This window comes from Janthinobacterium sp. EB271-G4-7A, assembly GCF_020858075.1.
Classification (GTDB): Bacteria; Pseudomonadota; Gammaproteobacteria; order Burkholderiales; family Burkholderiaceae_D; genus Janthinobacterium; species Janthinobacterium lividum.
In genome coordinates this window covers 1,520,512-1,575,272 of record NZ_JACYMI010000001.1, presented here as the reverse complement: position 1 = coordinate 1,575,272, position 54,761 = coordinate 1,520,512, and the positions used below count along the sequence as shown (strand labels likewise).

Here is a 54,761-nt window from a genome sequence, read left to right as displayed (position 1 = left end):
TCCAATTTCCGACGACGAGTTTGCGACGCATAGTAGCCTAAATTCTAATAACCCGTCATTCTAACTCCGGCACCGATGCCGGTCAAACAGGCAGTGCCCCGTTTCAGGCAACTTGCAACATGATCTTGCCCACGTGCGTGCTCGCTTCCATCAAGGCATGCGCCTCGTTGGCTTTTTCCAACGGGAAAGTTTTATAAATCACGGGCTTGATCTTGCCCGCTTCGATCAGCGGCCAGACGGTCGCGCGCAGGTGGTTGGCGATGGCCGCCTTGAAGGCGACCGAACGGGGACGCAGGGTGGAACCCGTCACCGTCAGGCGACGGCGCAGCAAGCTACCCAGGTCCAGTTCCGCCCTGGTGCCGCCCTGCACGGCGATCAGGCCGATGCGGCCATCGTCGGCCAGGCAGTCGATTTCGCGCGGCAGGTAGTCGCCGCCCACCATGTCGAGGATGACGTCGACGCCCTTGCCATCGGTCAATTCCTTGACGACGGCAACGAAATCTTCCGTGCGGTAATTGATGCCCCGTTCGGCACCCAAGGCCTCGCAGGCGCGCGCCTTCTCGTCGCTGCCCGCCGTGGCAAACACGCGGTGACCGAGCGCGGCAGCCAGCTGGATGGCCGTCACGCCGATGCCGGACGTGCCGCCCTGCACCAATAACGTTTCGCCATCGGCCAGCGCGCAGCGGTCGAAGACATTGCTCCAGACGGTAAAGAAATTCTCGGGCAGGGACGCGCCTTCCAGCGCCGTCAAGCCTTTCGGCAAGGGCAGGCACTGGCCGGCGGGCGCGGCACAGTATTCGGCATAGCCGCCGCCCTGCACCAGTGCGCAGACCAGGTCGCCTTTCTTGAATGCGGTGCTGGTGAAATCACCATCGACGACCTCGCCCGCCACTTCCAGGCCCGGCAAGTCCGACGCGCCGGCTGGCGGCGCGTATTTGCCCAGGCGCTGCAGCACGTCGGGGCGGTTGATGCCGGCCGCATGCACCTTGATCAGCAGTTCGCCCGCCTTATATTGCGGCATGGGACGTTCGGCGATCTGCAAAACGTCGGCGGGACCTGGCTGGCTGATGGCAACTGCACGCATGGCGGGACTCTTTCAAGGGAAAACGGCGATTGTACGCCAAGCCGCCAGCCCTTGCAGGGCACCGCTTCCCCTTAGGCGCCGCCCGTCTTCGACTGCCGCGGCAATGGCGTACCGGGCTTCCATTTTGCCGACAGGGCTTGCCCTTCCTCGACTTGCTCATGCGTCATCTTGCGCACCACGGCGGCGCGCTGGTCGGCCGCATTCGCGTTGCCATTCGCGGCCGCCAGGTTCCACAGCATGTAGGCGATGACATTATCCTGCTGCACGCCGCCCATGTGGTAGCGGTACATCAGGCCCAGCACCTGCTGTGCCTCGGCATGGTTCTGCTCGGCCGCCTTGCGGAACCAGCCGACGGCCTGCTTATGGTCTTGCAGCACGGCGTTGCCCGTGTAATACATGGCGCCCACCACATACTGGGCGTCGGCCTTGCCCTGCTCGGCCGCCTTGCGGTGCCAGAACATGGCTTGCTTGTAATCCTGCGGCAAGCCCCGTCCCATGTAATACATCAAGCCCAGCAAATGCTGGGCATCGGCACTGCCGGTCTTGGCCAGTGGCAATATTTCCTTGTAGGCGAGCGCGTAATTCTTGTTGTTGTAGGCGCTGGCGCCTTCGGCGAAGCCAGCCCGCGCGGGTAGCTGTATCGTCAACAGCATGAGTAATGTAATGATCAGTTTTTTCATCGGAATGGGATGTGGTCTGACTACTTATTCTTGTCCTGCCAAAAGGCCTGCGGCAGGATGCTTTTACTTCCAGCTAACTTTGCCCAGGCCCTCGACGCTGACATCGCGGTTGACCGGCTTGCCGTACACCACCACCGAACCGAGCCCGCTCAAGTTCAGCTTGGCATTCGTATGGGCATTCACCGTGGCGTTGCCGAGGCCGCTCAATTCCAGGTTAACGGCGTCCGCTTCAAACTGCTGCGCATTCAGGCTGCCCAGGCCACCCAGGCTGGCTTTCAGGAGCCGCCCGCGTCCGCCCAGCACCACCGAGCCGGCGCCCTGCAAGTCCAGCTCGGCCCGCTCATTGTTACCTATCCATATCTGCATGCTGCCCACGCCGCCCAGGCTGGCGTTGAGCTTGCGGTAATCGCCCACCAGCTTGATGCTGCCCGCCCCTTCCAGCGACAGGGTCAGTTCCTCGCCCTTGAAACCCGTGATGTCCGTGCTGCCAAAACCTTCCGAGCTCAGTTCGCGCAAATTCGGCAAGACCAGGTCGGCGCGGATCGACGAAGGGCCGATCTTGAAGCCGCGCACTTCCGTTTCGATGTGCAGGGTATCGCCGCTTTGCGCCGTGCTGACATCGGCGATATAGCGCTTGTCGGCCGTGATGCTCAGCGAAGGCACGTTGCCCTGGCGAATGCGCACTTCCATCACGCCATCGAGCTTGACGCGCACCACGCGGGCGTCGACGTTGCGCATTTCCAGCAAGCGGGTCTCGGCGGCCGCGCCGCGCACCAGGCCCAAAGTCGCCAGGAACAGCAGCGCCAGTTGCAGTGTCTTTTTCATGTAATGCATCCTCGGTATCTTGTTTTTATGTGCCGCGGCGCCCTCGTGGAGCTCCCGCGCATTGCCACTGGCTGCCACTGTAGCAGCAGCAAAAATTGCTGACAATCAATTATGCGAAACGGGCTTTTTCGGCGGCGTTCAGGCGCTTGGCCTTGACGACCACCACGTGCATGGCAGCCTTGCCCGCTGGCGCAGCCAGGGTGGCGGTGGAGCTGGCCACTTGCAGGGCCGGGGCGGCCGGGGCGATGGCGTAGCAGCTGGCGCTGACCAGGATGGCGGCGGCAACGGCAATGACTTCCATGTTTTTAGCGACGTTCATGTTGTTCTCCTCGGGTGTCTGGCGGTGGGCTTGCGGTATGGTGTCACTATAGCCATACCGCCCCCGGCAGACACGCCGATTGCGACGAACTGCGCTTTTGGCAGGCTGGCCTGACAAAAACGCGGATGAACGTCACATCCAGCAGAGTTCGCCTTAGAACTCTTCCCACTCGTCGGCGCCCGCCTTGGCCGCCTTGACGGGCTTGATCGGCGACAGCGCGCGGGCTGGCGCGCGCGGTGCAGGGGCAACAGGCTTGGCCTTGAGGCGCGTCACGGGCGCCGGTGCCGCAGCAGGCGTATCGCCCAGGCGGAACATGCCGACGGCTTGCGCCAGGTCCACGGCCTGCTCCTGCAGGCTTTCCGCGGCGGCGGCCGCCTGCTCGACAAGGGCCGCGTTTTGCTGCGTCATGGTATCCATGTGCGTGACGGCCGTATTGATTTCGCCGATGCCGGCGCTCTGTTCGCGGCTGGCCACCGTGATCTCGCTCATGATGGTGGTCAATTGCTGCACCGACGCCACCACCTGATCCATGGTCTGGCCCGCTTCATCGACGAGGCGACCGCCCGCATCGACTTTTTCCACCGAGTCACCGATCAATTCCTTGATTTCCTTGGCCGCGCCAGCGGAGCGTTGCGCCAGGTTGCGCACTTCGGACGCCACCACGGCAAAGCCCCTGCCCTGCTCGCCGGCGCGCGCCGCCTCGACGGCCGCATTCAGGGCCAGGATATTCGTCTGGAAGGCGATGCCGTCGATCACGCCGATGATGTCGACGATCTTGCGCGAGCTTTCCTGGATGCCGGCCATGGTGCCGACCACTTGCTGCACCACGCGGCCGCCCTTGGCCGCCACTTCCGAGGCGGATACGGCCAGCTCATTGGCCGCATGCGCGTTTTCCGCATTCTGCTTGACGGTCGAGGTCAGCTCATCCATCGAACTGGCCGTTTCTTCCAGCGCGCCCGCCTGCGCTTCCGTGCGCGAGGACAGGTCGGCATTGCCGGCGGCAATATCGGCCGACTCGCTGCGCACCAGGGTGCTGATGCTGCGGATCTGCACCAGCACGGTGGCGATCTTTTCGACAAACAAGTTAAACGCCTTGGCGATCTGCGCCAGCTCGTCCGAGCCTTCCGCGTCGAGGCGGCTGGTTAGGTCGCCGTCGCCCGTGGCGATCGCTTCCATCGCATCGCGCACCAGGCCCAGGCGGCGCAAGGCGCGCGCCACCAGCGCGCTCAATACCGTGGCGGCCAGGGCCAGCACCAGCAAGGCCGTCAAGGCCGAGGCGCGCAGCATGGAGGTCAATGCCTGCGTCGCTTCTGCGCGGTCGAGCACGGTGGCCAGCAGCCAGTCGCTGCCCGGCACCTTACTTACATGCAAGATGCCATCACGCTCGCCCAGGCGGATGGCGGCGCCATCGCCGCTCTTTTCAATATCGGCCAGCGCCTGCGCGCTCAGGCCCGGATCGAGTTCGGCCAGGGGCTTCAAGGTCAGCTTGCCGTCCGGGTGGGCGATGATCTTGCCGCCGCCATCGACGAGGAAGGCATAGCTGGACCCCGTCGGCTTGATCGATGCGACGTTTTGCACCACGGCATCCATCATCACGTCGGCCGCCAGCACGCCCGTCACGCTGCCCTTGCCGCCCAGCGGCTCGGCAAACGTCACCACCAGCTTGCCCGTGCTGGCGCCGATATACGGCGCCGTGATGACGGGGCCGCCCGCTTCGGACGCCAGCTTGTACCAGGGCCGCGCCGTAGGATCATAGTCTGCGGCGCGCTTGCGCTCTTGCGAAAAGACGGCGTGCTTGTCGGCAAAGCCGATATACGCCATGTCGAAGGTGCCCGCCTGCTCGGCCGCCTTCAGGGCCGGCAGCGGATCGGCTGCCGTGGCGCCCTGCTTGAGCGAGCCCACCACGGCTTGCTTGGAGCGCAGCCATTCGGCGATGGCCGCGGCATGGCTGTGCGACAACTGCAGCATCTGCGTGTCGAGCGCGGCCAGGGTGCTGGAACGCGTAGTGAAGAAATTGGCGATGGCAACGGCCAGCATGGCCAGCACGACGATGGAAACGGCGATGGCGATCAGCCGCGCCTTAAGGGAGGACAACATGGTGCATCCAATAAAAAAGAGAAAATCGGGAGGGATGCGCCATGGTCGATGAATAAGATTTTGTCGTCAAGCAATACTGACAGTCAATTACCCATAAACAACAATTGATACCATATATTAATTACAGCTCGCCCCGCAGCTTGCGCAGGGCTGGCGATTCACCACCCGTCGCTTCGATGCGGAAACGGGCAAATGCCTGCTCCAGTTCAGGGTACTGGCGCAAGCCGCCTTCCGTAAAATAACGCCCGCCGGGGATGTCGCCCCACGGCAGCGGCGCGCTCAAGGCCCCGCTGCCCGCCAGGGCCAGCAGCGGTTCCAGCGCGCTGCGCAGATCGGCCACCTCCCCATCGGCGGGCGCCAGGCGGGCCAGCAACTGTTCCAGTTCGGCGGCAAGGGCTTGCAAACGCTGTTGATCCATCATCTCTCCTCAGTTCTTGATCGTGCCGATCAGCACGGGGGCCGACCACAGGCTGCGGTTGGGCAATAGATACTGCTGTGCCCCACCCTTGCGCCGCACCAGCCCACCCAGCTCTTGCGTCGGCGCCACCTGGCTGACGAACACGTTGACAGTGCCCTTGGGCATGATCTGATACACATCATACAGCGGCGCCTCGCTCTTCAAGGGCAAGCCGAAACAGTCGGCCAGGCTAGTGCAACGGCTGGATGCCAGCTGCAATTGCGCGCTGGTAGTGAAATACGGCGAGTACGGCGACACATTCTGGCCATGCGGCACGATTTTTACCAATGCGGCCGACATGGCTTGCAAGTCGGGCAAGGTACTGCCGGAAGCAAGCTGTTCTACGGCCCGCGCATAGATGGTGTCGGCCGGGGCGGCGGGATCGGCGGCGCGCAGTTCGCTCAGGAATTGCCGGCCCGGTGCGCTGTCCAGGTAGGGATCGATCGCTTCGCGCTGCAAGCCCGCCGTCTTGAAGGTGCTGAGGTCATTGATTTCGCGCGCATGCACGGCGCGCAAGGCGTCGAGGTCTTGCGCCGGCATGGCCGCGGACGCGGCGGCGATGGGGATGGGCAACGGCACCGGCGTGGGTGCATTGTCCAGCTGCGCCCGGACACCGGGCGCGACGGCAAGCAGAAAGGCGGCGGCCAGACCGCAGAATGTGCGCATGCTGCATCTCCTTGGAAGACTCGTTCAGGGGAAGATCCCACCCCGAATCTACAAGGCGCGGCAGCGGCCGATACGCGCTGGATCAAGGCCGGTGCAGACAGGCGGGCAAGGCGGCACACGCCTTCGATACAGCGCAAACGCAGCGCATAAAAAAAACCGCCAGGGCTTGCGCGCCGGCGGTTTTTAAGCATGCGGCCGAAGCCGCACTCAGGCGTACCTGAAGGACATCAAGCGGCTGGCGCTTCGTTGCCTTCGGCAGCTTTCATCGACAGTTTCAGGCGGCCGCGGTCATCCGTTTCCAGAACCTTGACGCGGACCAGCTGGCCTTCTTTCAGGTAGTCGGCCACGGCGTTGACGCGCTCGTTGGCGATCTGCGAGATGTGCAGCAAGCCGTCCTTGCCTGGCATGACTTGCACGATGGCGCCGAAGTCCAGCAGTTTCAGCACGGTGCCTTCGTAGGTCTTGCCCACTTCGACGGAAGCGGTCAGTTCTTCGATGCGGCGCTTGGCTTCCTGGCCGGCAGCAGCGTCGACGGAAGCGATGGTGACCACGCCTTCGTCGCTGATGTCGATCTGGGTGCCCGTTTCTTCGGTCAGCGCGCGGATCACGGCGCCGCCCTTGCCGATCACGTCACGGATTTTTTCCGGGTTGATCTTGATCGTGATCAGACGCGGTGCGAAATCGGACAGTTCGGTTTTGACGTGCGGCATGGCTTTTTGCATTTCGCCCAGGATGTGCTCGCGGCCTTCCTTGGCTTGCGCCAGTGCCACTTGCATGATTTCCTTGGTGATGCCCATGATCTTGATGTCCATCTGCAGCGCCGTGATACCGTTGCGGGTACCGGCTACCTTGAAGTCCATGTCGCCCAGGTGATCTTCGTCGCCCAGGATGTCGGACAGCACGGCAAACTTGCCGCCTTCCTTGATCAGGCCCATGGCGATACCGGCCACGTGTTCTTTCATCGGCACGCCGGCGTCCATCAGTGCCAGGCAACCGCCGCACACCGATGCCATCGACGAGGAACCGTTCGATTCCGTGATTTCCGATACCAGGCGCACCGAGTAGCTGAACTCTTCAGCTGCTGGCAGGGCGGCGATCAGCGCGCGCTTGGCCAGGCGGCCGTGGCCGATTTCGCGGCGTTTTGGCGTACCGACACGGCCCGTTTCGCCGGTGGCGAACGGAGGCATGTTGTAATGCAGCATGAACGAATCCGTGAACTCGCCCATCAGCGCATCGATCTTCTGGCTGTCGCGGGCGGTGCCCAGCGTCGCCACGACCAGCGCTTGCGTTTCGCCGCGCGTGAACAGGGCCGAACCGTGGGTGCGTGGCAGCACGCTGGTGCGGATCGAGATCGGACGCACGGTGCGCGTGTCGCGGCCGTCGATGCGTGGCTCGCCGTCCAGGATCTGCGTACGCACGATTTTCGCTTCGATGTCGAACAGGATGTTGTTGACTTCAGCGCTGTCGATGGACGCGCCGCCGGCGGCAGCCGCTTCGGCCGACAGGTCGGCGATCACTTCCGACGTCGCCGCTTTCAGCTTGGCCGTACGCTCTTGCTTGTCCTTGGTTTGATACGCGTCATTGATCTTGGCGTTGGCGAAATGCGCGACGCGGGCGATCAGTGCTTCGTTTTTCGGCGCAGGCGCCCATTCCACTTCCGGCTTGCCGCCGTCACGCACCAGGTCGTGAATCGCGTCGATGACGACTTTCATCTGGTCGTGGCCGAAGACCACGGCGCCCAGCATGATTTCTTCGGACAGCTGTTTCGCTTCCGACTCGACCATCAGCACGGCCGTTTCGGTGCCGGCGACAACCAGGTCCATTTCCGACGTTTTCAGCTGCTGGACGGTCGGGTTCAGGATGTACTGGCCATTGGCGTAACCGACGCGCGCTGCGCCGATAGGACCGTTGAAAGGCACGCCCGATACGCACAGGGCGGCCGATGCGCCGATCATGGCGGCGATGTCCGGATCGATTTCAGGGTTGACCGACAACACGTGAATGATGACTTGCACTTCATTCAGGTAGCCTTCCGGGAACAGCGGACGGATAGGACGGTCGATCAAACGGGATGTCAGTGTTTCTTTTTCGGAAGGACGGCCTTCGCGCTTGAAAAAACCGCCCGGAATTTTACCGGCAGCATAGGTTTTTTCGACATAATCAACCGTCAAAGGGAAGAAATCCTGGCCTGGCTTGGCATCTTTGCGTGCCACCACCGTTGCCAGAACGACGGTATCTTCGATCGACACCAGCACTGCGCCGGATGCCTGACGCGCGATTTCGCCGGTTTCCAGGGTCACTTGGTGTTGACCGTACTGGAAGGTTTTCGTAACTTTGTTAAACATGGGGTATCCCTTTTCTAATTGCCGACAGATTTTCAGGGGCTGTCGTTCACCTCACCACAGGCGGCGTAAAAATGCTGCCTTTACTTGTTGCCACCTTTACTACTTTACTTTTAAAACATGATATCGGGAGAGAATACTGTACTTCTCGATATAAATCCGGAATTCAAATGACAAAATGCCCGCGTCAGCGAACTGGCGCAGGCATTTCTGTATAAACCTTGTACGGCAAAAATTACTTGCGCAGACCAAGTTTAGCGATCAGGTCGCGATAACGGGTAGCGTCTTTAGCCTTCAGGTAGGACAACAGGCTCTTACGACGGTTGACCATCATGATCAGGCCGCGGCGGGAGTGGTGATCTTTCGAGTGGGCTTTGAAGTGGCCGTTCAGTTCGTTGATGCGAGCTGTCAGCAGTGCAACTTGCACTTCAGGGGAGCCGGTGTCGTTTTGACCACGTGCGTTGTCCGCGATGATAGCGGCTTTGTTGATGTTTTCTACTGTCATGATAAACCTTTCACATGCGGTGCACAGAGTCTGAACCCTATCCACCGTGAACTACGATTATTAAAATACTGGCCTATGCTGCCAACCAGACGCGCAAGTATATCGGAAAAAAGCCCGTCTGTATCCTGCCGTGCGGCCTTTTCTCGGTGCATGATAGGATTTTCCTGCATTTCAGGAGGTCAAACATGAAAAAACTGCTCAAATCAGCAACACCGCTGCTGTTTGCCGTGCTGGCCGGCTGCGCCAGCTGGAACGCCCCGCCGCCCCAGCCGGGCGAGCCGCGCGCTGCCGTGGAAGCGCGCCTGGGCCGGCCGACGAATATCTATCAATTGCCCACCGGGCTTGAACTGGAATACGCGACGGGACCGTACGGCCAGTACACGTACATGGCCCGCTTCGGCCCCGATGACAAGCTAATTTCCTACGAGCAAGTGCTCGACACGCCGGGCTTTGCCCGCATCAAGGTGGGCGTGTCGACCCAGCAAGACGTGCTGCACACCCTGGGCCGCCCGACGGAAACATCGTACCTGTCGCTGCCGAAACTGCACGTCTGGTCCTACCGCTACAAGGAATCGGGCGTCTGGGATTCCATGATGCACGTGCACTTCGACCACGACGGCATCGTGCGCATGATGATGAACGGGCCCGATCCGGCCAAGGAAGAGCGGCGTTTTTTCTGGTAGCGGGCATGGCAGGCAGCCGTGCTCCTGTGTGCCGTGACAATGTGTGACTTTTCACCTGTAAACATTGTGTAAAGTCCTGCGGATAAAATGGCCCGTGCCGTGTTGGCCACACATTCAATCGACTGCAAGGAACCAGATGCCGCATCAGCAGGAAGTCAGCCGTCCATATCATCGTTTCGCCCCTCCCCTGTTCCTCGCACTCGCCCTTCTGCTGTCCGCCTGCGGCGGTGGTGGTGGGGGCGGTGGCGGCGTATCGCCGCCCGTCACGCCACCGGTGACGCCACCCGCCAGCAGCAGCGATACGCCTCTGCTACTCACGGCAGGCAATGCCTCGGCGGCCCCCGTTCTGGCCTTCGGTAATGGCGCCGTGGCACTGGGCGCAGCACAAATGGTCGTCGACTGGGCTGGCCAGTTCAGCACGAGTACCACGCAAACGAAGCCCTGCCGCGGTGGCGGCACGCAAAGCGCCACGTTTAGCGACGCCAACGCCAACGGCAAGGTCGACGCGGGCGACAAGCTCAGCGTGACATATGTCGCTTGCCATTCAAAGGAACTGGAAGGCGTTGTCGACGGCACCACGAATGTCACGTTTGCGGCGCCAGTCAACGACCAGCATCTGGCGGGAACGATCAGCTTTGCTCCCGGCTTTGGCGACCACACCAGCACGCCGCGCGAAGATCTGGCGGGCAGCCTGCGCTTTGACCATAGCATCGGGCCACTCTCGCGGATGCTGCGCATTCATTCCGACACGCAACCATTCATCATGGTGTATTCCGACGCCAACCAGACTAAAAAGGAAACCATTACCGCGCTGGAGTTACAGCACGAGTTGCGCATCGATACGGCACGCGCCACCACCAGCATGCGCTACCACCTGGCCAGCGATTTGCTCGGCGGCAGCCTTGAGGTCAGCACGGCAACGCCATGGCGCGCCTGGTTCGACACCTATCCCGACGCCGGGGAACTGCTGCTGACCGGTGCGAACAATAGCAAGGCCAGCCTGCGCGTCAATCCACGCCCGGCGCCGGACCAGCTCAACATCTTGCTCGGCGACACCGTACTGGCTACCGCCCCGGCCCAAGGCACAGGCTTTTTATGGAGTAGTGGCGCCTGGCGGCCACAAAATGCCAGCCTGGACCGCTACGACACAAAGTCCGACCTGCCCAGCGGCTTCCAGCTGCTGATCGCGCCGGACACGGCCAAACTGGCTCCGGCCGGCACACTGACCTGGGTATATACGCGCACGCTGGACACGCCACGGCTGCACAACGCGCTATTCCGGCAGCAGGGCAACGATCCGGTGGATATTCCGGCAACCATCAGCACCAATGGCGCCATACTGACAGTCCAGCCGGCCACACAACTGCGGGCCGGTGCCACTTATCAACTGACATTCGATAACCTGCAAAGCGATCCCATACGCGATATGGCCGGCAATGCCCTGAGTGCGCCGGCCGGCATCGTGAATGTGACACAAAGCATCAGCGCAGTCATCGGCACCAATGGAACGCCGGCCTTGATGCTGGGCGCCGGCGCCACGCTGACACTTGATGCCGGCGGCTCGTCGGCCCATGGTGCGCCGGCCAGCGGCACGCGCTGGCGGCAGCTTTCCGGCCCCGCGCTCGTCATGGATCAGCCGAATGCACAACGCGTCACGCTATCGAGCCCGACGCCAGCCAAGGGCGTGGCCGTCATTGAATTGGAAGCAAGCAACGCCATAGGCGAATCCGACAAGCAGCGCATCAACATTGATGTACTGACCGATACCACACAGGCGCTGGTCTTCAGCTATCGGATCGGTACGGGCGCCCCGGTGATCGACAGCAACGCCGCCACTGCGGAAGCCAGCTATGTGCGCTACTTTTTGGACAAGAACGTGCTCGATATCATGTCCACCCGGAGCCATCTGCGCTTCCTGACAGGCTTGCCGGCCAACCAGGCCTGGCAGGCCGGGACCACCTTTTCCTATGGGCCGGGCAACACTGACGGCGTCGAGGGCGGTTTGCTCGGACGCTACAATTTACCGCAATGCACGTCTGCTGCAGGCAGCTTCACTGTGCTCGAATTTGCGCGTGACGCCACCGGCCAGCCATCGCGGGTCGCGCTCGATATCGACGACATGTGCGCCGGCACTCGCACGCAAATGTCGATCCGGTACGGCAGCGACTTGCCCTTGCGTTAAGAGCCCACCGGTCGCGGACTAGCGTTTTCAAGGCTGCGGGTCGATACGTTCATCCTTGGCATGCAGTTTATTTAACGCCGACAGATACGCCTTGGCCGAGGCCACGATGATGTCCGGGTCGGCGCCCACGCCGTTGACGATGCGCCCGTCGCGCGACAGGCGCATGGTGACTTCGCCCTGCGACTGCGTGCCCGTGCTGATGGCATTGACTGAAAACAAGACCAGCTCCGCGCCGCTGGCCGCCGCGCTTTCGATGGCGTTGACGGTGGCGTCGACGGGGCCGTCGCCCCGCCCTTCGCAACTCAGTTGCTTGCCGCCGACGAGGAATTCCACGCGCGCATGCGGCACGGCGCCCGTCGTCGACTGCTGCGTCAGTGAAATGAAACGGTAGTGCTCACTCTCCTGCGCCTGCTGTTCTTCGCTGACGAGGGCCATGATGTCTTCGTCGAAAATCTCGGATTTCCGGTCCGCCAGCTCCTTGAAGCGGATGAAGGCGGCGTTGATGTCCGCTTCCGATTCCAGCGCGATGCCCAGCTCGTGCAGCCGCTGCTTGAAGGCGTTGCGGCCCGACAGCTTGCCGAGGACGATCTTGTTGGCCGTCCAGCCCACGTCTTCGGCGCGCATGATTTCATACGTCTCGCGCGCCTTCAAGATGCCATCCTGGTGGATGCCGGACGCGTGCGCAAAGGCGTTCGCGCCGACGACCGCCTTGTTCGGCTGCACGGCAAAGCCCGTGATTTGCGACACCATCTTGGATGCCGCCACGATTTGCGTCGTATCGATGCCCACCGTCAAGTTGTAATAGGCGGCGCGCGTGCGCAGCGCCATCACCACTTCTTCCAGCGCCGTGTTGCCGGCCCGCTCGCCAAGGCCATTGACGGTACACTCGATCTGCCGCGCGCCGCCGATCATGACGCCGGCCAGCGAATTGGCCACAGCCAGGCCCAGGTCGTTATGACAATGGACAGACCAGATGGCTTTATCGGAGTTCGGGATGCGTTCGCGCAAGCGCTTGATGGTATTGCCGAAGATCTCCGGCACGGCGTAACCGACCGTGTCGGGGAAATTGATGGTGGTGGCGCCCTCGGCGATCACGCCCTCCAGCACGCGGCACAGGAAATCCTCGTCGGAGCGGCTGCCGTCTTCGGGGCTGAATTCGATGTCGTCCGTGAACTGGCGGGCAAAGCGCACGGCGTTCTGTGCCTGCAGCAAGACTTCCTCGGGCGTCATGCGCAGCTTCATCTGCATGTGCAGGGGCGACGTGGCGATAAAAGTGTGGATGCGCTTGCGCTCGGCCGGCTGCAGGGCTTCGGCGGCGCGGGCGATGTCGCGGTCGTTGGCGCGCGACAGCGAACAGATGGTGGACTCGCGCACGGCGCCGGCAATTGCCCGTATCGACTCGAAATCGCCCTGCGAGGCAGCGGCGAAGCCCGCTTCGATCACGTCGACCTTCATGCGTTCGAGCTGCTTGGCGATGCGCAGCTTTTCCTCGCGCGTCATGGAGGCGCCCGGCGATTGCTCGCCGTCGCGCAAGGTGGTGTCAAAAATGATGAGTCGGTTGCTGGTGTTCATGGCTGCTCCTGGCTGGCTGAAGACTGGCGACGCTACCGACTCAGCGCATCAATGCTCGGGGTCGGTCTGGATGATGCTGACGGGCTTGCCCTTCGCCATGCGCCAGAAAAACACGGCGTAGCCGGACAGGCCATAGGCGACGAAGATCGGGAACAGCACTTTCGGCGGATCAATGGAAATGAGCGCAAAAAACAATGCCAGCAGGAATACCACGATAAAGGGCACGGACTTGCGGAAATTCACATCCTTGAAACTGTAGAACGGCACGTTGGTGACCATGGTCAGGCCGGAGAACAAGGCGATCGTCCACGAGACCCAGGCCAGCTGGTTGCCGGCAAATTCCAGGTCGTTCATCAGCAGGATGAAACCGGCCACCATGGCCGCCGCCGCCGGGCTGGGCAAGCCCTGGAAGAAGCGCTTGTCGACCACGGCGATATTCGTGTTGAAGCGTGCCAGGCGCAAGGCGGCGCCGGCGCAATACACGAAGGCGGCCAGCCAGCCCAGCTTGCCCATGCCGCGCAGCGACCATTCATAGATCACCAGCGCCGGCGCGGCGCCGAACGACACCATGTCGGACAGGCTGTCGTACTGGGCGCCGAATTCGCTCTGCGTATTCGTCAGGCGGGCGATGCGGCCGTCGAGGCCGTCGAGGATCATGGCGATGAAGATGGCCCAGGCTGCGTGTTCGAATTTCTGGTTCATGGCCATGACGATGGCGTAGAAGCCGCAAAACAGGGCTGCCGTCGTGAAGGCATTCGGCAACAGATAGATGCCGCGGCGGCGCAAGGTTTTCTTGCCAGTGCCATCGCTCACCGGTTGGCGCACGAATTTGCTGAAGCGGGACGCTTTGGATACTGCGGGGGTGCCGTTCTTGCCTCTACGACGGGGGAAGTTTGCCATGTTGTTCCATATCTTGTGTACTGCGGGGATTCGGTGCCAGATGGCAGGCGCATTCGTCTTGCGGCATGCGCCTGCCGATGTTGCCATTATAGAGGAGCCACCGCCAAAGAAAAGCGCGGCGGCGTCAAGCTGGCAATATTGACGCCGATACTATCCTATTTGAACTTGATCTTCGCCACCAGGCCCATGTTCAGGGTCGTTTCGCCCGCTTCGAAGCTCGGTTCGGCCACCTGGTTGCCGCCATAGCCCATGGCATCGGCGCTCATGTTGCGCGCGCCGGCCACGCTGACGCGCTGGGCGTAATTGCCCGAACCTTCGAAATCGATGGTATCGATCACGGCATCATTGACATTGCGACCCATGGCGCCGGCGATGGCGGCCACGCGCTCGTTCAAGTTCTTGTACGCGGCCGCGATGCGCTGGTCATCGAGCTTGCGGATGGTGGCCGGCGCCAGGCCGAAATTCAAGCGGTTCAGGGTCAGCACGCCTTGCGCCGCGGACACGGTTTTCGGCAAGGCGGCCAGGTTGGTCGTCGTTACCTGCAGATACTGGCCCACTCGCCAGCCGGTCGGCACACGCGGCTTGGCGGCGGCGCCCGGCGGCAAGGGCGCCGTTTCCGGATACACGGCATACGTGTAGTAGCCCTGGGTCTTCAGCACGGCTTGCGGGTCGGCTTTCTTGACGATGGCCGCGCCCTGGTTCATCTTCTGGTTCACGCGCGAGGCGGCGGCGGCCTTGTCCTTGTCCTGCTCTTCGATGGCCAGGGTGACGGTCACCTGGTCATTCGCATGCACCACTTCGCCGTTGGCGGGCACCACCACGAGGGTGCCGGAGGTGGGCAGGGCCTGGGCTTGTGCGCTCAGGGCAACGGTAGCGGCGGCGGCGGCCAGCATAGCTTTCATGACGGTCATAGTGTTCTCCTGGAAATAATGGGGCAAAAACGACCATGGGGCCAGCAGCCCCATGATCTTTACAACATGCTAACGCGGAAGCATTTCCGCGCGACTCAGCTTACTTGAGCTTACTTGAACTTGACCTTGCCGACGACGCGCATGTCGAGCGTCGTTTCGCCCGGCTCGAAGCTCGGTTCGGCAACGGTGCTGTCTTCAGCCATCTTGGCGCTGCGCATCATCATCGGCGCGGCGGCAGCACGGTTTTCGGTGACATAGTTGCCCGAACCTTCGAAGTCCACCGTATCGAGCACGGCGTCGGAAACGTTGCGGCCCATGGCCTTGGCGATGGCGGCCACGCGCTCGTTCAGGTTTTTATACGTGGCGGCGATGCGCTGGTCATCCAGCAGGCGGATGGTTTCCGGCTTCAGGCCGAAATTCAAGCCATTCAGGGTCAGCACGCCTTGCGCCGCCGACACGGTTTTTGGCAGGGACGCCAGGTTGGCCGTCGTCACTTCCAGGTACTGGCCCACGCGCCAGGCCGTTGGCAGGCGCGGCTTGGCAACGGCGCCAGCCGGCAATGGACGCTCTTCCGGATACACGGGATAGGTGTAGTAGCCGTACGATTTCAATGCTGCCGACGGATCGGCCTGCTTGACGATGGCGATACCCTTGTTCATCTTCTGGTTGACTCTCGACGCGGCGGCAGCCTTGTCCTTGTCCTGTTCTTCGACGGCCAGGGTAGCGACCACCTGGTCATTGACATGCTTGACTTCGCCAAACGCGGGTACGACCACCAGGGTGCCGTTGGTCGGCAGGGATTGGGCTTGTGCGCTCAGGGCAACGGTGGCGGCGGCGGCAACAAGGACGGATTTCATCACGGTCATGGGGGTACTCCTAGGTAGTTAATATGGCTGACAGCCAGCGAAGGGGACGCTTTTGCCATCCCTTTCGCCTGAGAAACTTGTCAAACTGTGTAGATTCTAACGCCTCATTCATTCCTGTGGCGCAAATTAACAAATCGTCACAAAATGTGCTTGCCAGTCACATCTGCTCACATTTCAACACAGCGACATTCAAAATAACAGTGTTCTTAGTGACCGTGCACTGCGCCGCCGCTGCGCCGGCCCGGCTTGAAACTATGCCGGTGCGCGCGCCAGGCGATGGTCAGTGCCACCATCAGCAAGGCCAGCATGGCCCACGGGAACGACGCCGCGCCATAGCCGTCGAGCAGCATGCCGCCCGCCAGGCCGCCGCCCGCGATGGCCACGTTCCAGATGGTCGCCACCATAGCCTGCGCCACATCCATGCCGTCGCCAGCCGCGTCCGCCGACGCCGTCTGCAGCAAGGTGCCGGCGCCGCCAAAGGTGATGCCCCAGATGGCCATGCTGACATAGATGACGATCGGGGAGTCCATCGCCAGGCCCAGCGCCACCATCACGAGGGCAAACGCGGCGATGCAGCCAAGCACGAGCGGGCGCAGCCAGCGGTCGATCAGCTGGCTGACCAGCCAGATGCCGGCCAGCGAGCCCACGCCATACACAAGCAGCACCAGGTCGACGCGGGGGCGCAAGCCTGACGGCGCCAGGAACGGCGCGATGTAGGTATATAGAATGTTATGCGCCAGCATCCAGGCGACGATGACGGCCAAGATCGGCCGCACGCCCGGCGTCATGAACACCTGACGGATCGACAGGCGTTCGCCATTCTTTTGCCCCGGATAATCGGGCACGGCCAGCAACACCCACGCGACCAGCACCACGGCCATGCCGGACATGATGCCGAAGATGCTGCGCCAGCCCAGCACGCCACCCATCAGGGTGCTCAGCGGCACGCCCAACGACAGGGCCAGCGGCGTGCCGATCATGGCAATGGCCATCGCCCTGCCCTGCTGTTCGACGCTGACCATGCGGCGCGCGTAGCCGGCCATCAAGCCCCAGGCCAGGCCAGCGGCCATGCCGGTGACGAAGCGCGAGGCCAGGGCGACCATATAGTTGGGCGACAGGGCCGTCGCCGTATTGAAGATCAAAAAGCCAATGATGGCCAGCAGCAAGACATTGCGCCGGCGCCAGCCGCTCGTCAGGGCCGTCAGGGGAATGGCCGTCAGGATGGAACCGATGGCGTAGACGGTCACCAGCTGGCCCGTCATGACTTCGGAAATATTCAGGTCCCGGGCAATCTGCGGCAGCAAGCCGGCCGGCAAGGTTTCCGACAGGAGGGCGAGAAACGCCGTCATGGCCAGGGCCAGCAAGGCCAGGACGGGAAGCCGTTCGGAAACGGAGGATTCTGCAGCGCCCGGCATGGGTACTGTGGCGGTAATGCGGTCGGTCATAGGGGTCCTTCAGGTTGCGCAAGCGGCTGATCAATTAGCGCCTGGCGTGCTACAAAAGCGGTGATGCGCGTTGCGGTCGGCAGATACCGAAACAGATGCAGTCCATGGGAAACTGCAAAGGAAGGGCGGAATTATATAGGAGGCGGGCGAAAAGCGTGCGCGCCAAGACAGCCGTGCTTGAACCGGCAGTGCTCAAGCTGGCGTCATGCAGGCATCATTGGCCGCCTTGCGCGGCGAAAACCAGGCATTCGATTTCGGACTGTACAGGAAGGCGCAGATGACGGCGAACGTCAGCGCGCCAGGCAAGACGTTCATCTTCAGCGGCACGGTCGCCAGGCAGAATGCAATGTCGATCACGCCCCACACCAGATACACAGTGCGCGCGCCACGCTGCCTTTGCAGCATGGCCAGCGCTGCCACCAGGGTAATGCCCTGGCTGAAGAGCAACATCGCGTATTGCACCCCGGCGGGAATCACGCTGTCCCCCATTCCGGCCAGCATGGCGGGATCGTCGCGGCCGAGGTAAGCCGACACCAGCGCTGACAGCGAGCCGATGACCAGAAACCAGCAGCTGATGGCAACCGAGACGGGGCGCTTGACCACATGAAGATTACCGATAAAAACTTTAGAAAAAACAAGCATGGTGCTGACGGTATTGTTGAATGGGCCTGATTGTAACGGATGTTGCCTGCCAGGCGCCGGCGCACAAAAAAAGCCGGCTTGCGCCGGCTTCTTGTGAGGAACGATAGTTGCTACGATAGCTGCTTAGTTCTTCGACTGGTCAACCATCTTGTTCTTGGCGATCCAAGGCATCATGGCGCGCAGTTTCGCGCCCACTTCTTCGATCTGGTGCTCAGACGTCAGGCGGCGGCGCGAGATCAGGGTCGGTGCGCCTGCCTTGTTTTCCAGGATGAAGCTCTTCGCGTATTCGCCCGTTTGAATGTCTTTCAGGCATTGACGCATCGCATCTTTGGTGGCCGAGGTCACGACCTTGGGACCCGTCACGTATTCGCCGTATTCGGCGTTGTTCGAGATCGAGTAATTCATGTTGGCGATGCCGCCTTCATAGATCAGGTCGACGATCAGCTTCAGTTCGTGCAAGCACTCGAAGTAGGCCATTTCAGGCGCGTAACCAGCTTCCGTCAGGGTCTCGAAGCCGGCCTTGATCAGTTCCACGGCGCCGCCGCACAGCACGGCTTGTTCGCCGAACAAGTCCGTTTCAGTTTCTTCGCGGAAGTTCGTTTCGATGATGCCGGCACGGCCGCCGCCGTTGGCCGAGGCGTACGACAGGGCGATATCGCGGGCGATGCCCGATTTGTCCTGGTACACGGCGATCAGGTGGGGCACGCCGCCGCCCTGGGTGTAGGTGGCGCGCACGGTGTGGCCCGGGGCTTTCGGCGCGACCATGATCACGTCCAGGTCGGCGCGTGGCACGACTTGGCCGTAATGCACGTTGAAGCCGTGGGCGAAGGCCAGGACGGCGCCTTGCTTGGCGAACGGGGCGATGTTTTCGTTGTAGACCTGGGCGATGTTTTCATCCGGCAACAGGATCATGATGACGTCGGCTGCTTTCACGGCGTCGTTGACTTCCGCTACTTTCAGGCCCGCTTGCTCGACCTTGGTCCACGAAGCGCCGCCCTTGCGCAGGCCGACGGTGACGTTGACGCCCGAATCGTTCAGGTTTTGTGCGTGTGCATGGCCTTGCGAACCGTAGCCGATGATGGCAACGTTTTTGCCTTTGATCAAGGAGAGGTCAGCGTCTTTGTCGTAAAAAACTTTCATGGTATTTCCTATAATTTGATGATGCGTTGTTGTTTTAAATGCGGCGCCAGGGCCGCGTAGTGCTGCTTGTCTTTTATACTTTGAGGATGCGTTCGCCGCGGCCGATACCGGAACCACCCGTACGGACGGTTTCCAGGATGGCGGCGCGGTCGATCGAATCGATGAACGCGTCGAGCTTGACCTTGTTGCCGGTCAGTTCGATCGTGTACGTCTTTTCGGTGACATCGATGATGCGGCCACGGAAGATATCGGCGGTGCGCTTCATTTCCTCGCGCTCCTTGCCCACGGCACGAACCTTGATCAGCATCAACTCGCGTTCGATATGCTGGCCTTCGGTCAGGTCCACCACCTTCACCACTTCGATCAGGCGGTTCAGGTGCTTGGTGATCTGCTCGATGATGTCGTCCGAGCCGCTGGTGACGATGGTCATGCGCGACAGGGTCGAGTCTTCCGTCGGCGCCACCGTCAATGTTTCGATGTTGTAGCCGCGTGCCGAGAACAGGCCCACCACGCGCGACAGGGCGCCCGCTTCGTTTTCCAGCAAGACAGAAATAATATGGCGCATGATTAGAGGTCCTCCGAGCCGAGCATCATTTCGGACAGGCCTTTGCCGGCTTTCACCATGGGCCACACGTTTTCGGACTGGTCAGTAATGAAGTTCATGAATACCAGCCTGTCTTTCATGCCAAACGCCTCTTTCAGGGCGCCGTCGACGTCGCCCGGTTTTTCAATTCTCATGCCCACGTGTCCGTAGGCTTCAGCCAGCTTCTCGAAGTCGGGCAGCGAATCCATGTACGACTCGGAATAGCGCGAACCGTAATCGATTTCCTGCCACTGGCGCACCATGCCGAGGAAACGGTTGTTGAGCATGATGATCTTCGGCGTCAAGTGATACTGCTTGCACGTCGCCAATTCTTGGATGCACATCTGGATCGAACCTTCGCCGGTAATACAGGCAACGGTGGCATCCGGATTGGCCATCTGCACGCCCATGGCATACGGCAAGCCGACGCCCATGGTGCCCAGGCCGCCGGAATTGATCCAGCGGCGCGGCTTGTCGAAGCCATAATATTGCGCAGCCCACATCTGGTGCTGGCCCACGTCGGACGTGATGAAGGCGTCGCCCTTGGTGATCTGGAATACCTTTTCCACCACCGCTTGCGGCTTGATGACCAGGTCGGAGGTCGGGTATTTCAGGCATTCGCGGCCACGCCATTCGGCGATCTGCTTCCACCAGTTGCTCAATGCATTGACGTTCGGCTTGGCTTCGGCCGCGTCCAGTTGCGCCAGGAATTCGATCAGCACATCCTTGACGTTGCCGACGATGGGAATATCGACCTTGACGCGCTTGGAAATCGACGATGGATCGATGTCCACGTGGATGATCTTGCGCGGATGCGAAGCGAAATGTTTCGGGTTGCCGATCACGCGGTCATCGAAACGGGCGCCGATGGCGATCAGGACGTCGCAGTTCTGCATCGCCATGTTCGCTTCATAGGTGCCGTGCATGCCAGGCATGCCGACATACTGCTCGCTCGAGGCGCGGTAGCCGCCCAGGCCCATCAAGGTGTTGGTGCACGGGAAACCCAGGCGGTCGACCAGCTTGTTCAGCTCGGCCGAGGCATTTGCCAGGATCACGCCGCCGCCCGTGTAGATCATCGGACGTTCCGCTTGCAGCAGCAATTGCACGGCCTTGCGGATCTGGCCGGAATGGCCCTTGTCGACGGGACGGTAGGAACGCATCTCGACTTCCTTCGGATAGTCGAAATGGCATTTGTGCATGCTGATATCCTTCGGGATATCGACCAGCACGGGTCCCGGACGGCCGGTACGGGCGATGAAGAAAGCTTTCTTGATCGTCGCTGCCAGGTCCTTGACGTCCTTGACGAGGAAGTTGTGCTTGACAACGGGGCGGGTGATGCCGACCGTGTCGCATTCCTGGAACGCATCCTGCCCGATGGCGTGGCTCGGCACCTGGCCGGAGATCACGACCATGGGAATCGAGTCCATGTACGCGGTGGACAAGCCCGTGACGGCATTCGTGACGCCCGGACCGGACGTGACGATGGCGACACCGACCTTGTTCGAGCTGCGCGAATAGGCATCGGCGGCGTGGATCGCGGCCTGCTCGTGGCGTACCAGGATATGCTGGAATTTGTTTTGCTGGAAGATGGCGTCGTAGATGTAGAGTACGGCTCCGCCCGGGTATCCAAAGACGTGCTCGACGCCCTCTTCAGCCAGACAGCGCACGACAATTTCTGCGCCGGTAATTGGTCCTGCTGCTGCTTCGGTATTCATGAAACATTCCTTTCAAGGTCCATTGGAGATTGATCGGATGTTCTTTCCTGACGAAGTTCGCCGTGCGCGACAGTGCTCCTGCTTCCCTTTTCATGCGGTCACGACATTTCTTTGGGCACCCATAGATACCTTACAAAACAACGCTTAACGCAACTCGTTTGGCCGGAGTTTCTGTGGCGCCTGTACGAACCGCTCGCGCTTGTGGCGCGGGTTAGAACAAACTGCCTACAAATGAAAGCGCGTCTTGCCGCGGATGGCCTTGTGTGCCGGTCGCGACCTGACCATAGGGCTTTGGGGTGTTCAAAGCGTCCCATACGTTATCGCGTTGCACCATTATGGTCAAGGAAAATGTCAGCGCTGCTGCCTTTTTGCTCACCCGATATGCAAAAACCATGCGGAAACGCACATTTTTTGCTAGCATGCGCTCAGTTTACGAAAAGCAGTCCCGCCTCCTCTCCGCCCACAGCACACGCAGCCGTTAGCTCGCCCCATACCGCATGGCAACAGACAAAGAATTATCCGACTTTCTAGAAAATGTCGAGCGGCGCGCTTTCAAGCAGGCCGCCTACGCGGTCCGCAAGGAAGAATCGGCACTCGACATCGTGCAGGACGCCATGATCAAGCTGGCCGAAAAGTACGGCGACAAGCCGGCCGCCGAGCTGCCGATGTTGTTCCAACGCATCTTGCAAAACACCATACTCGACTATTTCCGCCGCGAAAAAGTGCGCAACACCTGGGTCAGCCTCTTCTCCGGCATGAAGCCCTCGGGCGACGAGCATGAGGATTTTGATATACTTGATACTTATGAATCGGAACAGGGCTCCAGCGCCGCCGAATCCTCGGCCGACCAGGTCGAACGCGCGCAAATCCTTGATTTGATTGATGCAGAGGTACAAAAACTGCCCTCACGTCAACGCGAAGCCTTCCTCATGCGTTATTGGCAGGACATGGATGTGGCTGAAACAGCGGAAGCGATGGGTTGCTCCGAAGGTAGCGTGAAAACACATTGCTCTAGAGCTACCCACACGCTCGCCGAATCGCTGAAAGCCAAGGGAATTAAATTATGAACACCGACGATCTCAATTTCGCTTACAAAGTGCGCCATGCACTGAACGAAAAACTCGACGACCTGCCCGCATCGGCCACCGATCGCCTGGCAGCGGCACGCAAACTGGCCCTGTCGCGCAAGAAGGCGGACGCGCCCGCCGCCGTCACCGTGCGTCAGAATGTGTTCGCCGGCGCGGCCAGCAGCCTGTTTGTCGAACCGCTGTCGTGGCTGGGTCGCATGAGCGTCATCATCCCCCTGCTGCTGCTGGTCGGCGGCCTGGTGGGCATCTATCAGTTTGAGCAGGAACAACATATTGCCGAACTGGCAGAAATCGACGCCGCCGTGCTGTCGGACGAACTGCCGCTCTCCGCCTACATGGACCATGGCTTCAACGCCTACCTGACGAAACGCGAGCAATAAACATGGCACGCTCGAGCGTACGCAAAGGCTGGCTGGCTGGCGGCATCGGCCTGGGTGCCTGCGCCCTCGCTGGCGCCGCCTGGGTAGGCGCGCAGCAACATGCCGCTCCCGTCGCCCCTCCCGTGGCGGCCGCGCCCGTGGTGGTGGCGCCCCCAGCCCCGGCCGTCAAGCCCGGCTCCCCCCGCACGGCAGGCAAAGGCGGCACGCCGAAGGCCGGCGATAACCCGTCCTGGAGCAAGCTGTCACGCGCGCAGCAGGAAGCCCTGCAGCCGCTGGCGGGCGAATGGAACAAGCTGGAAGCCTTGCGCAAGCAGAAATGGCTCGATATCGCCAGCCGTTTTGCTTCCATGACGCCGGACGAGCAAACCCGCGTGCATGAGCGCATGCGCGAATGGGTCAAGCTGACGCCGGAACAGCGCCGCCTCGTGCGCGAAAACTATACGCGCACGAAGAAGATTGATCCGGGTCAAAAAACCGCGCAATGGGAGCAGTACCAGCAATTGCCGGAAGATCAAAAGAAAAAGCTGGCGACGGAACTCGTGCCGAAAAAACCGCTGGGCAAAGTGCCCGCGATCAATTCCAACACGAGCAAGCCGCCCGTGCTCATGGCGCCCGCCACGCCGGCAGCGCCTGCCGCCGCCGCGCCCGTCCTGCCGCCCGCTCCCGCAGCGCCGGCAGTGCCGGCAAGCGACCCTGCCGCCGTGCCAGTCACGCCACCTACCACGCCTGCCCCACTGCCAACCAATGTCAAATAGCACGCCTGCCGCCAGCATCACTTCCCATCCCACGATCAAGCGTCGCCTGATTTCCATGGTGTACGAGTCGCTGCTGGCCCTGGCCGTGCTGTTCCTGCCCTTCCTGCTGTTTGAACTGGCCGTGCAGGGCGCGCATACGCCGCTGACGGAACACATGCGCCAATGCCTGGCCTTCCTCGTCATGGGCGCGTATTTCATCCATCAATGGAGCCGCGAAGGGCAAACCCTGGCCATGAAGACGTGGCGTTTGCAACTGGTACTGCCGGGCCATGCCCACGTGCCACTGCGCGTGGCCGCGTACCGTTACGTCCTGTCATGGATGTGGCTGCTGCCAGCGCTCGTGGCGGCGTATGCCTTCGACTTGCAGCACTGGACTGCCCTGGGTGCCATCGGCATCGGCATCCTGGCCTGGTCAAGCACGGCCCTGTTCACGGGCAATGGGCAATTCCTGCACGACAAGTTGGTAGGCACGCAGATCGTCCAATTGCCGGCCCCCGCAAAGAAGTCGAAGAAAGTCGCCGCCTGAGTTTTTGCGCGGCTTGACCTGGGTCATTGAAGCGCCACGGGGGCTCTGCGATCATGGCATGCCATGAATAATACCGCCCCCCTCCCCCACACACGCTTCGCCCCCTACCGCGAGGAAGTCTGCAGCGAAGACGAAGTCAAGCATCTCGTCCACACCTTTTATGCGGCCGCGCGCGACGACGTCATGCTGGGTCCCATCTTTGCCGCCGAGGTCAAGGATTGGGATGCCCATCTGGCAACATTGATCGATTTCTGGTCAGGCTTGCTGCGCGGCACCATGCGCTACCACGGCAAGCCTCTGGCCCAGCACGCGCAAATGGAAAATTTGACTCCCTGCATGTTCCGCCGCTGGCTGACCCTGTTCTTCGCCACGACCGAGAGCATGGGCAATGCGGCCCTGCAAGAGAAGGCCGATACCATCGCCTTGAATATTGCCGAACGGCTATGGAAAAGCTTTGCGGAAAACCACGCCATCACGGCGCCGCAGCTTTAGAACCTCTCGTAACCCTGCAGGTAGCGCCACTGACCTGACGGCATGGCGCCCATCGAAATGCGGCCGATGCGCAGCCGTTTCATGGCGACGACGTCCAGTCCCACCATCTTGCACATATGGGCGATCTGGCCCGGCTGCACGTTTTTCAGGGCGAAGCGCAAGCGCGTTTCGTTCTGCCAGCTGACCTTGATCGGCGGCAAAGGCTTGCCATTGAAGGGCAAGCCGTGATTGAGCAGCGCCAGGCCATTCTCGGCGATGGCGCCCGACACTTCCACGATGAATTCCTGCTCCACCGTTTTCGCTTCGTCGACCAGCTTGCGGGCCACGCGGAAATCCTGCGTAAACACCAGCAGGCCGGACGCCATGGTCTCGAGCGGATTGGTGATGGTCAGGCCAATCAGGTGGCGCTTGAGGAAGCGCGTGACAGAGCTGGGCGCCACATTTTCCGGCGTGAAAATTTCTTCGGGACGCAGGCAGCTCAAGGCTGGCTTGCCTTCCGCGCCCACGCCGCCATTGATGCCGGCCGGCTTGTGCAGCAAGATCGTCACGGGCGGCATTTCTTCCAGGGTAGCATTCGGCAGCAGCACCACCGTCTGATTGTCGGCCACGCGCGCGCCCGACTCTTCCACCAGCACGCCATCGACCGTCACCCAGCCGCCCTCGATATACAGCTCGGCCTCGCGGCGCGAACAGGGCACGTCTTCAGACAGGCGCTTGGCCAGGCGGACGGTGGGCATTTCAATAGGTGTGGTCATGGGGAGGCGCAAAAAGCAAGAGGAGGAGAAAGCCGGTATTGTAACCGACCCGCTCCTCCCCTCTTGTTGATTGCGCAGGTGGTTGTCGGATTACGCTGCGCTAATCCGACCTACGTAGTGCATCAGGCAGGTTGGATCAGCGGCTTGCCGCGTAATCCAACAATCAGGCCGTGGCCTTGGCCAATTCCTCGGCAAAGAAACGGTGCCCCATCTCTTCCAGACCCAGCGTTTGCAGCACTTCCTGCAGACGCTCCGTCGGGCGCTGGCGCGGCAAGTTCTTGTAACTGGCGATGATCAGTTCATTCTTCATCGAATGCTCCCAGCCCACCAGTTCCGTCACGCTGACCTGGTAGCCATGCGCTTCCAGCTGCAGGCAGCGCAGCACGTTGGTGATCTGGCTGCCGAACTCGCGCGTGTGCAGCGGGTGGCGCCACAATTCCGTCAAGACACTCTTGCCCAGGCTCTTGCCCTTGTTCTTCTTCAACACGGAAGCGACTTCCGCCTGGCAACATGGCACCAGCACCATGAACTTCGCCTTTTTCTTCAAGGCGAAGTGGATGGCGTCGTCGGTAGCAGTGTTGCATGCGTGCAAGGCCGTGACGATGTCGATCTGCTGCGGCAGCAAGGTCGATTCCGTCGATTCGGCCACGGACAGCGGTAAAAACGACATGCCGGGGAACTTGAATTTCTTCGCCAGCTCCTGCGAACGCTGCACCAGCTCTTCGCGCGTCTCGATGCCGTAGATGTGCGAACCGTCGTTGCCGTTCTTGAAGAACAGGTCGTACAGGATGAAGCCCAGGTAGGACTTGCCGGCGCCGTGGTCGACCAGCGAGACGCCAGGATGATCGAGCTGCACTTCGCGCAGCAGCGGCTCGATGAACTGCGTCAGGTGGTACACCTGTTTCAACTTGCGGCGGCTGTCCTGGTTCATCTTGCCGTCGCGCGTCAGGATGTGCAATTCCTGCAACAAGGCGACCGACTGGCCATCCTTGATCTCGGGCATGTTGCTGGCGGCCGTGATGACGTCTTTCGGCACAGCGGCTGCGGTGGCGGCGGGCGCCGCGGCCTTAGCGCGCTTCATCGATCCACGCCATCTGTATCGCTTCGAGCACTTTTTCGCCGCCGCGCGTGTGGTCATCGTCGAAGCCGTCCAGTTCCACCACCCAGTTGTGCAGGTCGGTGAAGCGCACGGTCAGGGGATCGATGTCCGGATGCGCGTCGAACAAAGCCTCGGCGATCACGTGAATGTCGGACCATTTCATGTTAGTGGCTGCCTTCGCTGACCTGGTTGATCGTGTATTTCGGGATTTCGACGACGAGGTCGGCCGCGGCCACGATGGACTGGCACGACAGCCGCGACACGGCTTCCAGGCCCCAGGCCTTGTCCAGCATGTCTTCTTCCAGTTCCGTCGCTTCGTTCAGGGATTCGATGCCTTCGCGCACCAGCACGTGGCAAGTGGTGCAGGCGCACGATTTTTCGCAGGCGTGCTCGATGTCGATGTCGTTTTCCAGCAGGATGTCGCAGATGGACTTGCCGGCCGGTGCTTCGATGACGGCGCCGTCCGGGCAAAGCTTGGCGTGCGGCAGGATAACGATTTGTGGCATGGTGTCTTCTTTCAGTCTGTCATTCGGGGCGCGGCCGCGGCGAGTGCCTGCGGCGCGCTGTTCAATTTTTGTTAAACGACCTGGTCGAGCGATTTACCCGTCAAGGCCGTGCGCACGCTGCGGTCCATGCGGCGCGAGGCGAAATCCTCGGTGCCGTCGGCGAGCGCCTCGATCGCCAGCTTCAAGGCCTGGTGGTCGATGGCGCCGCTTTGCGATTGCGCAATAGCATCACGCACCTTGTGCATCAAGCCATCCACGGTGACGCGTTCGGCGTCATCGAGCAAGCCGCCGTCTTCGTCCAGCGCCGACTGCGTGGCCAGCAGGATACGTTCCGCTTCCACCTGCTCTTCGCGCAAGGCGCGCGCCACCATGTCGACGTCGGCCGATGTGTACGAATCCTGCAGCATGCGGGCGATGTCGTCGTCGCCCAGGCCATACGCCGGCTTGACGCTGATCGACGCTTCCACGCCCGAGCGCAGTTCGCGCGCCGAGACGGACAGCAAGCCGTCCGCATCGACCTGGTACGTGATGCGGATGCGCGCGGCGCCCGCCACCATCGGCGGAATGCCGCGCAGCTCAAAACGCGCCAGCGAACGGCAATCGCTGACCAGTTCGCGCTCGCCCTGCAGCACGTGCACGGCCAGGGCCGTCTGACCATCCTTGAATGTCGTGAATTCCTGGGCTCTGGCGCACGGGATGGTCGAATTGCGCGGGATGATCTTTTCCACCAGCCCGCCCATGGTCTCGATGCCCAGCGACAGCGGGATCACGTCCAGCAACAGCCAGTCGTCGCCGGCGGCGCGGTTGCCTGCCAGCAAGTTCGCCTGGATGGCCGCGCCCAGCGCCACCACCTTATCGGGGTCGATATTCGCGTGCGGCGTCGTGTGGAAGAATTCGCTCACGGCGCGCTGCACGTGCGGCATGCGCGTGGCGCCGCCCACCATCACCACGCCGTCGACGTCGTCCGCATCCACGTTCGCGTCGCGCAGGGCCTTCTTGATGGCGTTCATGGTCTTGGCCACCAGGTGCTGCGTCATGGCGGCAAAGTCAGCCGCCGTGATGCGCAGGTGGATTTCTTCGCCCGAATTCAGGGCCGCATCGATCATCGTTTCCGACTTGGTCGACAGCGTTTCCTTGATTTCGCGCGCCTTCACCATCAGGATGGCCGTGTCTTCGTCCGACAGCGGCGCCAGCTTGGCATGTTCGCTGATCCAGCAGAACAGGCGGCGGTCGAAATCGTCGCCGCCCAGGGCCGAGTCGCCGCCCGTGGACAGCACTTCGAAGACGCCCTTGCTCAGTTTCAGGATCGAGATGTCGAAGGTGCCGCCGCCCAGGTCATACACGGCGTACACGCCTTCGGAAGCGTTGTCGAGGCCATACGCGATGGCGGCGGCCGTCGGCTCGCTCAGCAGGCGCAGCACGTTGATGCCGGCCAGCTGCGCCGCATCCTTGGTTGCCTGGCGCTGTGCATCGTCAAAGTAGGCTGGCACGGTGATCACGGCGCCCACCAGGTCGTCGCCGAGCGAATCTTCCGCGCGCTGGCGCAGGGTGGCGAGGATTTGCGCCGACACTTCGACGGGGCTTTTCACGCCGGCCACGGTTTTCAGCTGCACCATGCCAGGCGTATCCTGGAAGTCGTAGGGCAGGTTTTCCGCGTAGGCGATGTCGGCCAGGCCGCGGCCCATGAAGCGTTTCACGGAAACGATGGTGTTCTTCGGGTCGGTGGTTTGCGCAGCCAGGGCCTTGTAGCCGATGTTGGCGTGGCCGTTCGGCAGGTAGCGCACGACGGAGGGCAGCAAGGAGCGCCCGTCTTCGTCGTTGAGCACCTCGGGGATGCTGTTGCGGACGGTGGCGACCAGGGAATTGGTGGTGCCAAGGTCGATGCCGACGGCCAGGCGGTGCTGGTGCGGCGCGGTCGACATGCCTGGTTCGGAAATTTGCAGAAGTGCCATTGTATTCGTGCCTCGATTAATTTTTTGCGTGATGCAGTTGATGCCTGACGCGCATTATAAGTCGCGGGCCAGACTGGCGCTTGGCACGCCGGTCAAGCGATCGCCTGGTCAAGCCTCGATGGCCTCATAGGCAAAACGCACTTCCTCGCCGAATTTGTCGAGGAACATCAGGGCGCGCACGCTTTGCGCGGCATTCGCGTAGTCGGCCGCGTCCAGCTGGGCCGCCACCTGGGCCAGCAATGCCTTGCGTTCGCCGCGCAGCTGGCGGTCCAGGGCGTCGAGCGCGTCGGCATCCTTGCCGGCACGGGCGTCGCCCAGCTCTTCGCGCCATTCCATCTGCTGCATCAGGAAGCTGACCGGCATGGCCGTGTTCGACTCCGTCTGCAGGTCGACGCCATTGAGTTCGCACAGGTATTGCGCGCGCTTTTGCGGGCTTTTCAGGGTTTGATAGGCTTCATTGGCGCGCGTGGCCCATTGCATCGCCACGCGCTTTTCAGCGCTGCTGGCGTTGATGAAGCGGTCCGGGTGGACCTTGCCCTGCACGTCGCGGTAGGCCGCGTCGAGCGCGCTCATGTCGAGCGAGAACTGCGCCGGCAACTGGAATAATTCGAAGTGGTTTTGCATAATGGTCGGTGGTCGCTGTACCGCAATCGATGGGTACAGCGCACCGACCGGGGTCTTGCCAGCTGTTTAAATCCTGAAGGACTCGCCGCAGCCGCAGGCGTCTTTTTCGTTCGGATTGTGGAACTTGAAGCCTTCGTTCAAGCCTTCGCGCGCGAAATCGAGCTCCGTGCCGTCGATGTAAGGCAGGCTTTTCGGGTCGACGAAGACTTTCACGCCGTGCGATTCGAAGACGCTGTCTTCGGCCGCCACTTCATCGACATACTCAAGCTTGTAAGCCAGGCCCGAGCAGCCCGTGGTCCGCACGCCAAAGCGCAGGCCCATGCCCTTGCCGCGCCGTTCGATATAACGGTTGATGTGTTTCGCCGCTTTTTCGGTCAGTGTGATCATGTATTTCTCCGCTCCTGTTCCCACATGGGAACAGGTATCAAAATCCAACAAATTCTAGAGTGCCTGAAAAACGTTCAGGGCAAGGCGCATTGCCGAAGGCAGTACGACTAGTACGACAAGGCAATGCAACGCAGCCATGGGCGTTTTCTCAGGCGCTCTACGCTGCCGGATGGCGGGTCTGGTAGTCCAATACTGCCGCCTTGATGGCGTCTTCCGCCAGGATCGAGCAGTGGATCTTCACTGGCGGCAGGGCCAGTTCTTCGGCGATCTGCGTGTTCTTGATGGCCAGTGCCTGGTCCAGGGTCTTGCCCTTGACCCATTCGGTCACCAGCGAGCTCGACGCGATGGCCGAACCGCAGCCGTAGGTCTTGAATTTCGCGTCTTCAATCAGGCCATCGGCGCCGACCTTGATCTGCAGTTTCATCACGTCGCCGCAGGCAGGCGCGCCTACCATGCCGGTGCCGATGGTTTCATCACCCTTGTCGAAAGCGCCCACGTTGCGCGGGTTTTCGTAGTGATCGAGTACTTTGTCCGAGTAAGCCATTTTGATGCTCCTTAAATATTCTTGCCGGCCCCGTCAACAGGGGCCAGGGTGTTGGTTAGTGGGCAGCCCATTGGATCGAATTGATATCGATGCCATCTTTAAACATGTCCCACAGCGGCGACAGGTCGCGCAGCTTGTGTACTTTCGATTTCAGCAGGTTCACGGCGAAGTCGATGTCTTCCTCGGTCGAGAAGCGGCCGATGGTGAAGCGGATCGAGCTGTGCGCCAGTTCGTCGCTGCGGCCCAGGGCGCGCAGCACGTACGATGGTTCCAGGCTGGCCGAGGTGCAGGCCGAACCGGACGACACGGCAATATCCTTGATCGCCATGATCAGCGACTCGCCTTCAACGTAGTTGAAGCTCACGTTCAGGTTGTGTGGCACGCGGTGATCCATGTCGCCGTTGATGTAGACTTCTTCGATCTCTTGCAAGCCCTTGGCCAGGCGGTCGCGCAAGGCCTTGATGCGGCCGATTTCGCTGTCCATTTCTTCCTTGGCGATGCGGAACGCTTCGCCCATGCCGACGATCTGGTGCGTCGGCAGGGTGCCCGAACGCAGGCCGCGCTCATGGCCGCCACCGTGCATTTGCGCTTCCAGGCGCACGCGCGGCTTGCGGCAGACGTACAGGGCGCCCACGCCTTTCGGGCCGTAGGTTTTATGTGCCGTGAAGGTCATCAGGTCGACCTTGGTCTTTTGCAGGTCGATGACGACCTTGCCCGTCGCTTGCGCAGCGTCGCAATGGAAGATGATGCCTTTCGAGCGGCAGAACACGCCGATTTCGTCGATCGGCTGGATCACGCCGATTTCGTTATTCACCAGCATGACCGACACGAGGATGGTGTCCGGGCGCACGGCCGCGGCCAGCTGCTCGACGGTGATCAGGCCGTTGTCCTGCGGTTCCAGGTAGGTCGCTTCAAAGCCGATGCGTTCCAGTTCGCGCACCGTGTCCAGCACCGATTTGTGCTCGGTCTTGACGGTGATAATGTGCTTGCCCTTGGTCTTGTAGAACTGTGCCGCGCCCTTGATGGCCAGGTTGTTGCTTTCCGTCGCGCCGGACGTCCAGATGATTTCGCGCGGATCGGCGTTCACCAGGGCCGCCACGTAGCCGCGCGCCTCTTCCACGGCTTTTTCCGCCGTCCAGCCATACATGTGGCTGCGCGATGCCGGATTGCCGAACTGCTCGCGCAGGTACGGAATCATCTTGTCGGCGACGCGTGGATCGATCGGCGTGGTGGCCGAGTAATCCATATAGATCGGGAAATGCGGTGCGGTTTCAAAGTGCACTTGGCCTACGTTTTTTTCTGGGGCGTTCATCAATAACTCCTGCAATCAGCAACTGGTATTTTTGTCATTATCAACCGAGGGCGGCGTGGTTACGGTGCATCACCATCACGCTTTGTTCGGCAATCTTTTGTCTCTGCTGGTCGACCAGGTCCTGCAAGGACACAGAATCCAGATAATCGACCATTTTTTCGTTGAGTGTGGACCACAATTCATGCGTCATGCAGCGCGCACCCGTGGCCGCATCGGCGCCGTGGCAATGTTCCTTGCCGCCGCACTGCGTGGCGTCCAGCGGTTCGTCGACGGCGATGATGATGTCGGCCACCGTCACCTTGTCTGCACGGCGCGCCAAGCTGTAGCCGCCGCCGGGACCGCGGATCGACTCGACGATCTCATGCCGGCGCAGCTTGCCGAACAGCTGTTCCAGGTAGGACAGGGAAATCGACTGGCGCTGGCTGATGCCGGACAAGGTGACCGGTCCCTTGCCCTGGCGCAGGGCAAGATCGATCATCGCTGTCACGGCAAAACGGCCTTTTGTAGTCAGACGCATACATCCTCTGGTCAACTGGTTTAAAATATTGCGGTTTTTCAACTCCTCAAACCCCGAGTAGTTGAATGATTTAGTCAAGTATAACAAATTCGGCGGGGTTTGTCAGAGCGCCCCTCGATGACCACAGGGCTGGAAGGGGCATGGCCGGCCGCGCCAGGCGCGGCGGCTTCAGGAAAACAACAGTCGGAAAATCGCGGACGTGCTTGGCGTCAGCTCTCAGCCCCGTAAGGCGGCACGCACCTTCATCAGTTCAAACCCCAGCAGGTTCAAGCCGTCCCAGCTGGCGGGGTCCAGGATGCGCGGATTGTCCGACGCCAGGCCCACGCCCCAGATGCGGTCGACGGGACTGGCTTCGACGATGACGCGCTCGCCCGTGCCCAGCAAGAACTTGCGCAGCGCGGCCTTTTGCGAGAACTTGGCAAAATTACCATCGAAGACGATGCCGGCACGTGCCGCTTCCCATACTTTGGCATCAAAGTTCGCCACTTCGCGTCCCAGCTTCTTCACTTCCGACGGCCGCTCGGCCGCCACGATGCGCGCCTGGACGGCCGTGTCGCCAAACAGGGCCGCCTTTTGCGCCATCATGTAGTGCTCGGCCGTCGCATACGTCATGCCGGCCAGGCTGAAGGGTGACGGAAACCACTGGCTGAAGCAGCTTTTGTCGGCCACCTGCGGCTGCGCCGGCGTGTGGCCCCAGAAATACAGATAGTCGGGCACGCCGCCCGCCGCGATCCACGCCTTCAATTCTTCCACGTTACTGATTTGCATATTCCCCGCACTTCCGCCGGACAGGCGATGATTCAAGCTCAAGCACGCAATAGTTGCATCGGGCCAAACAAGGCCTGCATGTCACGATTGCCGATAAAGGACAGATTATACGGATGTTCCGCCGTCACCTGCGGCAAGGATGCGGCCACCGGCAGGCGTTTGATGAGCTCGGCGATCTTGCCCCACAGCACCAGCTGCGGCGTGGCCGCCCCGCCCTGCTGCGCCAGCGCTTCCAGCACCACCTGCAGGAAAGGCAGCCAGCCGCGCGCATCCTGCACGGGCGGCACGTGGGAACGGAACACCAGCGCCGCGTTGAGCAGCAAGAAGCCCTGCTCCGTCATCTTGCGCTGCAAGTCGGGCAGGGTCTGGATCACGCCGCTGCCCGGCAGCTGCGCGGCGGCCGCCACGGGCGCCATGGCCACGCCGGACGTGTCGCCACCCTGCAACTGGCCATCGGCCACCAGCAGCATCTTCATGAAGTTGCGCAGGGACGTGGCGCGGTTGACGGGCTTCGACAGGCCCGTCGCCGACCACAGGCTGCCGACGGCACCATCCATGAAGCACACGCCTGTGGCGCTGTCGGCGCGCGGATACGGCCCCTCGCCCACCAGCACGTAGCGCACCTGTGCCAGCGGCAAGGCAAAGGCGGCAAACAGCCGGCCCTGCGTCGGCAGGTAATCGTCGACGGCCAGCGCCGGCAGGTAGGCGGGATCGGCCGCCATCACGGCCTGCAAGCCGCGCAGCAGGATGGGACGCCAGGAAGCGTGCGCCAGGGACAGGGCATCGGTGATGCTGGCAGGAACGATTGTTGCGGTCATGGGGCGTGAAGTATTTGGGCAAACGCAAATTGTAGCCTACCGGCAAGCTGGTACTGACTGCCCAAAATCAAGCACGCATAAAAAAGCCCCGGCCTGCATGCTGGCCGGGGCGGTTCGCGGCTTGACGCGGATCAAACTTATTCCGCGTCAGGCTGCTGCGACGGATGCGCGGCGGCAAACGCAGGCAAGCCGGTGCAATGCGCGTGAATGCGCGCCACGCGCGGGTACGGCGCCAGGTCGATGGCGAAACGCTGTGCATTGAATACCTGCGGCACCAGGCAGCAGTCGGCCATCGTCGGGCTGCCACCATGGCAGAACAGGCCCGTGCCGGCCGGGTCGCCCTGCGCCAGCAGCGCTTCCACGGCCGCCAGTCCCTCGGCCATCCAGTGGCGGTACCACTCCTGCTTGGCCTCGTCCGACAGCCCCAGGGTGTTTTTCAGGTATTTCAAAACACGCAGATTCGTCAGCGGATGGGCATCGCAGGCGATGGCCAGCGCCAGCGCACGCACCCTGGCGCGTCCCAGCGCATCGGCCGGCAGCAGCGGCACGGCTGGCCGCGTCTCGTCCAGATATTCCAGCATCGCCAGCGACTGCGTCAGGATGGCGCCGTCGTCGTCGAGGGCCGGCACCAGCGCCGACGGGTTGACGGCGCGGTAGGCTGGCAGCAGTTGCTGGCCGCCGTCCTGCAGCAGATGCACGGCGATGCTGTCGTAGGCGATGCCCTTCAAATTGAGGGCGATGCGCACCCGATAGGCGGCCGAACTGCGGAAATAGGTGTACAGCTTCATGGGGCGCCCTCCCCTCAGGCGCGGCCAGCGTACGGGGCCACGGTCTGCTCGATGCTGCCGAAGATGCTGGCACCGGCCGCGTCGCGCATCTCGATGCGCACCGTGTCGCCGAACTTCAGGTACGCCGTCTTCGGCGCGCCGTGTTCGATGGTTTCATACATGCGCACTTCGGCCAGGCAGCAATAGCCGACGCCGCCGTTCCCGATGCTGGAGCCAAACAGGTTGCCCTGCTTGTTCGACACGGTGCCGGAACCGACGATGCTGCCGGCGCCCAGTTCGCGCGTCTTCGCCGCATGCGCCACCAGCTGGGCAAAGTTGAAGGTCATGTCTTCGCCCGCATTCGGCTTGCCGAACGGCTTGTCGTTCAGGTCCACCAGCAGCGGCAAATGCAGCTTGCTGTCCGCCCAGTCGGCACCCAGTTCATCGGGCGTGACGGCGACGGGCGAAAACGCGCTGGCCGCCTTCGACTGGAAGAAACCGAAACCCTTGGCCAGTTCGCCCGGGATCAGGTTGCGCAGCGAGACGTCGTTGACCAGCATGACCAGGCGGATCGCCTTCGCCGCGTCGTCCACGCCGGCGCCCATGGCCACGTCGCCCGTGATGACCGCCACTTCCGCTTCCAGGTCGATGCCCCACTCTTCGGACAGGGCGAAGATCGGGTCGCGCGGACCGATAAAGCTGTCGGAGCCGCCCTGGTACATCAGCGGGTCCGTGTAGAACGAAGCCGGCACTTCCGCGTTGCGCGCCTTGCGCACCAGTTCCACGTGGTTGATATAGGCGGAACCGTCGGCCCACTGGTAGGCGCGCGGCAGCGGCGAGTGGCACAGCGCCGCGTCAAAGGGCTGGGCGTCCGGCGCCTTGCCTGCATTCAGGTCGGCGTACGCAAGTTCGAGCTTGGGCGCGACGGCATCCCAGTTGTCGAGCGCCGCCTGCAGGGTGGGCGCGATGGCGGCCACGCGCTGGTACTGGCGCAGGTCGCGGCTGACGAGGATCAGGGTGCCGTCGCGGCTGCCGTTTTTCAGGGTTGCGAGTTTCATGGTGTTCCTAGTTCGGTGTATTGGTCAGAGAGTGTCGGTCTGCAGCATTCAATCTACCGCGCTCAGGCTTCCGCCGGCGCGTGCATCCAGGCGGCGTGTTTCGGCGCGCGGCGCGTCTGCGACCATTCTTCCAGCATTTCCCATTTGACGGCGTCCAGTTTGGCCATCATTTCAGGCGTGCCCACGTTGGCCGCCAATTCCAGGCGGTGGCCGTTGGGGTCGAAGAAATAGATCGACTGGAAGATGGCGTGATTCACGGGACCGAGCACCTCGATGCCGCCGGCCACCAGCCGCTCCTTGGCGGCCAGCAGTTCGTCCATGCTGCCCACTTCCAGCGCCAGGTGCTGCACCCAGGCCGGGGTATTGCGGTCGCGGTCCATCGGCGGCTGCGTCGGCAGCTCGAAGAAGGCCAGCACATTGCCCTGGCCCGCGTCGAGGAAGACGTGCATGTACGGGTCCGGCGCCTTGGTCGACGGCACCAGGTCTTCCGCGATGGCGAGGACAAAATTCATGTTCAAATGCTTGACGTACCACTCGACGGTCTTCTTCGCGTCGATGCAACGGTAGGCGACGTGGTGGATTTGCTTGATCTTCATGTGCTTGTCTCCAATGAATGGCGCCCTGGGCGCAATGGCTGGCCTGTTTTTCAGCTTTTCACCATTAGAATCGAGTTCCAGCTATCATACAAACAATTTTTAACCATTGATTTATCGGATTATCTTATGAGTCCCAGCCTGCGGCAGATGCGCGCCTTCGTGGCACTGGCCAAGACCGGCAGTTTTACCCTGGCCGCCGAATACCTGCACGTGACGCAGTCCGCCTTGAGCGGCTTGATCAAGGAACTGGAAAGCGTGCTGGGCGTGCGCGTGGTCGAGCGCAGCACGCGCAAGACGCAGCTGTCCGAAATCGGCCGCGAACTGTATCCGCTGTTTGAAAAAATGATCGAAGACCTCGATGGTGCCATGGCTGGCATCGCCCAGCGCAAGGCCCTGAAGACAGGCCTGGTGCGCATTGCCGCGCCGCAGATGATGGCGTGCACCCTGCTGCCGGAAGTGATCGCCGCCTACCGCCAGGCGCACCCGGACGTGCAGTTGCGCCTCGTCGACTGCCCCGTGGAAAACGTGTCGGCGCGCGTCTTCAGCGGCGAAGTCGATTTCGGCATCGGTCCCGAACGCGATCCGACGGCGGAAATCGCCGCGCAAGTGCTGTTCGAAATGCCCTTCGTGCTGGTCTACCCCGAGCAGCATCCGCTGCGGCAGAAAGAGCGCGTCACCTGGGCCGACGTGGGCGACTACCCGTTCATTTCGCTGCAGGGGCAATTTACGGAACGCCTGCTGCGCGACATGCACGGCGCGTTTCGCGAACTGTCGCTCAATCCCTATAACGAAGTGACCTTCATGACGACGGCGCTGGCCATGGTCAGCGCCAATCTGGGCATCACGGTCTGCCTGCCGTACGCGGAACCGATGGTCAAACTATATAATTTGCACATGCGCGCCCTGCACGAGCCGGAACTGACGCGGCGCTTTTTCGTCTACACGAAGACGGGACGATCGCTGTCGCCGGCGGCCGAAAGCTTCATGGCCTTCCTGTTCCAGTTCGTCGAGACGCACGAATGGAACGTGGGGGCGAACGGCGGCGCAGCACGTGTGGCCTTGCCTGCGGACGGTTCGGCCGCCGCCCCTTTATAATGGCGCATCACTCCATACCGCCCGCACCATGACCCAAGCTGCCCTGAACGAGCTGTCGTCCATCGACGCCGCCACCATCGCCATCAACCAGCGCATGAACAAATTCGACGGCCACGCACAGGTCTGGCTGTTCGGCTATGGCTCGCTGATCTACAAGGCCGATTTCCCTTACATCGAACGCCGCCCGGCCAGCATCGCCGGCTGGACGCGGCGCTTCTGGCAAGGTTCGCACGACCACCGGGGCACGCCGATGGCGCCGGGCCGGGTCGCTACCATCGTGCCGCAGGCGGGCGCCGTGTGCGACGGCATGGCTTACCTGATCACGCCCGAGGTCTTCGCCCACCTCGACCACCGAGAAAAGAACGGCTATCTGCGTTTAGCCACCGAGATCACCTTCGACGATGGCAGCAAGGTCGAAGGCCTGGTGTACATCGCCAACGAGGAAAACGCCGCCTTCCTCGGTGCCGCTCCGGAACTGGACATCGCGCGCCAGATCGCCCGTTCAAACGGCCCCAGCGGCCCGAACAGCGAATACCTGCTGCACCTGGCCAGCGCCCTGCGCGAGCTGGGCAAGAGCGATCCCCATGTCTTTGCCATCGAGCAACATCTGGCACAGATGCAGACACAGACACAGGATAACGCGGCAGGATAGTGTCCCAACATAGCACCGCACGGCAGCACCGCGGCACCCTCCGGTGCCCGGGCAAGACCCTGCAAGATTCCCGGACGATGGCGCGCCGCTCCCGGCGACCTGCGGCATTCCCCCGGTCGCAGATCAGCGTCGCCCGCCTTTCAGTTCGTGAGCGCGCCCCAGCATTCTCGACGGCGAAAATGCCTTAACTTAAAACAAATCCAGCTGCCCCGCATTGCCATTTTTTACTTTCGCGCCCAGCGGCGGCACCACCAGCGGGCGGCGGAACTGCGTGCAATCGAGCTGCTTGAAGCGGCCGCCCTTGCCATGCAAGCCCAGCCGGTGTACGGCTTTTTCAAAGCGTTGGCGGATGAGGTCGGCCCATACGCCTTCGCCCCGCATGCGCGTGCCGAACGCGCTGTCGTAATCCTTGCCGCCGCGCATTTCGCGCACCCGGTTCATCACGCGCTGGGCCCGTTCGGGGAAGTGTGCTTCCAGCCATTGCTGGAACAGGGGACTCACTTCCCACGGCAGGCGCAGCACCACATAATGGGCGTGGATGGCGCCCGCGTCGCGCACGGCTTCGAGCAACTGCTCGATTTCCGGTTCCGTCACGAACGGAATGATGGGCGCGATGCTCACGCCCACGGGGATGCCCGCCTCCGTCAGGGTGCGGATCGTGCGCAAGCGTCGCGCCGGGGCGGCAGCGCGCGGTTCCAGGGTGCGCGCGATGGCCGGGTCGAGCGTGGTGACAGTGACGGCCACGGCCGCCAGGCGCCTGGCCGCCATGGGAGCCAGAATGTCGATATCACGCTCGATCAGCGACGATTTCGTGATCAGCGCCACGGGGTGGTCGCATTCGTGCAGCACTTCCAGCACGCGCCGCGTCAGCTGCCGTTCGCGTTCGCACGGCTGATACGCATCCGTGTTCACACCCAGGGCGATCGGTTCGGCCACATAGGAGGGCTTGGCCAGTTCGCGGCGCAAAAGTTCGGGGGCGTTCACCTTGGCGTAGATGCGGCTTTCGAAGTCCAGGCCCGGCGATAACCCCAGATAACTGTGCGTGGGGCGGGCAAAGCAATAGATGCAGCCATGTTCGCAGCCCCGGTATGGATTCAGCGAGACATTGAACGGCAAATCGGGCGAAGCATTGCGCGTGAGGATGGTGCGCGCCTGCTCGTCGCTGACCTGTGTCTTCCAGGTGGGAGGCGCCGCCTCCCCGGTCGCCTCATCCAGGCCTCCCACGCTCCAGCCGTCATCGAAACCGGCGCGCGCGTGCACCTCGTAGCGCCCTTGCAGGTTCGAGACTGCCCCGCGCCCCTTCTGGGCTTTCAGCGATTGCGGCGGCAACATGGCTTGCCCGGCGAAGCTGTCATCGTGCTCTGGAATGATTGCTTTCATGAACGGCCCCATCAACTGTATATATGTACAGTATACTATGCCGCTGTACGGACAAGATCAAGGGCTGGCGTAATGCCGTTTCAAGCTTTTTCACCATGCGGCATGACATAACTCAACTGCTGTGCGACAAAACCGTCAAATGCCGCGATCAGGGGAACGAAGCGGGCCGCGTCCTGCTCCAACTGCATGAGGGCATAGCACGTCGCTTCCAGGGTCGATAGCTGGTCTGGCGCGTGCGCCTTGCGGATCAGGTAATGGGAAGCTGGCGTATCGCGCAGGGGCAGGCGCGGCAGCTGTTGCAACGGGGGATTCAGATACAGCATCTTGCGGCTCTTGCGCCAGGTAGCGTCCAGCACCACCAGCCGCAACCGGGCCGAGAATCGGGCCGGATCGAGCAAGATGGCGGGGTCGAGCGCTGGCGGCGGCGCGATGCCCAGCGAACGGTCGCCGGGCGTATCCGGATACAGCAGCACATTGTGCTTGTCTGCCAGCAATTCAGCGAGCGTATCCGGGGCAAACTGCTCGCCCGTCAACATGCGGCTGTTGGGCAGGCTCAGGTGCAGCAAGCGGGCGCTGCCCTTGGCATTGTGGATTTCCAGCGGATGCTGCAGGATCAGCACTTCCACCGCGTGGGAAACGGGGGCGATCCAGCGGCAGATGCAGCTGCTTGCGGCGCGCAGGCAGGCTGGGCAGCGCGCCCGTTTGGCGGGTTCCGCCAGGGAAGACGAGGCAGCGGCAGGGCTGGAGATAGCGCTGGAAATCAGGCTGGAGGTACGGCGGGTAGTCATGGCGGAGCGTGTTCGCGGCTGTCTTCAAGCCGCGATTGTAGCGCCCACGCCATGCTACGGGGAATCTGCGCTTAAAACTCTTCCCATTCGTCGGCGCCCGACGCCACCGGCGCCTTCGGCACGCGTGCGCGCGCAGCTTCCGCTTGCGCCGCCTTGCCCGGCGCGGGCGCGGCTACGGTTGCCGCCTGCGCACGGTGCTTGGCAGGCTGGAAGGCGGGTGCAGGTCGAGTGGCAGATTTTCCTGGCGCAGACGCTGTCACGGACGGACCGGCACTGGCCGAAACATAGTGCTGCGTTGCATCGAGCTTGAACAGGCCCACCACGTCAGCCAGCTTGGCCGCCTGTTCCTGCATGGATTCGGCCGCCGCGGCCGCTTCTTCCACCAGCGCCGCGTTTTGCTGCGTCACTTGGTCCATCTGGCCGATGGCCTGGTTGACCTGTTCGATGCCGGCGCGCTGCTCATCGCTGGCGTCGGTAATCTGGTTCATGATCTGCGTCACATGGCTGATGCTTTGCACGATCTCGTCCATGGTACGGCCCGCCTTGTCCACCAGTTGCGAACCGGCCTCGACCTTTTGCACGGAATCGTCGATCAAGCCCTTGATTTCCTTGGCCGCCGCGCTGGAACGCTGCGCCAGGTTGCGCACTTCGGACGCCACGACAGCAAACCCACGGCCCTGCTCGCCGGCCCTGGCCGCTTCCACGGCCGCATTCAGGGCCAGGATATTCGTCTGGAAGGCGATGGCGTCGATGACGCTGATGATGTCGACAATCTTGCGCGAGGAATCGTTGATCGAGCCCATGGTGCTGACCACTTCCGACACCACCACGCCGCCCTTGCTGGCGATCTGCGAAGCGTCGATGGCCAGCTGGTTGGCGCTGCGCGCATTGTCCGCATTGAGTTTCACGGTGGACGTCAGCTCTTCCATGGAAGACGCCGTCTCTTCCAGCGAACTGGCCTGCTCTTCCGTGCGTGACGACAAGTCCAGGTTGCCGGCGGCAATTTCGCTCGACGCCGTGCTGATCGATTCGGTGCCGGCGCGCACCTGGCCCACGATACTGACCAGTTTGTCGTTCATGTTTTTCAGCGCATGCATCAATTGCCCTGTCTCATCGCGGCTTTCCACGACGATATGGCTGGTCAGATCGCCGGCGGAAACAGCTTCCGCCACCTCGACGGCTCGCGTGATGGGGCGCGTGATCGAGCGCGTGATCCAGTATGCGCAGGCGATGCCCAGCAAGATGGCCACCACGCCCAGCGAGATCAGCAGCAGACGGCCGTTTTCGTAGCGCGAACGGATTTGCGCGGCCGTTTCATCGAGCAATTTGGCTTCCAGCAATTCCAGCTTCTTCAGCGACGCCAGGTAGATGTCGCGCTTGACAGCCATGTCGCCTTCGTACAGGCGCTTGCCCAGTTCCAGGTCGCCCGCATTCTTGGCCTTGAACACATTCTTGCGCACTTCCGTGTAGGCCTTGCGCGTGCTCAACACTTCCTGGTACAGCGCCTGCTCGTCCGCGCTCAGTTCGCTCTTGCCGATATCGTTCTGGATTTCCGTGGCGCGGGAAGACGAGACCGCCATTTCCTGTTCAAACTGCTTCTGGTGTTCGGGGTCGCTGACTTTCCAGGCGGCCGCCGTGCGCGCCGCATTGACCTCGATGACCTTGGTCCATTCACCGATCAGGCGCTCATTGCGCACCTTGACGTTGACGAGCGCATCGGTTTCCTTGCTGGCGCTTTGCATCTGCACGATGCCCACCACGGTCAGGCTGGTCAACAGGAGCAGGACGGCGGCAAAACCGCCACCGAGACGTACGCCGATTTTGAGGTTTTTCATTGCGTGATTCCTATCTGAAAAAAACGATGCACAGACGCCACGAAACCGACCTACTGCTACGTATCACAATATAGCAGGCATCTGCCGTGCGGCAATCACGAGCGGCGACGCAACGCTACCCGCGTCACCAGAATGGCAGCACGCCGCAGCGCACCACTTTGGAGCAGATTGTGAGTGAATCAGAGTGGTATTGCAAGAAATAACATGCAGAAAAGCAACAACCAGAAGGCGGTATGCCGCCACGAACGGGCGGCAGGCAAGCAAGGTCAGTCTTGCTTCACATAGATCAATTTTGACGTATCGAAACCCAGGCCAGCGGCTTTCTCGATCAGGCGCTGCTGCAAGGCCGGGTCCATGGTGGGCGTGCGCGACAGCAACCAGAAGTAAGACTTGTCGGGGCCGCTGATCATGGAATAGCTGTAATTTTGCTGATCGAGGTCGAAGACGATGTAGGAACCATAGAAGGGACCAAAAAACGACACTTTCAGGTAAGCCTCGTCTTTCTTGTCGACGAAATACGCCTTGCCTTCCGCCTCCTTCCACTTCGCGTCCGCGTCCTTGTAACCACGGTTGAGCACTTTCAAGCCGCCATCCTGGCGCAGGCTGTAGTCGGCCGTCACGTGGCTCAGGCCCCGTTCGAACGAATGGTCGAGGCGCGCGATCTCATACCATTTCCCCAGATAGCGGGTCGTGTCGAAGTTATTGACGGGATGAATATTCTCGGGCCGGCCCACGCAGCCGGCCAGCACGAGCACACATAGCAATAATATTCTTTTCATATTTTTCTCCATCGGGTTGAATCAGTCAGGGCAGCAGCGCGTGGTCGACGATGCGGCGGATCGCGCCATTGTTCTGCATGCGCACGATGGCGGCATTGAATTGTTCGATAAAATCATCGCGATACGGGTAGGCGGCAGGCCGGCGCGCCGTAAAGCCCAGGTGGCCCTGCTGGCTGGCCAGCTGCGCCGTTTCCTGTATCGCCTGCATCGGCGTGCCCGGCGGACCCTCGCGCCGGATGCGCTGCAATTCCCACTGCGCCGACAGGCGGTCGCTGACATAGCAATCGATGCGCCCGCGCATCAGCTTGAGCAGATTCGTGCGCGTGCCCTTGGCCGTATCGAACACGATGTTGGCCGCTTGCACGGCAGCCGTCAGCTTCGCATCGCCCAGCAAAAAACCCGCGTTCACGCCGATGTGCAGGCCGCCGTAATCAGCAGGCCACTGCCGCAGCGTGCGTTCGGCCAGCACGTCCTGATTGCACAGCACCACCAGCTGCTCCATCAGCAGCGGCACGGAATAGCGCACATATGGCCGCTCGCTGCGCCACGAATACGGCGGATACAGGGCAAATGCCTCGCCCGTCTGCAGCATCAGCACGCCCCGTTTCCAGGGCACGGGGCGCAGCTGCACCGCATACTGCGGCATCGATTGCACGGCTACACGCACGATCTCCGTGTAGATACCTTTCATCTGGCCATGTTCAACATAGGAGTACGGCGGATAATCATCGTCGCCATAAATCACCAGCGGCACCGCAGCTCCGGCCCGCGCGCTGGCAGCGATGAACAGGCATAGCGCGGCAGGAAAAAAGAGCATTCTGAACATGCCCGAAGAGTAGCATGGAAGGGGCAAACGCCATCATCCGTTTGCACTGTTCGTGCCCAGCATGTCGTCGAGCTGCGCCAGGGTGGCGGAGTCCTTCACGACGGCGCGCAGCCACAGGTGCAGCGGCAGCTCGCCCCAGCTGGCGGCCTTGTCGGCCAGGTAGGCGACGGGGCTGTGCGGCTCCGTGCGGCGGAAGAAATCGGCGACCTGGCGCAGCTGGGCCAGCGCTTGCTGGCGCTGCACGATGGCCCCCCCGCTACCGCCAGCGCCCTGGCCAGCGGAGGGCGGCGCGCCGGCAAGATCCGCGCCTGGCGACAGCGGCGCGATGAAGTGAATGACGTTTTCCAGCGCTTCGCGCGCGGCGCGAAAACTCGGGCCATCAGCGCCGAAACGCGCATCGACGCTGCGCTCGAACGCCAGCAGCGACTGCATGCAGTACTGCGCATCGGCCAGCAAGCCGTCGGAAAAGGCGCGCGTATTTCTTTGCCGCGCCGCCTCCATCTGCGCCAGGGTCGCCCCTTCGTCGTGCCGCGTATCTCCCCAGCCCTGATCCGCTGCGCCCTGCGCCAGGCTGGCGGCCGCGCGCTGGCGCGCCGCATCGAAATCCTGCGATGAAAACAGGCCGTCGGCGCCTTCGGTCAGCGGGATCTCGCGCAGCAGCTGCGGCGTGCGTGACAGCAGCCAGAAGACATTGCCGATGCGCTGTTCCTGGTCGCCCTCTTCCGCCAGCGGGTACAGGCCATCCCAGTAACGTTCGCACAGGCCGGCCAGCAGCGCATAGCCATCGCCCAGGCCACGGAAGTGGCGCGTCTTCGCATGCGCCTCGGCCAGCCACACGGCCACGCGCAAATCCTTGCTGCGCGTGGCGATCAGCTGTTCGCAGCGCGTCGCCACGAAAGGCCAGTCGGCCTCCTTCAGCGCCGTCACCCACTCGCCCTGGTCCAGGGTGGGATCATCGTGCTGGCGCGCGCGCGCGATGGCGTCGAGCTCCTGGCTGAAGGTGAGGTCTTCGCCGCATGGACTGACGGCGCTGACGGGGTGCAGCAATTGCTCCAGATTGAACATGGCGCTCTCCGGAAGATGGATTATCGGATCGTGTACTTGAACTGCCCCTGCTTGTTCGCGCTGACGCGTATCGACGCCACCGGCTCGCCGTCTGCCATGCGCGCCAGCACCGCTTCGGCGATCGCCGGCAGCAAGCTGCCGTTGAGGATCTGGTCGACATTGCGCGCGCCCGAATCGACCTCGGTGCAGCGCGCCAGCACGGCGTCGACCAGGCCCGCGTCATGGCTGAACTGCGCCTGGTGGTTGCGCGCGATGCGCGCGCCTATCCGTGCCAGCTTCAGCACGATGATCTCGGCCAGCACCGCGTCGTTCAGGGGATAGAAGGGCAGCACCTTCAGGCGCCCCAGCAAGGCCGGCTTGAAGTGCGCCACCAGTTGCGGGCGCACCAGTTCTTCCAGCGCGGCCGGCGTGGGCAAGTCCTGCGCCGCCCGGTTCAGGCAGGCGGCCATCATGGCGCCCGAACCGAGGTTCGAGGTGGCGATGATGATGGTGTTGCGAAAGTCGACTTCGCGCCCTTCCGCATCATCGAGCACGCCCTTGTCGAACACCTGGAAGAACAGTTCCAGCACGTCGGGATGGGCCTTTTCCGCTTCATCGAGCAGCACCACGCTGTAGGGCTGGCGCCGCACGGCTTCCGTCAGCACGCCGCCTTCTCCGTAACCGACATAGCCGGGCGGCGAGCCTTTCAGGCCGGCCACGCTGTGCGCTTCCTGGTACTCGCTCATGTTGATGGTAATGAGCTTGCGCTCGCCCCCATACAGCAGGTCGGCCAGCGCCAGCGCCGTCTCCGTCTTGCCCGTGCCGGACGGCCCCGTGAACAAAAACACGGCTAGCGGCTTGTTCGGGTCGTCCAGGCTGGCGCGCGCCGTGCGCACGCGCTGCGCCACCGCCTCGATGACGTGGTCCTGTCCCAGCACCCGCTCGCGCAGCGCCCCATCCAGGGTCAGCACCGTGCGGATCTCGTCCTTGAGCATTTTTCCCAGCGGGATGCCGGTCCAGCCGGCGACGATATCGGCCACCACCTGCGCATCGACTTCCAGCGGCGACAGCGGCGCCTCTCCCTGCAGGGTCGCCAGTTCTTCCTTCAGCGCCAGCAGGCGCGCCGCGCCGATCTCGCCCGGCCGCTCGCCGCGCAACTGCGCGCGCAAGTCGCCGATCTGCGCCACCAGCGCCTTTTCGCGCTCCCAGCGCTGCGCCAGCGCCGCGACCACCACTTGCCCGTCTTCATGCTCGCGCCGCAGCTGCGCCAGGCGTGCAGCGCCGGCTTTATCGGGCACTTCGCCATCCGCCGCCTCGCGGGCCAGGGCAGCGATTTCCGCGCCGATGCGCTCCTGGCGTCGGTGCGCGTTTTCCAGCTGCGCCGGCGTGGCGCGCTGGCCCAGCGCCACCTTGGCGCACGCCGTATCTAGCACGCTGACGGCCTTGTCGGGCAGCTGTCGCCCGCTGATGTAGCGGTGCGACAGGCGCACCGCCTCGACGATGGCGGCGTCGCGCACGCGGATGCCGAAATGGCGCTCCATCAGCGGCGCCATGGCGCGCAGCATGGCGCAGGCGATGTCTTCGCTCGGCTCTTCCACCTTCACCACCTGGAAGCGCCGCGCCAGCGCCGCATCCTTTTCAAAATACTTCTTGTACTCGCTCCAGGTGGTGGCGGCAATCGTGCGCAGGGTGCCGCGCGCCAGCGCCGGTTTCAGCAGATTGGCCGCATCGTTCTGCCCCGCCTGGCCGCCGGCGCCGATCATGGTGTGCGCCTCGTCGATGAAGAGGATGACCGGATGCGGGCTCTTCGCCACCTCGTCGATGACATTCTTCAGACGGCTTTCGAATTCCCCCTTCACGCTGGCGCCGGCCTGCAGCAAGCCCATGTCGAGCGCGTGGATGTGCGCGCCCTGCAGCACCTCGGGCACGTCGCCGGCGGCGATGCGCAAGGCCAGGCCTTCCACCACGGCCGTCTTGCCCACCCCCGCCTCGCCCGTGAGAATCGGATTGTTCTGGCGCCGGCGCAGCAGGATATCGACGGCCTGGCGTATCTCCGCCTCGCGGCCGATCACGGGATCGAGCTTGCCATCGCGCGCCAGCTGTGTCAGGTCGGTGGTGAACTGGTCCAGCGCCGGGGTTTTGCTGGCCAGGGCAGTCAGCGGGTCGCAAGGTGTTTCGGAAGGCTGCGGCACTGCCGCGCTTTCCTGCTCGCCGGAGCCGGCCGTCAGCTTGTCCGGATGGTGCTTCAGTTGCTCCACGCTGAAACGGGCGAACAGCTTCGAGCCGCGGTACGCGAGCTGCGACAGTTCCGGCTCCGTCAGCAGCGCCAGCAACAGGTGGCGGCTGCGGATAGGCCCCGGCTGCGCCGTGTCCAGCGAGGCGATCAGCCAGGCGTGTTCGAACAGCAGCGGCAAATGGGGAGAGAACACGGGTGTGCGCGCACTGCCCGTCCTGAAGCTGCCGATCTCGCGGCGCAGGTCCGCCTCCAGCGCCGTCAGGCTGATTTCGCTGCGCCGCGCGATGGTGACGAAATCGCTGCGCTCCTGTTCCAGCAAGGCCAAAAACAGGTGTTCGATATCGACTTCGTACTGGCCCAGGCCCACGCAGATGGCGGCGGCACGGGTAGCGGCCGTGCGCGCCGTGTCATTGAATTTGGCGATCAGGGTTTTCAGGTTGTTGCTCATGCGGCGGCTCCCTTGCGGTTGATCGAATAGCGCAGCGACGACGGCTGCAGCACGGCGTCGAAATTGACCGTCTCGCCGCCGGACCTCACGGCCAGGGTGGCGCTGATCACAAAGCCGACCCGGTTGATGGCGCCCGCTTCGCGCTCCAGGCGGGCGCGCACATTGCGCAGGCGCGGCTCGTGGCGTTCGATGGCCGCCTTCAGCGCGGCGCAGATGCGGGCGCGGTCATCGCTGCTGGACAAGCACATGCCGGCGAAATCGATCAGGCCATAGTTGACGATGGATGCCGCGCATTCCGGATAGGCGTCGAGTGCGCCGGGCGGCAGGGCCACGCGCGTGTTGAGCAGCTCTTCCAGGTCGCGCGCCACCGCATCCTTCAATTGTTCCAGCGACAGGCGCACCGCCACGCCGCCCGCCGCACCGCCGTCCCCCATCAGGCGGTCGAACAGGCCAGGTACATAACTGTCCATGCGCTCTCCTGAAAAGTCGGCGCGGCGCGCGGGCGAAGGTGGCCGCCGCGCGCCGCGCAACATGGATCAAGCCACGCGGTTCGCGGCCAGGTCCCAGCCGCCCGAGGTATTGCCGCCGGCGCCGCCCGTCACTTTTTGCTGTGTGTATTTCCACTTCACTTTCGAGAACTTGAAGCCGACGTGTTCACCGAGAATGTCGCCCTCTTCCACGTTCGGCGTCACGGCGCCGATCAGCACATTCTCGATTTCGATTTCAAAATACTTGACGCGCTCGCCCTGGCCGTCGGCGCGCATGAATTCGAAGCGCGCCTTGGGGATGGTCTTGCCGGCCGAGCAGGTCTGCAGCAGCACCGGCGAGGCCAGGTCGGCCAGCTTGGAGATGACGATGTCCTTGTGCTCGCAGCGTTCGGCCGTGTGGCCGCCGCCCGTCGATGCGGTGGCGGACTTCGGCTGCGCGACGCTCCAGCTGACCGATTTGCATTCGATCCAGTCCTTGTGCTTGTCATCGGTGGACTCGCCCTTGATGCCGTCTATCTGCAGATATACATCGATTGCCATGGTGTGCTCCTCTGGTTGAAAGATGGGTGGATCAGGAATTGGTCGACTTCGGCAACTCCGCGACCAGTCGGAGCGAAACGGATAACTCATCGAGCTGGAAGTGCGGCCGCAGGAACGACACGGCGCGGTACACGCCGGGCCGGCCCGGCACTTCATGCACCTGTACGGACGCCTCGCGCAGCGGGAACTGCGCCTTCTGTTCCTGGCTGGCGTTATCGTCGAGCAGTACGTACTGCATCAGCCAGCGGTTCAGAAAATCCTCCACGTTGGAGGCGGCGGCAAAGCTGCCGATCTTGTCGCGCATCATGGCCTTCATGTAGTGGGCGATGCGCGAAACGGCGAAGATGTACTGCAACTGCGACGACAGCACCGCGTTCGCGTTGGCCGCGTCGCTGTTGTACTTGCGGCTTTTCTGCGCCGACTGCGCGCCGAAGAACGCCGCATACGCCGTGTTCTTGCAGTGCACCAGCGAGATGAAACCCAGGTCCGACAATTCCTTTTCGCGGCGGTCGGTGATCGCCACTTCGGCAGGGCATTTCAGGGCCACGTCGCCCTCGTCCGTCTTGAAGGTGTGGGTCGGCAGGTCGTCCACGAGGCCGCCGCCCTCCACGCCGCGGATGGCGGCGCACCAGCCGTAGTCGGCAAAGGCGCTCGTCAGCTTGCAGCCGAACGCATACGCGGCGTTACACCACAGGTATTTGTGATGGTCGCTGCCATCGACTTCCTCGACAAAGTTAAAACCTTCGACCGTGGTGCCATCGACGGGATTGAACGGCAGGCGGCCCAGGAAGCGGGGCAAGGTCAGGCCGACATAGCGCGCATCCTCGGATTCGCGGAAGGCTTTCCATTTCGCGTACTCGATGGTGTCGAACACCTTGGCCAGGTCGCGCGGCTTGCCCAGGTCGCCGTAGCTTTCCAGGCCAAACAGTTCCGGCGCGGCCGAGGCGATGAAGGGCGCATGCGCGGCGGCGGCGATGTGCGACATCTGCTCGACGAAATACATGTCTTCCGGCTGGCGCGAGATGGCGAAGTCGCCCAGCAGCGCGGCAAACGGCGCGCCGCCGAAGGTACCGAATTCCTCTTCATACACCTTCTTGAACATGCTGCTCTGGTCGAACTCCAGCGCGGCCTGGAAATCCTTCACCAGTTCGCGCTTGGTGGCGTTGAACATGCGGATCTGCAGGCGCGTGCCCGTATCGGAATTGCCGACCAGGTAGCGCAGTCCCGTCCAGCTTTGCTCGAGCTGCTGGAACGGCGCCGCATGCATGATTTCGCTGAGCTGGGCGGAGATCAGGCGGTCGATTTCCGCCACGCGCCCGTCCAGGGTGGCCGACAGGCTGCTGGACATCAGCACCGTGCCATCGAGCACCTGTGCCACCAGCTCCGAGATCAGGTCGCGCGCGCGTGCATGTTCGGCGCCGGACTTGGCGACGCGGCTTTGCTCGACGATCTGGTCCAGCAAATCGGTGGCGGCCGGCGCATCGGATGCGGATACAGCGAGGGATTCTGGGGCTTCTGCCTGGGCGCTCATCTCAATCCTCCTGCGCCGGGAACTGCGGTTTCAGAGTGGCCAGGCTGTCCGTGTTGTTCAGCACTTCCGTCAGCAAGTCTTCCAGCTTGTCGTTGCCGGCCAGCTTGTTGCGCAGGTCGGCCAGCTTGGTGCGCGCCTCGAGCAGCTTGCGCAGGGGCGCCACCTGGCGCACCACCGATTCGGGGCGGAAGTCGTCCATCGAACGGAAATGCAGGTCGACGGCGAACGTGCCGCCCGCCTCGCTGAGGCGGTTCGGCACGGCGAAACGCGCCACCGGCGCCACGCCGGCCAGCACCTCGTCGAAGTTGTCGCGGTCGAGGGCGACGAACTTGCGGTCCTTCAGGCGCTTTTTCTCGCTGTCCGGATTGCCGCCAAAGTCACCCAGCACGCCGACCACGAAGGGCAGCTCCTTGTTTTCAATCGCGTCGCCGATCTCGACGTCATAGGTCATTTGCACGCGCGGCGCGCGTATCTTCTGCAGGCGTTTCTGCACGCTGTCGGACTTGGGCATGTCGCTTCCTTTGCAAGGGGATGGTGGGGATGCTCGCTTATTTCAAGCCGCTGAACGGATCGGCCACGCTTGCCGGCGCTGGCGCGCCCTTCGCCGCCGGCGTGCCGGAGCCGGATATGGCAGCGCGCTTGCCGGCCGCCGGCGGGCGCCTGGCCGGCGGCACCAGCACGTCTTCGCCAATGCTCGCGCGCAGCAGCTTGGCCAGGTCCTGCGCTTCCGAGCGCAGCGAGCCATTCAGATTGTTTTGCCGCGACAGGTCGGACAGCGCCTTGCCGGACAAACGCAAGCCGCTGACGGCGACGATGCTGTTGGCGACCTTGTCGTCCGGGTCGCGTTCCAGCGCTTCGAGCGCATGGCCGATAGCGTCGCCGTACTGGCCGCGGTCGAACTTCATTTGCGCCATTTGCAGCCATGGCGCCTTGTCGGCCGGGTAACTGCTGCCGCCGGCCTTGAGCAGGGTCATGGCGCGCTCGTACTGGCCGGCACGCGCGGCCGCATCGGCATCGCTCATCACTTGCGCCAGGGTCGGCGCGGCAGGTTTTTTGGGCGCCGGCTGTTCTGGCGTGGCGCAGGCGGCCAGCAGCAGGGCGCTGGCGAGGCAGGCAATACGGGGCAACATGGTGGCTGGCTTCATCGGGGCATTCCTTCACGTGGAGGACGCTACCGCTGGGAAAGATGGGCGGCGCCTTGGTGGAGGCCATTATTGATCGCCAATTTTTTTGCCAAATTGAGATTAATCAGCAAAGAAGAAGTTCCACATCACAGCTGCGCGCAGCGACATGAATCCTGATCTGGCGCAGTAATTACCTTGTTCGCAGGCGGACTTTGTGCCAACGCAAGCGGGTCGCCCCTGCATGCGCTTAAATGACTGCAACACTTTTATTTCCACCCTTCACCTTGCAAAGATCACCCATGCCATTTGACGCCCCGCTCCGCCGCCTGGCCCGCGCCACCGCGCTATTGCTGCCGGCCCTTCTGCTGGCCGGCTGTGCGGGCGGCGCCATCGGCACCCTGGCCAACGCGGCGCTGCAAGTGGCCGGCGTGGCCAAGCCGCCAGCGGAACTGCCCGACGCGCAAAAGCCGCCGCGCAATGTCAGCATCCACCTGCATGCGGCGCAGCGCCTCAACACGGATGCCGACGGCCGGCCGCTGGCGCTGGTGGTGCGCATCTACAAACTGCGCCAGAGCGCCGCCTTCGAGCAGGCGCCATACGACAGCTTCCTCGACGCGCAGCGCGAAAAGGCGGCACTGGGCACCGACCTGATGGAAGTCAAAGAGGTGCTGCTGGTGCCGGGCCAGCGCTACGAAGTGCAGGAAAAAGTCAGCAAGGAAGCGTATTTCATCGGCGTGGTGGCCCTGTTCCGCGCGCCAGCGGCGCAGCGCTGGCGCGCCACCTTTGTCGCCGTGGACGCGGAACGCGGCGGCATCACCGTCGGCCTGCACGCCTGCGCGCTCAGCGTCGCCAGCATGGATAGCGGCATGGCGCCGCTGGCTGCCCTGCGCTGCCAGTAGCGCAGGGCCGCAAGGCACACCGGCACGCCACACATTCAAGGAGAAACGAGATGGGCATGGCAGCGAAAATCTTGTGGGGAGAGGGCCTGTTCCTGCGGCCGCAGCATTTCCAGCGCCAGGACCAGTATCACGAAGCGCGCCTGCATCACACGGCCAGCGCGCTGCATCCCTACCTGTGGGGCGTGGCGCACATGGCGTGGGACCTGGCGGCGCTGAAGACGGGCACCTTGCGCCTGCATGCCCTGTCGGCGATCTTCCGCGACGGCGAAGTGTTCGAGTCGCTGGGCGACGGCGCGCCCGGCAGCGATACCCTGCCCCCGCCGGTGGACCTGGAAGCGCTGCCGCCGGCGGTGCAGGAAGTGACGTATTACGCGGCGCTGCCCATCCTCAACCGCGAAGGCATGAATTACACGGCGCAGGCATCGACGGCAGGCATGCTGGCGGCCACGCGCTTTGCGCACGCCATGCGCGCCACGCCCGACCTGTTTACGGAGTCCGCCGTGGCCGACGTGGCCTACCTGAAGAAGACCGTGCGGCTGATTCCCGACAGCGAGGCACGTGGTTCCTACGATTGCCTGCCGCTGATCGCCCTGCGGCGCACGGTATCGGGCGGCTTCGAACCCGTGCCCTCGTTCATGGCCCCCAGCCTGGCAATCGCCGGCGCGCCGCGCCTGCAGGGCGTGCTGGAACACCTGCTCGACGCCTTGCAGGCGAAGGTGAGCGCGCTGCACGGCCACCACCGCGAACCGAGCCGCAACGTGATCGAGTTCCGCTCCGGCGACGTGTCCTCGTTCTGGCTGCTGCACACGGTCAGCACGGCCGCCGCCGCGCTGATGCACTATGTGCGCCATCCGGCCCTGCATCCGGAGCGCCTGTACGAAGCGCTGCTGGGACTGGCGGGCGGCCTGCTCAGCTACTCCAAGCATTACACCCTGGCCAGCCTGCCCGCCTACGACCACGCGCAACCGGGCGCCTGCTTCGAAGCCATCGACGGCATCATCCGCGAACTGCTCGACACCGTCATCTCGTCGAAGTATTTTTCCATCGCCCTGCTCGAGGACCAGCCGTCGTACTACCTGGGCAAGCTCGATTCCGGCAAGATCGACCAGCACACCACCTTGTACCTGGCGATCCGCGCCGCCATGCCCGCCATCGAACTGGTGGACGTGGTGCCGCTGCGCGTGAAAGTGGGCGCGCCCGACGACGTGGAAAAATGCGTGCTCACGGCCATGCCCGGCCTGAAACTGTCGCATGCGCCGCAAGTGCCGGCCGCCATTCCCGTGCGCCCCGACACCTATTATTTTGCGATTGAAAACCGGGGCGTACTATATGAACAGATGCTCAAGGCGCAGTCGATCTCCGTGTACGTGCCGGCCGGCATACGCGACCTGCAGCTGGAACTGATCGCGGTGACGGCATGAGCCAGCTCATCGAACGGCGCGCTGCGCCCTCCCTGCTGGGACAACGCGGTTCCGCCCCAACCGGCAGCAGCCGCCATGCCGGCAGCGCCCTGCTGGACCTGATGCACGAAGGCTTTTACATGCTGTTCATGCTGAAGCACGGTTCGGCACCCGGCGACGAGCAAAGCTTCATGGACCGCATCACGGCCTTCCTCGACGACTTCGAGCGCGAAGCGAAAAAGATCCGCGCCGATGGCGACGATATCGCGGCAGCCAAGTATGCGTTTTGCGCGGCCGTCGATGAAATCATCCTGGCCTCGCCTTTCGCCCTGCGCAAGCAGTGGGAGCGGCGCCCGCTGCAGCTGCTGATCTTTGGCGACCAGCTGGCCGGCGAGCACTTTTTCGACCGCCTCGACGCCTTGCGCGGCAAGGGCGCCATGCGCGTGCAGGCGCTGCAGGTCTTCCACATGTGTCTATTGCTGGGATTCCAGGGCAAGTATGCGATCGACGGCGGCGAAAAACTCAGCTACCTGACGGCGCGCCTGGGCGACGAGATCGCCCACATCAAGGGCAAGAGCCGTGGCTTCGCGCCGCGCGCGGAACGCCCCGACCAGGTGGTCAACAAGCGCGGCAGCGACGTGCCGCTGTGGGCGCTGTCGAGCTTTTTCGCCCTGCTGGCCATCTGCGCCTACCTGGGCCTGAAAACCCATCTGACGCGCGGCACGCAAACGACCCTGGCCGCGTATGCGGACCTGGTCAAGCTGGCGCCGCGCCCGGCGCATCTGACCATCACGCTGCCCTGAACACCTCACAGAACCTACTGTGCAATCCTGAATTCGATGCGCCGGTTCCTCGCCCGGCCATCGGCCGTGGCGTTGCTGGCCACGGGACGGTCCGGTCCCTGGCCCGACACCAGCACCGAATCGGCTACGACGCCCTTGCCGGCCAGGTAGGCGCGCACGGCTTCGGCGCGCGCCTGGCTCAGGGCCACATTGCTGGCGCGCAGGCCCGTGTCGTCCGTGTGGCCGATCACCTCCACCTTGCGGCCCCGCAGCCTGAGCATGGCGGCCGCCATCTCGTCGAGGATGGCCAGGCCCGCCGGCGTGATGGATGCCTTGCCGCTGTCGAATTCGATGAT

Annotated in this window: 59 protein-coding genes (2 of these 59 only partly in view); 12 read left to right on the top strand and 47 right to left on the bottom strand. The window is 62.7% G+C overall.

From position 1 onward, the window contains the following. The 10 genes from tpiA to rpsO all read right to left on the bottom strand — a co-directional run. On the bottom strand, positions 1-31 hold the 5' end (the start) of the coding sequence (gene tpiA / locus IGS58_RS07155; RefSeq protein WP_230520958.1) for a triose-phosphate isomerase. 719 nt of this gene lie to the left of the window's left edge; 31 of the gene's 750 nt are visible here — the first part of the coding sequence; the start codon lies at positions 29-31; its stop codon lies beyond the left edge, outside the window. A gap of 72 nt (positions 32-103) precedes the next feature. After that, positions 104-1,084 (bottom strand): NAD(P)H-quinone oxidoreductase, encoded by a 981-nt coding sequence (locus IGS58_RS07150; RefSeq protein WP_230520957.1) that lies wholly within the window; start codon positions 1,082-1,084, stop codon positions 104-106. A gap of 71 nt (positions 1,085-1,155) precedes the next feature. Next, the gene (locus IGS58_RS07145) at positions 1,156-1,764 is read right to left on the bottom strand and encodes a tetratricopeptide repeat protein (protein ID WP_070255624.1); all 609 of its coding nucleotides are present in this window, start codon (positions 1,762-1,764) and stop codon (positions 1,156-1,158) included. A gap of 63 nt (positions 1,765-1,827) precedes the next feature. Next, the gene (locus tag IGS58_RS07140; RefSeq protein WP_034779536.1) at positions 1,828-2,589 is read right to left on the bottom strand and encodes a GIN domain-containing protein; all 762 of its coding nucleotides are present in this window, start codon (positions 2,587-2,589) and stop codon (positions 1,828-1,830) included. A 109-nt stretch (positions 2,590-2,698) separates the two neighbouring features. After that, positions 2,699-2,908 carry a hypothetical protein gene (locus IGS58_RS07135; RefSeq protein ID WP_034779538.1) on the bottom strand — a complete coding sequence of 70 codons (210 nt, stop codon included), beginning with the start codon at positions 2,906-2,908 and terminating at the stop codon, positions 2,699-2,701. A 153-nt stretch (positions 2,909-3,061) separates the two neighbouring features. Beyond that, positions 3,062-5,005, bottom strand: coding sequence for a methyl-accepting chemotaxis protein (locus tag IGS58_RS07130; RefSeq protein ID WP_230520956.1), 1,944 nt, complete (start codon positions 5,003-5,005; stop codon positions 3,062-3,064). A gap of 121 nt (positions 5,006-5,126) precedes the next feature. Beyond that, positions 5,127-5,423, bottom strand: a complete 297-nt coding sequence (locus tag IGS58_RS07125; protein WP_230520955.1) for a hypothetical protein — start codon at positions 5,421-5,423, stop codon at positions 5,127-5,129. 9 nt (positions 5,424-5,432) lie between these two features. Continuing rightward, positions 5,433-6,128: a hypothetical protein gene (locus IGS58_RS07120; RefSeq protein WP_230520954.1), complete on the bottom strand. Its 696-nt coding sequence runs from the start codon at positions 6,126-6,128 to the stop codon at positions 5,433-5,435. A 227-nt stretch (positions 6,129-6,355) separates the two neighbouring features. After that, positions 6,356-8,473, bottom strand: coding sequence for a polyribonucleotide nucleotidyltransferase (gene pnp, locus IGS58_RS07115; protein ID WP_010399742.1), 2,118 nt, complete (start codon positions 8,471-8,473; stop codon positions 6,356-6,358). Between the two features lie 232 nt (positions 8,474-8,705). After that, the gene (gene rpsO / locus IGS58_RS07110) at positions 8,706-8,975 is read right to left on the bottom strand and encodes a 30S ribosomal protein S15 (RefSeq protein ID WP_010399743.1); all 270 of its coding nucleotides are present in this window, start codon (positions 8,973-8,975) and stop codon (positions 8,706-8,708) included. Positions 8,976-9,160: 185 nt separating this feature from the next. Here rpsO and bamE point away from each other — a divergent pair, with 185 nt between their 5' ends. Together bamE and IGS58_RS07100 are read left to right on the top strand one after the other, a co-directional pair. After that, a complete protein-coding gene (gene bamE / locus IGS58_RS07105) occupies positions 9,161-9,658 on the top strand; it encodes an outer membrane protein assembly factor BamE domain-containing protein (protein ID WP_230520953.1) in 498 nt (165 codons plus the stop codon). Between the two features lie 136 nt (positions 9,659-9,794). Then, a complete protein-coding gene (locus IGS58_RS07100; protein WP_230520952.1) occupies positions 9,795-11,840 on the top strand; it encodes an Ig-like domain-containing protein in 2,046 nt (681 codons plus the stop codon). Positions 11,841-11,867: 27 nt separating this feature from the next. Here the strand turns inward: IGS58_RS07100 and IGS58_RS07095 are convergent, their stop codons facing one another. The 9 genes from IGS58_RS07095 to IGS58_RS07055 all read right to left on the bottom strand — a co-directional run bounded on the left by IGS58_RS07095 (position 11,868) and on the right by IGS58_RS07055 (position 21,614). Beyond that, complete coding sequence (locus IGS58_RS07095; protein ID WP_230520951.1) at positions 11,868-13,412, bottom strand: 2-isopropylmalate synthase; 1,545 nt, start codon at positions 13,410-13,412, stop codon at positions 11,868-11,870. Between the two features lie 48 nt (positions 13,413-13,460). Further along, complete coding sequence (gene pssA / locus IGS58_RS07090) at positions 13,461-14,312, bottom strand: CDP-diacylglycerol--serine O-phosphatidyltransferase (RefSeq protein ID WP_070255639.1); 852 nt, start codon at positions 14,310-14,312, stop codon at positions 13,461-13,463. Between the two features lie 155 nt (positions 14,313-14,467). After that, positions 14,468-15,223: an SIMPL domain-containing protein gene (locus IGS58_RS07085; protein ID WP_070255643.1), complete on the bottom strand. Its 756-nt coding sequence runs from the start codon at positions 15,221-15,223 to the stop codon at positions 14,468-14,470. A gap of 110 nt (positions 15,224-15,333) precedes the next feature. Next, a complete protein-coding gene (locus IGS58_RS07080) occupies positions 15,334-16,089 on the bottom strand; it encodes an SIMPL domain-containing protein (RefSeq protein WP_034779548.1) in 756 nt (251 codons plus the stop codon). Positions 16,090-16,295: 206 nt separating this feature from the next. Further along, on the bottom strand, positions 16,296-17,534 hold the full coding sequence (locus tag IGS58_RS07075; RefSeq protein ID WP_230520950.1) for an MFS transporter: 1,239 nt from the start codon (positions 17,532-17,534) through the stop codon (positions 16,296-16,298). Positions 17,535-17,726: 192 nt separating this feature from the next. Further along, entirely contained in the window at positions 17,727-18,137 is a 411-nt protein-coding gene (locus IGS58_RS07070) for a hypothetical protein (RefSeq protein WP_070255646.1), read from the bottom strand. A 162-nt stretch (positions 18,138-18,299) separates the two neighbouring features. Continuing rightward, entirely contained in the window at positions 18,300-19,316 is a 1,017-nt protein-coding gene (gene ilvC / locus IGS58_RS07065; protein WP_034750044.1) for a ketol-acid reductoisomerase, read from the bottom strand. Between the two features lie 73 nt (positions 19,317-19,389). Next, positions 19,390-19,881: an acetolactate synthase small subunit gene (ilvN, locus tag IGS58_RS07060; protein ID WP_010399754.1), complete on the bottom strand. Its 492-nt coding sequence runs from the start codon at positions 19,879-19,881 to the stop codon at positions 19,390-19,392. A gap of 2 nt (positions 19,882-19,883) precedes the next feature. After that, complete coding sequence (locus IGS58_RS07055) at positions 19,884-21,614, bottom strand: acetolactate synthase 3 catalytic subunit (protein WP_052139969.1); 1,731 nt, start codon at positions 21,612-21,614, stop codon at positions 19,884-19,886. A 497-nt stretch (positions 21,615-22,111) separates the two neighbouring features. On the opposite strand from IGS58_RS07055, the gene IGS58_RS07050 reads away from it, so the two are divergent. The 5 genes from IGS58_RS07050 to IGS58_RS07030 all read left to right on the top strand — a co-directional run bounded on the left by IGS58_RS07050 (position 22,112) and on the right by IGS58_RS07030 (position 24,855). Beyond that, positions 22,112-22,681 (top strand): RNA polymerase sigma factor, encoded by a 570-nt coding sequence (locus IGS58_RS07050; RefSeq protein WP_034779551.1) that lies wholly within the window; start codon positions 22,112-22,114, stop codon positions 22,679-22,681. Next, positions 22,678-23,082 (top strand): DUF3619 family protein, encoded by a 405-nt coding sequence (locus IGS58_RS07045; RefSeq protein ID WP_070255648.1) that lies wholly within the window; start codon positions 22,678-22,680, stop codon positions 23,080-23,082. The genes IGS58_RS07050 and IGS58_RS07045 overlap by 4 nt, the downstream gene beginning before the upstream one ends. A 2-nt stretch (positions 23,083-23,084) precedes the next feature. Then, positions 23,085-23,837, top strand: a complete 753-nt coding sequence (locus IGS58_RS07040; protein WP_230520949.1) for a DUF3106 domain-containing protein — start codon at positions 23,085-23,087, stop codon at positions 23,835-23,837. Then, complete coding sequence (locus IGS58_RS07035; RefSeq protein ID WP_034779554.1) at positions 23,827-24,363, top strand: RDD family protein; 537 nt, start codon at positions 23,827-23,829, stop codon at positions 24,361-24,363. Before IGS58_RS07040 ends, IGS58_RS07035 begins: the two co-directional genes overlap by 11 nt. A gap of 63 nt (positions 24,364-24,426) precedes the next feature. After that, entirely contained in the window at positions 24,427-24,855 is a 429-nt protein-coding gene (locus tag IGS58_RS07030) for a group III truncated hemoglobin (RefSeq protein ID WP_230520948.1), read from the top strand. Here IGS58_RS07030 and IGS58_RS07025 read toward each other — a convergent pair. The 15 genes from IGS58_RS07025 to IGS58_RS06955 form a co-directional block, all read right to left on the bottom strand. Then, positions 24,852-25,610, bottom strand: coding sequence for an rRNA pseudouridine synthase (locus tag IGS58_RS07025; RefSeq protein ID WP_034779556.1), 759 nt, complete (start codon positions 25,608-25,610; stop codon positions 24,852-24,854). The two genes, IGS58_RS07030 and IGS58_RS07025, sit on opposite strands and share 4 nt — an antisense overlap. A 163-nt stretch (positions 25,611-25,773) precedes the next feature. After that, the gene (locus tag IGS58_RS07020) at positions 25,774-26,691 is read right to left on the bottom strand and encodes a class I SAM-dependent methyltransferase (RefSeq protein ID WP_442908355.1); all 918 of its coding nucleotides are present in this window, start codon (positions 26,689-26,691) and stop codon (positions 25,774-25,776) included. After that, positions 26,678-26,872, bottom strand: a complete 195-nt coding sequence (gene iscX / locus IGS58_RS07015; RefSeq protein ID WP_070255671.1) for a Fe-S cluster assembly protein IscX — start codon at positions 26,870-26,872, stop codon at positions 26,678-26,680. Before iscX ends, IGS58_RS07020 begins: the two co-directional genes overlap by 14 nt. A 1-nt stretch (position 26,873) precedes the next feature. Beyond that, positions 26,874-27,215, bottom strand: coding sequence for an ISC system 2Fe-2S type ferredoxin (fdx, locus tag IGS58_RS07010; RefSeq protein WP_230520947.1), 342 nt, complete (start codon positions 27,213-27,215; stop codon positions 26,874-26,876). A gap of 71 nt (positions 27,216-27,286) precedes the next feature. Further along, a complete protein-coding gene (hscA, locus tag IGS58_RS07005; protein WP_230520946.1) occupies positions 27,287-29,167 on the bottom strand; it encodes a Fe-S protein assembly chaperone HscA in 1,881 nt (626 codons plus the stop codon). Between the two features lie 108 nt (positions 29,168-29,275). Further along, entirely contained in the window at positions 29,276-29,791 is a 516-nt protein-coding gene (gene hscB, locus IGS58_RS07000) for a Fe-S protein assembly co-chaperone HscB (RefSeq protein ID WP_230520945.1), read from the bottom strand. A 66-nt stretch (positions 29,792-29,857) separates the two neighbouring features. Next, positions 29,858-30,178, bottom strand: coding sequence for an iron-sulfur cluster assembly protein IscA (gene iscA / locus IGS58_RS06995; protein ID WP_010399774.1), 321 nt, complete (start codon positions 30,176-30,178; stop codon positions 29,858-29,860). Between the two features lie 157 nt (positions 30,179-30,335). After that, positions 30,336-30,722: a Fe-S cluster assembly scaffold IscU gene (iscU, locus tag IGS58_RS06990; RefSeq protein WP_034750082.1), complete on the bottom strand. Its 387-nt coding sequence runs from the start codon at positions 30,720-30,722 to the stop codon at positions 30,336-30,338. Between the two features lie 55 nt (positions 30,723-30,777). Then, the gene (locus IGS58_RS06985) at positions 30,778-32,034 is read right to left on the bottom strand and encodes an IscS subfamily cysteine desulfurase (RefSeq protein ID WP_034779564.1); all 1,257 of its coding nucleotides are present in this window, start codon (positions 32,032-32,034) and stop codon (positions 30,778-30,780) included. 40 nt (positions 32,035-32,074) lie between these two features. Next, complete coding sequence (gene iscR / locus IGS58_RS06980; RefSeq protein WP_034779566.1) at positions 32,075-32,551, bottom strand: Fe-S cluster assembly transcriptional regulator IscR; 477 nt, start codon at positions 32,549-32,551, stop codon at positions 32,075-32,077. A gap of 216 nt (positions 32,552-32,767) precedes the next feature. Then, the gene (locus tag IGS58_RS06975) at positions 32,768-33,319 is read right to left on the bottom strand and encodes an NADAR family protein (protein WP_230520944.1); all 552 of its coding nucleotides are present in this window, start codon (positions 33,317-33,319) and stop codon (positions 32,768-32,770) included. 38 nt (positions 33,320-33,357) lie between these two features. After that, positions 33,358-34,137, bottom strand: coding sequence for a uracil-DNA glycosylase (locus IGS58_RS06970; protein WP_230520943.1), 780 nt, complete (start codon positions 34,135-34,137; stop codon positions 33,358-33,360). 137 nt (positions 34,138-34,274) lie between these two features. After that, on the bottom strand, positions 34,275-34,925 hold the full coding sequence (maiA, locus tag IGS58_RS06965) for a maleylacetoacetate isomerase (RefSeq protein WP_230520942.1): 651 nt from the start codon (positions 34,923-34,925) through the stop codon (positions 34,275-34,277). Positions 34,926-34,939: 14 nt separating this feature from the next. Beyond that, the gene (locus tag IGS58_RS06960) at positions 34,940-35,962 is read right to left on the bottom strand and encodes a fumarylacetoacetate hydrolase family protein (RefSeq protein ID WP_230520941.1); all 1,023 of its coding nucleotides are present in this window, start codon (positions 35,960-35,962) and stop codon (positions 34,940-34,942) included. Between the two features lie 62 nt (positions 35,963-36,024). Beyond that, on the bottom strand, positions 36,025-36,558 hold the full coding sequence (locus IGS58_RS06955) for a VOC family protein (protein WP_092606169.1): 534 nt from the start codon (positions 36,556-36,558) through the stop codon (positions 36,025-36,027). Between the two features lie 126 nt (positions 36,559-36,684). Here IGS58_RS06955 and IGS58_RS06950 point away from each other — a divergent pair, with 126 nt between their 5' ends. Both IGS58_RS06950 and IGS58_RS06945 read left to right on the top strand, forming a co-directional pair. Beyond that, a complete protein-coding gene (locus IGS58_RS06950; RefSeq protein ID WP_070255694.1) occupies positions 36,685-37,653 on the top strand; it encodes a LysR family transcriptional regulator in 969 nt (322 codons plus the stop codon). 61 nt (positions 37,654-37,714) lie between these two features. After that, a complete protein-coding gene (locus IGS58_RS06945) occupies positions 37,715-38,305 on the top strand; it encodes a gamma-glutamylcyclotransferase (RefSeq protein ID WP_211551115.1) in 591 nt (196 codons plus the stop codon). Between the two features lie 189 nt (positions 38,306-38,494). Here the strand turns inward: IGS58_RS06945 and IGS58_RS06940 are convergent, their stop codons facing one another. From IGS58_RS06940 to IGS58_RS06885, 12 genes are all read right to left on the bottom strand, one after another. Further along, positions 38,495-39,685 carry a PA0069 family radical SAM protein gene (locus IGS58_RS06940; RefSeq protein ID WP_442908354.1) on the bottom strand — a complete coding sequence of 397 codons (1,191 nt, stop codon included), beginning with the start codon at positions 39,683-39,685 and terminating at the stop codon, positions 38,495-38,497. Between the two features lie 80 nt (positions 39,686-39,765). Then, the gene (locus IGS58_RS06935; protein WP_230520940.1) at positions 39,766-40,473 is read right to left on the bottom strand and encodes a tRNA-uridine aminocarboxypropyltransferase; all 708 of its coding nucleotides are present in this window, start codon (positions 40,471-40,473) and stop codon (positions 39,766-39,768) included. Between the two features lie 71 nt (positions 40,474-40,544). Beyond that, positions 40,545-42,308: a methyl-accepting chemotaxis protein gene (locus IGS58_RS06930; RefSeq protein ID WP_230520939.1), complete on the bottom strand. Its 1,764-nt coding sequence runs from the start codon at positions 42,306-42,308 to the stop codon at positions 40,545-40,547. Between the two features lie 266 nt (positions 42,309-42,574). Continuing rightward, a complete protein-coding gene (locus tag IGS58_RS06925; protein ID WP_070255819.1) occupies positions 42,575-43,087 on the bottom strand; it encodes a lipocalin family protein in 513 nt (170 codons plus the stop codon). A gap of 25 nt (positions 43,088-43,112) precedes the next feature. Beyond that, a complete protein-coding gene (locus IGS58_RS06920; protein WP_230520938.1) occupies positions 43,113-43,904 on the bottom strand; it encodes a substrate-binding periplasmic protein in 792 nt (263 codons plus the stop codon). Positions 43,905-43,946: 42 nt separating this feature from the next. Beyond that, complete coding sequence (tssA, locus tag IGS58_RS06915) at positions 43,947-44,978, bottom strand: type VI secretion system protein TssA (RefSeq protein ID WP_230520937.1); 1,032 nt, start codon at positions 44,976-44,978, stop codon at positions 43,947-43,949. A 20-nt stretch (positions 44,979-44,998) separates the two neighbouring features. Beyond that, positions 44,999-47,641, bottom strand: coding sequence for a type VI secretion system ATPase TssH (gene tssH, locus IGS58_RS06910; protein ID WP_230520936.1), 2,643 nt, complete (start codon positions 47,639-47,641; stop codon positions 44,999-45,001). Further along, a complete protein-coding gene (gene tssE, locus IGS58_RS06905; protein WP_230520935.1) occupies positions 47,638-48,111 on the bottom strand; it encodes a type VI secretion system baseplate subunit TssE in 474 nt (157 codons plus the stop codon). The genes tssH and tssE overlap by 4 nt, the downstream gene beginning before the upstream one ends. Before the next feature lie 66 nt (positions 48,112-48,177). Next, a complete protein-coding gene (locus IGS58_RS06900; protein ID WP_034779593.1) occupies positions 48,178-48,669 on the bottom strand; it encodes an Hcp family type VI secretion system effector in 492 nt (163 codons plus the stop codon). A 31-nt stretch (positions 48,670-48,700) separates the two neighbouring features. Next, positions 48,701-50,200: a type VI secretion system contractile sheath large subunit gene (gene tssC, locus IGS58_RS06895; protein ID WP_070255712.1), complete on the bottom strand. Its 1,500-nt coding sequence runs from the start codon at positions 50,198-50,200 to the stop codon at positions 48,701-48,703. 1 nt (position 50,201) lies between these two features. Then, positions 50,202-50,711, bottom strand: a complete 510-nt coding sequence (tssB, locus tag IGS58_RS06890) for a type VI secretion system contractile sheath small subunit (protein ID WP_070255715.1) — start codon at positions 50,709-50,711, stop codon at positions 50,202-50,204. Positions 50,712-50,748: 37 nt separating this feature from the next. Continuing rightward, on the bottom strand, positions 50,749-51,345 hold the full coding sequence (locus IGS58_RS06885) for a tetratricopeptide repeat protein (protein WP_230520934.1): 597 nt from the start codon (positions 51,343-51,345) through the stop codon (positions 50,749-50,751). Between the two features lie 278 nt (positions 51,346-51,623). On the opposite strand from IGS58_RS06885, the gene tssJ reads away from it, so the two are divergent. From tssJ to icmH, 3 genes are read left to right on the top strand one after another with little or no spacing between them, the layout of a single operon-like run. Beyond that, positions 51,624-52,223, top strand: coding sequence for a type VI secretion system lipoprotein TssJ (tssJ, locus tag IGS58_RS06880; RefSeq protein ID WP_230520933.1), 600 nt, complete (start codon positions 51,624-51,626; stop codon positions 52,221-52,223). 50 nt (positions 52,224-52,273) lie between these two features. Further along, positions 52,274-53,644 (top strand): type VI secretion system baseplate subunit TssK, encoded by a 1,371-nt coding sequence (tssK, locus tag IGS58_RS06875; protein ID WP_230520932.1) that lies wholly within the window; start codon positions 52,274-52,276, stop codon positions 53,642-53,644. Next, the gene (gene icmH / locus IGS58_RS06870; protein WP_070255726.1) at positions 53,641-54,426 is read left to right on the top strand and encodes a type IVB secretion system protein IcmH/DotU; all 786 of its coding nucleotides are present in this window, start codon (positions 53,641-53,643) and stop codon (positions 54,424-54,426) included. The genes tssK and icmH overlap by 4 nt, the downstream gene beginning before the upstream one ends. Positions 54,427-54,440: 14 nt before the next feature. Here icmH and IGS58_RS06865 read toward each other — a convergent pair whose 3' ends face one another. Beyond that, positions 54,441-54,761, bottom strand: the final stretch of a protein-coding gene (locus IGS58_RS06865; protein WP_230520931.1) for an OmpA family protein. The gene runs 459 nt beyond the window's last position; the window shows 321 of its 780 coding nt (coding positions 460-780); its start codon lies off the right edge, out of view — the gene reads right to left on this strand; it ends in the stop codon at positions 54,441-54,443.

What these genes read in the sequence shown, in the direction of transcription:
- IGS58_RS07150 (WP_230520957.1), bottom strand. Translation starts at nt 1,084, where the DNA reads ATGCGTGCAGTTGCCATCAGCCAGCCAGGTCCCGCCGACGTTTTGCAG.
- IGS58_RS07145 (WP_070255624.1), bottom strand. Translation starts at nt 1,764, where the DNA reads ATGAAAAAACTGATCATTACATTACTCATGCTGTTGACGATACAGCTA.
- IGS58_RS07140 (WP_034779536.1), bottom strand. Translation starts at nt 2,589, where the DNA reads ATGAAAAAGACACTGCAACTGGCGCTGCTGTTCCTGGCGACTTTGGGC.
- IGS58_RS07135 (WP_034779538.1), bottom strand. Translation starts at nt 2,908, where the DNA reads ATGAACGTCGCTAAAAACATGGAAGTCATTGCCGTTGCCGCCGCCATC.
- IGS58_RS07130 (WP_230520956.1), bottom strand. Translation starts at nt 5,005, where the DNA reads ATGTTGTCCTCCCTTAAGGCGCGGCTGATCGCCATCGCCGTTTCCATC.
- IGS58_RS07125 (WP_230520955.1), bottom strand. Translation starts at nt 5,423, where the DNA reads ATGGATCAACAGCGTTTGCAAGCCCTTGCCGCCGAACTGGAACAGTTG.
- IGS58_RS07120 (WP_230520954.1), bottom strand. Translation starts at nt 6,128, where the DNA reads ATGCGCACATTCTGCGGTCTGGCCGCCGCCTTTCTGCTTGCCGTCGCG.
- pnp (WP_010399742.1), bottom strand. Translation starts at nt 8,473, where the DNA reads ATGTTTAACAAAGTTACGAAAACCTTCCAGTACGGTCAACACCAAGTG.
- rpsO (WP_010399743.1), bottom strand. Translation starts at nt 8,975, where the DNA reads ATGACAGTAGAAAACATCAACAAAGCCGCTATCATCGCGGACAACGCA.
- bamE (WP_230520953.1), top strand. Translation starts at nt 9,161, where the DNA reads ATGAAAAAACTGCTCAAATCAGCAACACCGCTGCTGTTTGCCGTGCTG.
- IGS58_RS07100 (WP_230520952.1), top strand. Translation starts at nt 9,795, where the DNA reads ATGCCGCATCAGCAGGAAGTCAGCCGTCCATATCATCGTTTCGCCCCT.
- IGS58_RS07095 (WP_230520951.1), bottom strand. Translation starts at nt 13,412, where the DNA reads ATGAACACCAGCAACCGACTCATCATTTTTGACACCACCTTGCGCGAC.
- pssA (WP_070255639.1), bottom strand. Translation starts at nt 14,312, where the DNA reads ATGGCAAACTTCCCCCGTCGTAGAGGCAAGAACGGCACCCCCGCAGTA.
- IGS58_RS07085 (WP_070255643.1), bottom strand. Translation starts at nt 15,223, where the DNA reads ATGACCGTCATGAAAGCTATGCTGGCCGCCGCCGCCGCTACCGTTGCC.
- IGS58_RS07080 (WP_034779548.1), bottom strand. Translation starts at nt 16,089, where the DNA reads ATGACCGTGATGAAATCCGTCCTTGTTGCCGCCGCCGCCACCGTTGCC.
- IGS58_RS07075 (WP_230520950.1), bottom strand. Translation starts at nt 17,534, where the DNA reads ATGACCGACCGCATTACCGCCACAGTACCCATGCCGGGCGCTGCAGAA.
- ilvC (WP_034750044.1), bottom strand. Translation starts at nt 19,316, where the DNA reads ATGAAAGTTTTTTACGACAAAGACGCTGACCTCTCCTTGATCAAAGGC.
- ilvN (WP_010399754.1), bottom strand. Translation starts at nt 19,881, where the DNA reads ATGCGCCATATTATTTCTGTCTTGCTGGAAAACGAAGCGGGCGCCCTG.
- IGS58_RS07055 (WP_052139969.1), bottom strand. Translation starts at nt 21,614, where the DNA reads ATGAATACCGAAGCAGCAGCAGGACCAATTACCGGCGCAGAAATTGTC.
- IGS58_RS07050 (WP_034779551.1), top strand. Translation starts at nt 22,112, where the DNA reads ATGGCAACAGACAAAGAATTATCCGACTTTCTAGAAAATGTCGAGCGG.
- IGS58_RS07045 (WP_070255648.1), top strand. Translation starts at nt 22,678, where the DNA reads ATGAACACCGACGATCTCAATTTCGCTTACAAAGTGCGCCATGCACTG.
- IGS58_RS07040 (WP_230520949.1), top strand. Translation starts at nt 23,085, where the DNA reads ATGGCACGCTCGAGCGTACGCAAAGGCTGGCTGGCTGGCGGCATCGGC.
- IGS58_RS07035 (WP_034779554.1), top strand. Translation starts at nt 23,827, where the DNA reads ATGTCAAATAGCACGCCTGCCGCCAGCATCACTTCCCATCCCACGATC.
- IGS58_RS07030 (WP_230520948.1), top strand. Translation starts at nt 24,427, where the DNA reads ATGAATAATACCGCCCCCCTCCCCCACACACGCTTCGCCCCCTACCGC.
- IGS58_RS07025 (WP_034779556.1), bottom strand. Translation starts at nt 25,610, where the DNA reads ATGACCACACCTATTGAAATGCCCACCGTCCGCCTGGCCAAGCGCCTG.
- IGS58_RS07020 (WP_442908355.1), bottom strand. Translation starts at nt 26,691, where the DNA reads ATGAAGCGCGCTAAGGCCGCGGCGCCCGCCGCCACCGCAGCCGCTGTG.
- iscX (WP_070255671.1), bottom strand. Translation starts at nt 26,872, where the DNA reads ATGAAATGGTCCGACATTCACGTGATCGCCGAGGCTTTGTTCGACGCG.
- fdx (WP_230520947.1), bottom strand. Translation starts at nt 27,215, where the DNA reads ATGCCACAAATCGTTATCCTGCCGCACGCCAAGCTTTGCCCGGACGGC.
- hscA (WP_230520946.1), bottom strand. Translation starts at nt 29,167, where the DNA reads ATGGCACTTCTGCAAATTTCCGAACCAGGCATGTCGACCGCGCCGCAC.
- hscB (WP_230520945.1), bottom strand. Translation starts at nt 29,791, where the DNA reads ATGCAAAACCACTTCGAATTATTCCAGTTGCCGGCGCAGTTCTCGCTC.
- iscA (WP_010399774.1), bottom strand. Translation starts at nt 30,178, where the DNA reads ATGATCACACTGACCGAAAAAGCGGCGAAACACATCAACCGTTATATC.
- iscU (WP_034750082.1), bottom strand. Translation starts at nt 30,722, where the DNA reads ATGGCTTACTCGGACAAAGTACTCGATCACTACGAAAACCCGCGCAAC.
- IGS58_RS06985 (WP_034779564.1), bottom strand. Translation starts at nt 32,034, where the DNA reads ATGAACGCCCCAGAAAAAAACGTAGGCCAAGTGCACTTTGAAACCGCA.
- iscR (WP_034779566.1), bottom strand. Translation starts at nt 32,551, where the DNA reads ATGCGTCTGACTACAAAAGGCCGTTTTGCCGTGACAGCGATGATCGAT.
- IGS58_RS06975 (WP_230520944.1), bottom strand. Translation starts at nt 33,319, where the DNA reads ATGCAAATCAGTAACGTGGAAGAATTGAAGGCGTGGATCGCGGCGGGC.
- IGS58_RS06970 (WP_230520943.1), bottom strand. Translation starts at nt 34,137, where the DNA reads ATGACCGCAACAATCGTTCCTGCCAGCATCACCGATGCCCTGTCCCTG.
- maiA (WP_230520942.1), bottom strand. Translation starts at nt 34,925, where the DNA reads ATGAAGCTGTACACCTATTTCCGCAGTTCGGCCGCCTATCGGGTGCGC.
- IGS58_RS06960 (WP_230520941.1), bottom strand. Translation starts at nt 35,962, where the DNA reads ATGAAACTCGCAACCCTGAAAAACGGCAGCCGCGACGGCACCCTGATC.
- IGS58_RS06955 (WP_092606169.1), bottom strand. Translation starts at nt 36,558, where the DNA reads ATGAAGATCAAGCAAATCCACCACGTCGCCTACCGTTGCATCGACGCG.
- IGS58_RS06950 (WP_070255694.1), top strand. Translation starts at nt 36,685, where the DNA reads ATGAGTCCCAGCCTGCGGCAGATGCGCGCCTTCGTGGCACTGGCCAAG.
- IGS58_RS06940 (WP_442908354.1), bottom strand. Translation starts at nt 39,685, where the DNA reads ATGAAAGCAATCATTCCAGAGCACGATGACAGCTTCGCCGGGCAAGCC.
- IGS58_RS06935 (WP_230520940.1), bottom strand. Translation starts at nt 40,473, where the DNA reads ATGACTACCCGCCGTACCTCCAGCCTGATTTCCAGCGCTATCTCCAGC.
- IGS58_RS06930 (WP_230520939.1), bottom strand. Translation starts at nt 42,308, where the DNA reads ATGAAAAACCTCAAAATCGGCGTACGTCTCGGTGGCGGTTTTGCCGCC.
- IGS58_RS06925 (WP_070255819.1), bottom strand. Translation starts at nt 43,087, where the DNA reads ATGAAAAGAATATTATTGCTATGTGTGCTCGTGCTGGCCGGCTGCGTG.
- IGS58_RS06920 (WP_230520938.1), bottom strand. Translation starts at nt 43,904, where the DNA reads ATGCTCTTTTTTCCTGCCGCGCTATGCCTGTTCATCGCTGCCAGCGCG.
- tssA (WP_230520937.1), bottom strand. Translation starts at nt 44,978, where the DNA reads ATGTTCAATCTGGAGCAATTGCTGCACCCCGTCAGCGCCGTCAGTCCA.
- tssH (WP_230520936.1), bottom strand. Translation starts at nt 47,641, where the DNA reads ATGAGCAACAACCTGAAAACCCTGATCGCCAAATTCAATGACACGGCG.
- tssE (WP_230520935.1), bottom strand. Translation starts at nt 48,111, where the DNA reads ATGGACAGTTATGTACCTGGCCTGTTCGACCGCCTGATGGGGGACGGC.
- IGS58_RS06900 (WP_034779593.1), bottom strand. Translation starts at nt 48,669, where the DNA reads ATGGCAATCGATGTATATCTGCAGATAGACGGCATCAAGGGCGAGTCC.
- tssC (WP_070255712.1), bottom strand. Translation starts at nt 50,200, where the DNA reads ATGAGCGCCCAGGCAGAAGCCCCAGAATCCCTCGCTGTATCCGCATCC.
- tssB (WP_070255715.1), bottom strand. Translation starts at nt 50,711, where the DNA reads ATGCCCAAGTCCGACAGCGTGCAGAAACGCCTGCAGAAGATACGCGCG.
- IGS58_RS06885 (WP_230520934.1), bottom strand. Translation starts at nt 51,345, where the DNA reads ATGAAGCCAGCCACCATGTTGCCCCGTATTGCCTGCCTCGCCAGCGCC.
- tssJ (WP_230520933.1), top strand. Translation starts at nt 51,624, where the DNA reads ATGCCATTTGACGCCCCGCTCCGCCGCCTGGCCCGCGCCACCGCGCTA.
- tssK (WP_230520932.1), top strand. Translation starts at nt 52,274, where the DNA reads ATGGGCATGGCAGCGAAAATCTTGTGGGGAGAGGGCCTGTTCCTGCGG.
- icmH (WP_070255726.1), top strand. Translation starts at nt 53,641, where the DNA reads ATGAGCCAGCTCATCGAACGGCGCGCTGCGCCCTCCCTGCTGGGACAA.